This is a genomic window from Arcobacter sp. F2176, assembly GCF_004116465.1.
Taxonomy (GTDB): domain Bacteria; phylum Campylobacterota; class Campylobacteria; order Campylobacterales; family Arcobacteraceae; genus Arcobacter; species Arcobacter siniprincipis.
Genome location: NZ_PDJV01000004.1, coordinates 173,015 through 230,685 on the forward strand (window position 1 = coordinate 173,015; position 57,671 = coordinate 230,685).

Consider the following 57,671-nt stretch of genomic DNA (forward strand, 5'->3'; position numbering starts at 1 on the left):
TTTAGAAAATGAATTTGCTCAATCTATAAATTATTAGAAATAAAAAAAGGGTCAAGAGAAAAACTCTTGACCCTTTTTAGATTTTATTAAATCTGTAGATTTAAATATTAACCTAGGAATGGATTTGCATATAATGCAATCATTGCAACAACAAGTGCATAAATAACTTGTGCTTCGATCATCGCTAAAGCAATGAACATTGTTGTCATTAATTTTCCACCTAAACCTGGGTTTCTAGCAGTACCAGCAATAGTTGCAGCAGCAGTATTACCCATACCAATAGCACCACCAAGTGCAGCAAGACCTAAACCAATACCAGCAGCTACTACAGAGTAAGCTTTTAGTGTTTCATTTGCAACTTCACCGTCAGCAGCGAAAGCAGCACCAGCGATAGCTAGCATTAAAAGAACGATTTTTTTCATTCTATATCCTTATAATATATTTTGTTTACAAAGTCTGTTCGGATAGCGTAACCAATCTATAAATAGACTAGCAATACTTACATAAATGCAAATATTTCCCTACTTGTCACTTTGTTGGGGTGTATTGTACACTCTCTTAGGTTAAATTTTCTTTATAATGAGTTTTAAAATAATTAAATTATTACATTATGTAACAAAGTTTAAATTAAATGTTCAGGCTCATGCAAAAAATAGCCTTGTGCACAATCAATATCCAATGATTTTATTGTTTCAAATACTTCTTGCGAATCAACAAATTCTGCAACAACTTCTAATCCTAATTGTTTAGCAAAATTTACAATAGTAGAAACAGTAATAAAAATATTTTTGTCTTTATGTATATTTCTAATCAAAGAACCATCTATTTTTAAAATATCTACATTAAGTTTAATAATATATTCAAAGTTTGAATATCCTGTTCCAAAATCATCAATTGCAATTCTCACACCTAAGCTTTTCATCTTTTTTATAAAAGCTGTAACTTTTTCAAATTCATTTATCTGTTCAGATTCAACTATTTCTAATATAATTCTTTTATTTGTTTTAGTTTCAAGTAATACATTAGTAAGATACTCTACTGTTTCTTCATTTGTAATATCTTGTATTGTAAGATTAATAGAAAAAGAGTTTTCTTTGTCTTTAAAATAATCACAAGCTAGTCTTATCATCTTTCTTGTCATATCGTGATAAAGTCTTGCTTTTTTTGCATGCTCTAAGAAGAAGAAAGGAGATAGTATCTTATCATCTACTTCAAGTCTCATTAGCACTTCATATTTTATTTTACCGGTTATATTATGTATGATCTTTTGGCCATAAATTAAAAGATTATCATTTTTTAAGGCATATTTTATTTTATTTGTTAATTCTACTCTTTTTTTCAAAGTATCTTTATTTTTATTTTCTAGATTCATTACAAGAGTTTTGTTCTTATCTTTTGCTTCTTGCAGAGCCATTTCTGCTTCAACTAATAACCATTCTCTTCCAGTTGAAATACCAATAGTAAAGGATAAGTTTAATTCTTGATCTTTATATGTAATAGGATTTATTTTTACTTTATCTAAGAAATCTAGGCATAAGTTTTTTAAAGACTCTGTTGAGTAGTTTCCAGAAGCCAATATCCCAAAAATATCTCCACTAATTCTGTAAACATTAATATTGTAATCATTAAAAACTGATAATACATTTGAAAGTTCTTTTAGTATAAAATCTCCAACATCTATCCCATATACATCATTTATATCTCTAAAATGATTGATATTAATCATGGCTAGTTTAGGAAATAAAAGAATTTTAGAATCTTCTACAAGCTTTTGTCTATTTGGTAAACCTGTTAGATTATCAGTAAATTGTTTTGTGATTATTTCATCTTTTTCAAATAATGAAGTAACATCATTTCTAATGCCAATATATTCTTTTATTTCATTATTTGAATCTAAAATAGGAATAATTGTTGAGTTAACATAATAGATACTTCCATCTTTTTTCTTATTTGATATAATACCTTTGTAGATATTTTTGCTTTCTAATATTTCCCACAAATTTTTAAAAAATTCTTTTGGAGTTTCAGGATTTCTAATTATGTTATGATTTTTACCTAGTAACTCCTCTCTTGAGTATCCAGATATTTCACAAAACTTATCATTTACATAAGTGATTATTCCTTTTGTATTTGTTTTAGTAACAATTGAACTCTCATCTAAGGCTTTTTTATATTCTTCTAAAAGCATTAGGGCTTCAACTAAATCAGAATCTTTTATATCATTTAAAACATGATTTAAACTCTCAATTTGGCTATATTTTTCTTTTAATTCTTTGTTTTTATTCTCAATTGTTTTTTCTTTTTCTTTTTCTTTTGATATATTTCTCCATCCAGCAATAAAAATAATTTCATCATTTAAAGTAGATTTTTTCAGTGTGACTTCAACCCAAAACTCTTTATTATTTGAATCCGTATGCAACCATTCAAATCTTGAAAATCCATTATTAGAACATTCTTGGATGAGTAATTTTTCTTTTTCTGTTGATAGGTTTCCATCAGGTTGATATTTGGGAGAAATTTGTGAAGGGTGAATATTGAATAGTTCGTCTTTATTTTTCATTTTAAGTATATCAAGTGCAGCTTGATTGCAATCAATAAACTTATTGCCTTTTAAAAATAAAATGGGGTCTATAGAATTTTTAAAGATAATTTCATAATAATCTATATTTTTTAGATTCAATTCAAATTCCTATTTTTATATTAAAGTAATATAACAAAATAAATATAATAATATATTAAAGTGAAAAATAATAGTAATAATCAGTTCTGAAATTTAATTTGATTATAGTTTAAACATAGTAGTGTATAATTTAATAAATAAAATATTAAGGCTTCATAATGAAAAAACTTTTTTTTGGATTAACATTTTTAATTATTATTGTTCTTGTAGGAGCTTATGCTTTATTATTTACAACAACTGGTAATGGGATAGTCTCTTCATTAATAGAAAATAAAGTAAATGAACAAAAAGATTTAAATTTTAAAATAAATAAGTTTGTATTAACTACAAAAAATATTGAGTTCGATGCCTCATTAGATAAAAACTCAAATATAAAAATCATCGGTGATTTATTAATATTCTCAAAATCTGTTGATATCAAGTATGATATAAATATTTTGGACTTATCAAAGTTAGAAAAATACACAAAACAAAAATTAAATGGCAATTTCAGTACAAGTGGAACACTTAAAGGTGATAGTTCTTTAGCTACACTTGAAGGTATTAGTGATATTTTTAAAAGTAGTACGGATTATAAAGTACAATTAATAAATTTTGAACCTTCTAATATCTTATTTAATGTAAAAAATGCAAAAATAGATGAGATATTACACCTAATAAATAAACCTAAATACGCTATGGGAAACATAACAATTAATGGTGATATAAAAAATGCAAAATTAGATAAATTAAATGGAAATATAGATACAAAAATCGTAAATGGACTTGTAACAAATAGTTTAGTTAATAAAGATTTTAATACAAAATTAGTAGATAGGTTAACTTTTCGTGGAGATGTGCAAACAGATTTACAACCAAATAAAGCTTTGTCTAAAATTGATTTTTATTCAACAATGGCAAATCTTTTTGTAAAAAAAGCAGATGTTGATTTAAAAGATATGGTTATAAAAAGTGATTACTTTTTAAATATTGATGATCTTTCAAAACTTTTTGATGTTACACAAACTAAGTTAAGAGGGAAAATTGATGTTGCAGGTGATATCAAAAAAGACAAAGATTTACTTGTAAATGGTTATTCTGAATTATTAGACGGTAAATTAAGATTCAAACTATTAAATGATGACTTTTCAGCTAATATTGATGATATTGAAATTCTAAAAGTACTACACATGCTTTATTATCCAGAAATTTTTACCTCAAAATCAAAATTGAAATTGGATTATAATCTTGCAAAACAAGTAGGTGATTTAAAAGGTGATTTATTAAATGGGCAATTTAAGAAAAATGAGTATTCAACTATAATAAATAGTTTTGCAAAATTTGATCTTACCAAAGAAGTTTATGAAAATATATCATTAGCTAGTAATATAAATAAAAATATAATCAAATCTACGATTAATATGAAAAGTAACTTAACAACAATTAATGTTGATCCTTCTGTAATTGATACAAAAACAAAAGTAATAGATGCTTTGGTACAAACACAAATAAAAGGAATAACTTTTGATACAAAGATATCTGGAGATATATCAAATCCAAAAGTTAAAGTTGATACTAAAAAGCTTTTAGAAAGTGGCATAAAAGAAAAAGCCAAAGAGAAAATAGAAAAAACAATAGAAAAAAAGCTTGGAGATAAAGCAGGAAATTTATTAAAAAGTCTTTTTAAATAGATTTAATTTGACAAAATTAAATCTATTATCTCATTACTATCTTTTGAATTAGATAGTGCAATCTGTATTATAGTTTGTTCTTTGTTTAATATTTTAATATTATTATCAGTTAGTTTCTTTATAATATTTTTCGTATCAATTTTAAATACTTCTGATAAATCTATAAGAGAAGTGTTGATAATCTTTGAATAGAGTTTTTCATATATCTTTGTATCTTTATTTAAATATGATGAAGAAGCAAAAGTAATAATAGTAAAAATTGTTAATAGTAAAAATTTTAATTTCATGTAATATCCTATATATAATCGTATTATATAGTTTGATATTTAATGAAAAGTATTGAAAAGTTAATAAATAGTTAATTGAAAAGGAAAAGAATGGAACAATTAAAAAAAGTATTAATAACAGGTGGAAATAAAGGAATAGGGCTAGCTGTTGTAAAAAGATTTATTGAACTTGACTATGAAGTTGTAGTAGTAGCAAGAGATTTTTCAAATTTTGAATTTAAAGACAATGCAAAAGTTAGATGTATAGAGTATGACTTATCAAATATAGATGGACTAAAAGATTTAGAAAAAGAAGTAGGAGAAATTGATACTTTAATCAACAATGCTGGATATATGCAACCAAAATACTCTTATGATAACTATCCCCTTGACGCAAAAGAGCATATTATGAATGTGGATTTGTATGCTCCTGTTGAACTTATGACACTATTTTGCGAAGGTATGAAAAAAAGAAATTATGGAAGAATAGTAAATACAGCTTCAATTGCAGGACAAATCGGTCATCCTGATATTTGGTATGGGATTGCAAAAGCAGGGCTTATGAATGCAACTAAAATTTTTGCTAAACTTTTAGGTGGCCATAATATTGTTGTAAATTGTATAGCTCCAAGTCCTGTTGAAACTGATATGCAAAAAGATAACTCAGAAGAGAGAAAAGCAGAATTTAAAAAAGCAGTTCCTTGTGGAAGATTTGCAGAACCAAGTGAAGCAGCTGAAGTTATAGTTTGGTTAGCTACTTCTTGTCCTGAGTATGTAAATGGAACAACAGTTGATTTTAATAATGGGTCATATACTAGATAATAGTTTGTTTTTTACCAAAGATTCTTATATTATTAAGAATCTTTACTGCAATCAATGTCAATATAGTCCCTATGATTATAGATAAGCTTATATGCTCTTTTAAGAAAATAACACTTAATATAATAGCAAATAGTGGAACTAGGAAAATAAATGAACTAACTTCATTTGTTCCTAGTTTTTCTATTCCTACAAAATAAATAGTTGTAGCAAAAGTTGTAGAGATAATTGAAATAGATAGAATATTTAACCAAAAAATCCAATCAAAAACTTTATAATCAATACTTGGTACATCAACAAAAAATATCATAACCATAATAGTTGAGATAACATACATGTAAAATGTAAATACCATAGGTGAAATTTTTGTAGCCTTTGAACTTACAATTGTCAGTATTGGCCAAAGAATTGAAGCTAATACAAAATAAATATTTTTTTGTGAAAATATTTGTTCATGTGAAAAAGACCAAATATTAAGCATAGTTAGAACTCCAAGACCTCCAAGAACTAAGGCAAAAATATCTTTTTTTTCTATTTTTCTTCCAAAAAACATTGCCATAATTAAAAAAGTATTTATTGGAATCATAGTAGTTACTAAAGCTCCACCAAGGCTTGCTGTTCCAAATTTTGTCCCTAAAAAATAGCATTTCATATAAGCTATCATTACAATTGAAGCTATAACAACTAAAATAAAACTTTTTAGATTTATATGAAAACTTTTCTTTGAATATAACAATACGGGAAGAAGTGTAATAATTGTAAATACATTTCTAAAAAACACTAATTCATATTCATTAATATAAGCACTTAAAACTTTTGCACTAACCCAAGATGCCCCCCATCCTGCCATGGCTAGGAACATTAGAGCATAAAAAATATTTTTACTTTTGTCTGTCATATCTCATCTTTTTTATTTGATAAGCAAATTGTATATAAATAAACTAAAAATTTATAGAATAAAATTGCTATTTTTTTGTAAATAAGAAGGTGTATATCCAAAATATTTTTTAAAATTACGAGTAAAATGGGATTGGTCATTGAATCCCACTTGAATACTTGCTTCACAAATGGATAAACCATTTTGAATTAGAGAGTTTGCTCGATTAAGTCTTTCATTTACAATAAAAGCATGGGGTGTAAGTCCAATATCTTTTTTAAACAATCTTAGAAAATGGAATTTACTAAGATTAACATTTTTTGCAAGTATATCAAGGGTAAAGTTTGTATCTATTGAATCATTTATAAATTCATAGGTCTGTTTTATAATTTTTTTATCTTCAAAAATTTTTTTATAATCTTTTGTATATAAAGTTGAATCTAAAATTAAACTAGATAGCGCTTCTATTAAATAAGCTTCAATCAATAGTTCATCTTCTTTTTTAAAATATGCATCAAAGAAGTTGTGGACTTTTAGGAATAATATTTTGTTATCAACTATATGTCTTTGAAAATAGGGTATTTTCTTTTCATAAAATATTTGTTCATAAATATTTGAAATAATTTCTACCGTTGGATAAAAATTTGCGTGAGACCACTCTTTAGCTTTTCCACCATGAACTTCACCTGGATTATTTATTCTTATTGAATATTCATATGAATAATAACTTTGGTGTACATTAAAAGTTTTAATAAATCCTTTATAGGTTATTCCAATAGTGTATGTATCATGGTAATGTTTTGTAAAGTCTTCATTGGAATGGCTTACATTTTCAAATAGAATATTATTTAATATTTTTGACATGGCAAAATTATATCTAAAATAAAAAAGAAATATAGAAGAAAATTGCTATTTTACTATTTCTTCTAATGTTTCTTTTATTTTAGCAGGGTCTGAAAAATGGTCAACTTTTGCTCTAAACTTACCATCTTTATCAAAGATATAGATAAAAGAAGTATGTGAAACTGAATAACCCATTGCTGAATCTTTTAAATTTATTTTTTTATAGTATGTTTTATATCTAGATGTAATATCATCAATATTTTTTTTTGTTGAAGTTGCACCTATAAAATTTGGATGAAAATAATGTGCATACTCTTTTAGATTTTTAAGGGTATCTCTGTCTGGGTCTACACTTATAAATAATCCCACAAAGTCTTTAGCTTTTTCTTTTGGTAGTCTGTTTATTGCTTGTGCTAGCGAACTTAATGAAGTAGGGCAAACATCAGGACAAAATGTATATCCAAAATAAATAGCTAGATACTTACCTTTGAAGCTATCTTTTGTAATTTCTCCATCAATTGTATTTACTTTGAAAGCATATTGTTTATGCTCTTTATAATCTCGTACATAAGGTCTAGCTATTATAATTATCACAATTGCAATTGTTATTGCAATGAAAATTTTAAAAATCTTACTCATTATTTACCTGTTTTAAATTGGAATCTAGCTCCAATAGTTTTATTTATTTTTTCTACTCTTATATCTGCATTCCATATCATATTACCAACTGGACATGTAGGAAGAGTACCTATTGCTTCATAGTTTCCATTTCCTAGATTTTTAATTGGTAAATTAAAATCACCCATGAACATATTTGTTGCATATATATTTAAATGTAAATCTTTTAACTCTTTATTGTTACTTTTGATTTCAAATTTAAGGGCTTGCATAAGTGGAATTGATTTTGGATTTATGCTTAATTCAAAAGTTGTACCATCTTGTATTTTTACAATACAAGAACTTTGGTGTAAGTCACAACTTGAATCTTGTGTTATAAATTGCGCTTCACCTTTAAAAGATTGATAAAGTGAAGAAAAATCTATAAGAAAATATCCTACAACAATAAAAAGTACAACTACTACTTGTAGTATTGCACTTTTTAAATTGTTAGGTTTTTTTTCTTGTGGCATTATTTAATTACTTCCACATTTACCTGTACCACAACTCATACCTTTTTTCACACTCTTCATCTCTTTTTTCATCATTCCACCCATTACACTTTTTACAGGAATAGTTATAGTTTTATTCTCTCCATTTGAGAAATTAAGAGTAATAGTTACATTCTCTTTTTCTTTTAATGGCTTATGAAGGCCTATTAACATAACATGAAATCCACCTGGTTTAAGAGATGTTTCTTTATTTGCAGGAATATCTATTTTTGGAACTTGGTACATCTTCATTACACCATCTTTCATGCTATGTGTGTGAAGTTCAACTACTTTTGAAATATCAGATGTAGCTTTTATAAGAGCTATATCTTTATTTGTTTTATTCTCTATAGTCATAAATGCAGCCGAATTTGGAAGTCCAGGAGGTGTTGCTCTAACATATGCATCTTTAACTTCAATATTTGAAGCAAATAGAGTTGATGCACTTAGTAGTGCTAAAAGAAGAAAATTTTTCATTTTGTACCTTTTTTTGATTTCCAAAATTTTATAATTTAAGTGTTAATTATGTGTTAAATCTTTTTTTAATAATATTAACAACACTCCAATTATAGCTGCAATAAATGAAGCTACAAATATCCCTAATTTTACAGCAGAAATTATGCTTTCATCAAGAAAAGCAAGGTGTGTTATGAAAATAGACATTGTAAATCCAATTCCCCCTAAAAATCCAACTGCGATAATTTCATACCATGAAATATTATCTGGTTTTTTAACTAGTTTTAGTTTGGTTGCTAGATATGTAAATCCAAATATTCCTATTGGTTTTCCAATAATTAAACCAAAGACAACACCTAATACAATCATTAAGTTTGCGCTTATTCCTGAGAAGTCTATTAGTACTCCAGCATTTGAAAATGCGAATAAAGGCATAATAAAATATGCAGATAATCCATGTAAACTATGTTCTAATCTCATAAGAGGATTTTGTACCTTATCATAGTTATCAGCAATATTTTCCAAAGCATCAATTTGATGATGGTTTAAAATAGATGTAGGTTCGATATTGTTTTCAAAAGTAGCTATGTCTTTTTTTGTATCTTCAACAAATGCATTTTCACCAATTTTTGATCTTATAGGAATAGCCAAAGCTAATAAAACACCTGCAACAGTTGCATGAATCCCAATTGCATGAATATATATCCATAAACCAATACCAAGAATTAAGTAAGGTAATAATTTAGTTACACCTTTTATATTTAATGCCCAAATTAAAGCGTAAATTACGCCTGCATGTAAAAAATACTGAGTATGAATTTCACTTGTGTAAACAGTAGCGACAACTAAAACAGCACCTAAGTCATCTACAACAGCAAGGGCAACTAAAAATAATTTTAAAGCTGGATTTACTTTTTTTCCTAAAAGCATCAAAATACCTAATGCAAATGCAATATCTGTGGCCATTGGAATACCAAATCCTAGTGGATTATCAGTATTTAATGCTACATATATCAATGCTGGAATAATCATCCCCCCAAGAGCTGCAATAATAGGAAATAAAGCCTTGCTTACAGATGAAAGTTCCCCAACACTCATCTCTCTTTTTATCTCTAATCCTACCATTAGAAAAAATAATGCCATAAGTCCATCATCAATCCAATAAGTCAAGGTCATAGAAATACTATGTTCACCAAGATTTATTCCTAATGGCATATGCCATAGATCATAATATGCTTGTCCTAAACTAGAATTTGCAGTTATTACTGCTGCTACAGTTGCTAAAAAAAGAAGTATTCCACTAAGTGCTTCTTTATTTATAAATTTGTCTAAGGTGACAAGTTTTTTTATCATAATATTCCTTTTTACAAACAATTTGGACATATTCCTTTAATAATTATATTCTCGATTTTGTGATTTTTTAAATTAAATCTAAAGTCCTCATGAAGGCATTCGATTTTAGAACAATTAGTACATATAAAGTGTGCATGTTTACTTTTTTTTATTTCAAAATATCTTTTTTTATCATTTGATTCAAAAGAATCAATAATATCTTCTTCTTCAAATCTAGTGATATTTCTGTAAAAAGTAGCCTTATCCATATTGATTGAAAATTTTATTTCTTCATAACATAAAGGTTTAGAAGAGTTTGATAGTACTTCTAGTATCTCTTTTCGTGAGCTTGTTAGTTTAATATTTCTATCTTGAAATAATTTGTTTATATTGTCCATATATAATTATAACACATGAAGCTTGCAACTAAGTTGCGTTAAAGCGAAATATCACTAAAATTCTAAAAATGCAACTTGGTTGCAATAAATAGGAGTTCTCTAAATGAAAAAAATCTTTTATATATTTTTAATAATATGCTCATCACTTTATGCACAAAAAACTGTTACTGTAAGTATTTTACCTCAGAAGTATTTTGTAGAAAAAATAGCAAAAGACAAAGTAAAAGTAAATGTTATGGTTCAACCTGGTTTTTCACCTGCTACATATGAACCTAAAACTTCTCAAATGAAAGAATTAATAAATTCTGATATTTATTTCTCTATTGGTGTTCCTTTTGAAGAATCTTGGTTGAGTAAATTTACAGATATTAATAAAAACATGTTACTTATAGATACCTCAAAAGGTATTAAAAAAAATAAAATGCTTGGACATCACCACCATGATGAAGTTAAACATGAAGAACAAGAACATCATGAAGAACATCATCATGATGAAGAGTCTTTAGATCCACATATTTGGTTAGATCCAATATTAGTGAAAACACAAGCAAAAAATATTTTAGACGCTCTAATAAAAGTAGATACAAAAAATAGAAAATTTTATTATGATAATTATAAAATTTTTTTAACAGAACTTGATAATTTAAATATGAACTTATCTAATATTTTAAAACAGATAAAAGGCAAAAAGTTTATGGTTTTTCATCCTTCTTGGGGATATTTTGCTAAAAGATATGACTTAGAACAAGAAGCAGTTGAAAAAGAAGGAAAAGAACCTAAACCAAAAGAGATGATAGCTCTTATAGAAGAAGCAAAAGATGAAGGTATAAAAGTATTATTTGTAGCTCCTCAGTTCTCAAAAGTAGCAGCAACTACAATTGCTGAAAATATTGGTGGAAGTGTTATTGAAATAGATCCTTTATCTTACAAATGGGAAAAAAGTTTACTTGACATCTCAAATAAATTGGTGAATACATATAAATAATGAAATTAATATTTATTCTTCTTCTAATAGCTCAAACAGTTTTTGGTTGTGCTTTATGTGCAGTATATTCTCCAAAAACTAGAGTTGTGCTTGATGTAAAGACAAATGATAGTTTAATAAAAGAAATTGATGTAAAATGGATAGTTACAAAAGCTTTTACAAAGACTTTAAATAATGTATACGATACGAATTTAAATGAGAAATTAGATAAAGATGAGTTAGAAAATGTAAAGATAGCTTTTCGTAATTATGTTGAACCAAGAGATTTTTTAGTAAATATATCTTATGGAAAAAAAATAAATAAACTAAGATCAAATAGAATAAGAGTAAATGATTTAAAAGTTGATATTGAAAATGGTCTTTTGCATATTCGGTATAAAATATTATTAGATTACAAATTAGTAAAAGATGATATTTTATATTTTAATACAGATGATAAAGAAGGTTATTTTATTGTTACTATTGCAGAAAATGCTGTTAAGTATGATCCTACTGTATTTAAAAAAGAGACAATCGATGCAAATAGTGTAAGTTTTCATATTATTAAAGATATAGAAGAGCAAAAAAAAGAAGAAATTACTCCTGTTAAAAAAGTTGAAGTAAAAGAAGAGTTAAAAAAAACGCCTAAAGTTCAAGATGAGAACTACTTAACAAAGTTTTCAAAGCAAATAAAACAAAATCTTTTAAAAATAGAAAAAGGTGATAATTTTGCTTTATTTACACTTTTATTTATATCATTTATTTATGGAATTATTCATGCTATGGGACCAGGTCATGGTAAATCATTGGCATTTTCATATTTTATGAGTAACAAAAGTTCTTATACAAGAGCTTTAATTATCTCTCAATTAACTGCATTTATTCATATACTTGGAGCTTTGATTCTTGTTTTGATATCAGTATTTTTAATAACTACTTTTTTAAATAGTTTTGTAGATGATTCTATTAAAATTATTACAAAATTATCTGCTATATTTATTATGCTATTGGCAGTATTTATTTTGTATAAAAAAGTAAGAAAGAAAGAATCTTATTGTAATGTTTGTTGTTCTTCACACGCACATGATCACAATCACGAACATAATCATAATGAACATAAAAAAATAAAAAAACAAGATTTATTTTTTGTTTTAACAGCAGGAATTATTCCTTGTCCTGGTACTGTTATATTATTTTTATATGCTTTTGTATTGAAAACTTACTTTGCAGTTATTTTAGCATCTATTGCTATTAGTTTTGGGATGGGATTAGTTATTTTTGCTTCTTCATTTTTGAGCTTAAATTTAAACAAAGTGTCAAGTAAAGTAGAAAAATTTAGAAATTTTGTGGAAATAATCTCACCAATATTTATTTTCTTATTAGGGTTGTTATTATTTTTCAATGTAAATGTAATATAAATTATTAAATAAGGAGAGGTTAAATACTCTCCTCTTTTTCATTGTCTTTTTTTAGTTCTACTTTTTTAGCTTTTATATCATCTTTGCCTAAAAACTCTTTTTCATTTGCATTTTTAACTATTAGTTTTGATATATTGTCTGTAATTGCTGCTACCTCATGTGTATTTGCTGCAACCATCGCATTTTGCTGTGTTTGTCTATCTAGGATAGTAACAGTGTTATTAATTTGTTCAATTCCTTGATATTGCTCTTTACTTGCTGTTTCAATGTCTGTTATTAATTCTATTGTTTGAGAAATATTTGTATTTAATTCTCCATACCCATTAATCATATCAGAAGCAATAGTTTTACCTTCATTAGCTTTTTCCAATGCATTTTCAACTAAAGCCTTTATTTCACGAGCTGCTTCTGCACTTCTTGTTGCTAGGTTTCGTACTTCTTGTGCAACAACTGCAAAACCTTTTCCAGCTTCTCCTGCTGTTGCTGCTTCAACTGCTGCATTGAGTGATAAAATATTTGTTTGAAAAGATATTTGATCTATAACATTAATTGCCTCATTTATAGCAGTTACTTGTTTATTAATATCTTCCATTGCAATAGATGTGTTTGAAGCTAATTCTTGACCTTTTTCAACTGATACTGTAACGCTACTAGAAAGTTTAGACATTTTTTCTATATTTTCTGTATTATTTTTAATATTGCTTGTTATTTGTTCTAGTGCTGCTGAGGTTTCTTCTAAACTTGCAGCGGTTTGATTTGAACTTTGATTTAATTTATCAACATTTACTAATAATATATCAGAACTTTCATCTAGGGTTAAGCCATTTGATTTATTTTCACATAACATTTGTGTAGTTACATTTCCTAAATGATTAATTCCTGATGCAAGTTTTAAAAGATGCTCTTCTAGTCCCTCTTCATTTATTCTACCAAGATAGTTATATTTTGAATATTCTTCTACTATAAATAATACATTATTTATATTTGTTTCTATAGTTTGGGCCATATCATTAAGTACATCTTTTAATTTATTTAATGAAGGATTTGAAACATTCATTTGTATTCTTTGATATAAATCTCCTTGTTCAAATTTAGCTAAAATGCTTATTGCTTCATCAATTAATGCATTATCTTCTTCAAGACCTTTTTTTGTATTTATAATACTTACATTTACAACTTTTGCCATCTCTCCAAATTCGTTTTTCTTTTTATCATCAAGAAGTTCTATTTCATCTGTTTCTTTATTTAAATATGCAAAAAATGAAATTAAACCATTTTTAAAATTTTTTAAAGATTTAACAATTGTTTTTGAGATTAGAAAAGATATTAAACTAAATACAAGTATAGAAACACTAGCTAATATAATTAGTACAATATCTTGAAGGTATAAAGACTTTTCTTTAAATAACATAGCTTGGTCATGAATTTCACTTAATCCTCCTTCTATTGATTGAACTTTACTAATCATCACTCCTAACATTGATTGAAGTTCATTTGAATCATTAGTTACACCATTATCAAGATTATCAATTTTTGCCATTGAATACTTCTCAAATATATTTTGATATTTTTTAATATCAATAAGTAATTCATTAATTTGTTCAGAATCTTTTTGTAAAAAGTCTATTTTGATATTTTTTAATTCACTTACATCTTTATATAGATTTTTAAAAGAATCTATTACCATATCAGCTGTATCTTCATCCAAATCACTTGAAAATTGTTTTGAAGTGATTCTTGCGTGTAAAACTCTTATTATAATTTTGTCGATTTCCATTGCAGTATTTATACTTAATTTTGCTTTAGCAGAAAAATATCTATTAGTAAGACCAGATATTATAATAATGATTAAAAATAATAAAGGGAAAAAAAGAAGCTTTCTATTTGTAGAAATTGTTGGCATTATATGTATCCTCAGTTATAAAATAATTTATAAGGTAACATATAATATTTACAGAATGGTTACACTCCATAAAGTATAAAGAAAAATAATATTGATGAAAGGAGAGTTTAAAAACTCTCCCATTCATCATCATTTTTACTATTTGAAGTTATTACTTGTGGTTTATTATTAGATTGAACTTTTGGAGTTGTTGTTTCTTTCTTTTCAATTTTTTCTTTAGGCGTTGGAACTTCTACTGTTTTATTTACTTTTTTAGGAGTAGGCGTAGGAGTTTGAACAGTTGATTTTGAACTAATGTTTACTTCTTTACTTTTTACACTCTCTTTACCCTCAAAATCTTTTTCATCAGCATCTCTTACAATCGCATTTGCAATATATTGTGTTTCATCAGCTATATCTTTTGTTTGATTTGCAATTGATGCATTTTGTTGAGTTTGTCTATCTAATAGACCAACTGCGCTATTAATTTGCTCAATACCCATTTGTTGTTCTTTACTGGCAGATTCAACTCCCCCAATTAACTCTAATGTTTTAGAAATATTTTCATTTAATCCAAGATAACCTTTTATCATCTTATCAGAGATAGCTTTTCCATCATTTGCTTTTGTTGTAGCATTTTCAACTAACGATTTTATCTCTTTTGCTGCTTCTGCACTTCTTGATGCTAGATTTCTAACTTCTTGAGCAACAACTGCAAATCCTTTTCCTGCTTCTCCTGCCGTTGCTGCTTCAACAGCTGCATTAAGAGATAGAATATTTGTTTGAAATGCTATCTGGTCGATGACTGAAATAGCTTCATTTATTGCTGTAACTTGTTCATTAATACTATCCATTGCAACTGTAGTTTGAGATGCAAGATTTTCTCCTTCATTTGCTGACTTTTTAAGTTCATTTGCATTGGTTGACATTGCAATTACATTTTGAGTATTTGATGCAATATTTGAAGTAATTTCTTCTAATGCTGCAGCAGTTTCTTCTATACTTGCAGCAGCTTCATTTGATGAACGACTTATTAAATCAACACTTGATAATAATTTACTTGAACTTTTTTGAAGTGTTAAACCATTTGATTTATTCTCAACTAACATTTCATTAATTATTTTTGCTAAAGTATTCAATCCATCAACTGTTTTACCAGTTGCTGCTGTAATTCTATGTCTAAAGTTTAGTTTTTGATACTCTTGTAGTGCTTTCTCAATTGCATTTGTGTCATTAGAAATATTTTCAGAAATAATTTGTATCATTTCATTGAAGATTGTTTTTAACTCTTCTAAACCTTGATTATGGGTACTTTTCTCTATTTTTTTACTAATATCCCCTGTTTTTATAAGTTCAACTACTCTTTTAACATCATTGATTAATATCTCATCTTTTTCCAAAAGAGATTTAGTATTTGTAATATTCTCATTTACAATCTGAGCAATTACTGCTATTTCGTCATTGGCACTTGTGTCTAGTAGGTCTGCATTTGAAGACTCTTTATTCAAGTATTTGAAAAAATTTAAAAGACCATCTTTAAAGTTATTAATTGAATTATTGATATTTCTACTAAGTAAAAATGTAAATAATATCGCAAGAGCTATACTAATAATTGTTATGATAACAAAAGAAGCTAATGAGTTATCAATTAATTCAGTTGTTTCTTTTTCTTCATTTGCAATTACTTTATATGATTCTCCTGTAAAGAAATCAATTATATCTCTCATTTTTTCATAATCAACAAGATATGTATTAAAATAAAAAGTTTGAGCATTAGCATAGTCATTTGCTTTTACTAATTGAACAAGTTTTTGAGTATTTTTATTAGTTAAATCATATAATTTTTCAAACTCTTCAAATTTTGCACTATTTTCAGGCATTAACTTCTCTAGTAAATTTCTAAACTTTTCAAATCTTTGTTTAACTTGTTGGATATTATCATTTACACCTTTGTCAAGTAATTTTTGAGTTGCTGAATGATCAGGTGAACCAACTATTTGGGCTAAAGCAGCATTAGACTGATAAGAATCTCTATCAGCTTCTAATAAATAAGTTATCCCCGCTAAATTTATTGTTTGTGAAAGTGCTACATTTGATTGATAAGAATCTCTATCAGCTTCCAAAAGTACTGCAACCCCTGCAAAATCTCTTTCACTTAAGTCTTTTACATTTTTTTGCATGTGATTAATATTGTATGCTACATATGTACTTGAAACTAAGGTAACTATTATTAATACGAGAAAAGCCCCAATTATCTTGTGTTTAATTTTCATTTCTTTGATCTCCTTATTAGAATAAGTTAATATTCCGTTAATTAATTCTATTCTTTTTAGAATAAATTGAATCTTAATTTATTTATTAATAAATAATTGTTACAACTATTTAACTCAAAGGGAATACAATTTGCAAAAATCATTATAAAGATTTATAGATGAAATTAAATGAAATAAAATTAGAAAATGATTACTTTGAATTTGATGAAAATTTTTATCAAAGAATTAATCCAACTCCACTAAATAATCCTTTTTTAATCTCTTATAATAAACTTATGTTTGATGAAATATCTTTAGATTATGATGAAGCTAATAGTAAAGACTTTGTAAAGTTTGTAAATGGTGAAAAATCACTTGAAGGTTCAGAACCTTATGCAAGTGCATATGCTGGTCATCAATTTGGTTATTTTGTTCCCCAATTGGGTGATGGTAGAGCAATAAATCTAGGGAAGATTAATTCTTGGCATCTCCAAACTAAAGGTTCTGGCTTAACACGTTATTCAAGACAAGGTGATGGTAGAGCAGTTTTAAGATCTTCAATTCGTGAATATATTATCTCAGAAGCAATGCATGCTTTAAATATTCCTACAACTAGAGTACTTGCTCTTATTTGTTCTACTCATCCGGTTCATCGATACTATGGAGTAGTTGAAACAGGAGCAATTGTATTAAGAATGTCACCATCTTGGATTAGAATAGGTACATTTGAATATTTTGCTAGAAGTAAAAATGCAAAAGAAAATGTTAAACAACTTGCAGATTATGTTATTAGAAACTCTTATGCCCACTTAATTAATGATGAAAATAAATATGAAAAGATGTATTATGAAATGGTTGATAAAACTGCTATTTTAATGGCTAAATGGCAAACTTATGGTTTCATGCATGGAGTGATGAATACTGACAATTTTTCAATGGCAGGACTAAGTATAGATTATGGACCTTTTGCTTTTATGGATTATTTTAATATTAACCAAATTTGTAATCATACCGATAGTGAAGGAAGATACTCTTATCTCAATCAACCATATGTTGGAAAATGGAATTTAGAAGTTTTAGCTAATAGTTTAAAAACAATTTGTGAAGTGGATAAATTAAATGAGTATTTAAAAACGTATTTTCATATTCAAGAAAAAGAGTATTTAACTCTTATGACACAACGACTTGGACTAAATATAGATAAAAGTAGTGATTCTTATGCTACTTTGATTATATCACTTTTGAAAGCTTTACAAACATCTAAAACAGATTATAATCAGTTTTTTTATGAATTAACAAAGTGTAAAAACTATGATGAAATTACAAAAGTAATTGATATCTCAATTTATAGACAAACTTTAGATAAATGGCTTGAAGAGTATATAAAGTTAAGAGAATTAGAGAATCAAGATTTTGAAAAAGTTCAGGAGAGAATCAAAAAAGTAAATCCAAAATATGTGATTAAAAACTATATGCTTCAAGAAGCAATTGACAAGGCAGAAGAGGGTGATTTTACTTTAGTAAATGATTTGCTAAATATTGCACAAAATCCATATGATGAGCATAATGAGTATGAAAGATACTCAAAAGCTACACCACTAGAATTTTCAAATATAAAACTTAGTTGTTCCTCATAAGATAAGTGCTTATCTTATTTAAATGGGATAATAAATTCAATATCCACATCGGAAAATGATTTGTTTTGGTGTAAAGCAGCACATTTTTTACTAAAAGCTATAAATGAATTTTTCATTCCAAAATCTAAAATATCAATACTCCCTTTTGCAACAATATTTCCATTTGTCATTTCATATTTCATAGGAATAGATTTAGATACTTCATTCATTGTAACATTTAATGTCAATTCTTTTGTAGATTCATTAACCTTTGTGATTGTTCCTTTTATCTGTTCTGCACTTACAAGTGAAAACAATGTAGAGGTTATATTTTTATTTCTAACTGGATTTTTAGACTCTAAAGAACTAGTTTGAATTGTAACCATAGCACTTTTTAGAAAAGTAGATAAATTATCAGATGATTTTATATCTGTTTTTATATCATTAAAGGTACCAGATACAGGAACTTTCTTTTCTGTTTTAAAGCCTGTCCATTTCACAGTTAAATTTCCGTTTAATTCATAGGCATTTAAGGAACATAATAATCCAACTGATAACAGTAAAGTTAAAAAAATCTTTTTCATAGGTAATCCTTTATTAATATTTAGAATAAAAGTACATCAATAAAAGTGAAACCTAAATTACAAGCTAAAATTAATATAATTGATTAAAAAAGAATCAAGTTTTCAATGGGTTATATTATACCGCTCCCATTAGAGCTTTTTTAGTATTTCCCATAAGAGCAATCATTTCATCATAACTTTTATCAATAGAATCTAGTGGAGTTGAAAGAATTTCCTCATAAACTTTTTCTATTTTCTCTTCGCTAGACAATTTTTTTAAATCGCTTTTCTCTAAAGAAGCAAAATCTAAAACTTCATTCCAGACAGAACTTTCATCTAACATAAAAGCTGAAAATTTAATACCTTCATATTCAAAAGTGCCATTTGCATCTAAATCAATTACATAAAGTAAGTTGATAGAATCTTTATCAAAGAACTCTCCATATTTTGAAAAAAAATCTTTAAAATATCCAAATGTTTCAAGTTCACATGCAAAGAATTTAATCTTTTCATTTTCACTTACCATAATAACTTGTCTTGCTTGAGATTTTGGGGGCATAACTCTTGTTTCAGATAATCGTTTACCCTCTTCAATAATTAAAGCACCTCTATATCCATGTAAAGAAGTAATATTTCCACTAAATGATGGTTGCCATTCTAGATTATTTTCTTTGATGTATTCAATTGGTGTCATTGAGTTTCCTTTTTTAAATATGGAACTTTATATACATTTATCGTTCCTTTAGATAAAAAGAGTTTAGACTTTTTTAAGCTTCTTCAACAAGAACTTTATTTCTTCCTTCATTTTTTACTTTGTAAAGTAATTTATCAGCAAGTTTATATATTTTTACACTAGTTGCATTTTTTGCACTAATTACGATACCTCCAATTGATACAGTGATATTTTTTGATGCTTCACTTTTAGAATGTTCTATATTCAAATCTTCAATATTTGTTCTTATTCTTTCTAATATTTTCCTAAAATTAGTAGTTGTAATATCCGTTGTCAATATTCCAAACTCTTCTCCTCCCAATCTAAAAGCAAAGTCATTAGCTCTAAAAATAGTCTCCCTTAAACATAAAGCAACACTTTGCAAAGCATAGTCACCTTTATCATGTCCGTAAGTATCATTGTATTGTTTAAAAAAGTCAACATCTAAAATAGCAAAAGCAATTGTTTTGTTATCCCTTTTTGCTCTTAGGATTTCTTTTTCTATTGTCAAATTAAAATATCTTCTATTGTAAGTTTGAGTTAGTTCATCTGTAACTGACATTTTTTCGATTCTTTTTTTATCTGTTATATCTATAGCTACTAATGCATATCCCGTAATTGTATTGAGATTATTATACATGGGCGAAATTTTAGTATGGACATAATAAGTCTCACCATTTTTTTTAATATTTTTAATCTCACCTTCCCATTTTTTCCCTGAATAAATAGTATCCCACATTGAAAAATAGAATTCATTTGGTGTTTCTGGATGTCTTAAAATATCATGATTATGTCCAATTAGTTCTTCCTTTGAATAACCACATATCAAACAAAAAGCATCAGAAACATCTAAAATTTTGCCATTTATATCAACTTTTAAAGTAATCAAATAATCATTTATGATTTCAAGATATGTTTTGTTTTCTTCAAGTTTATCTTCAATCATTTTTTTGTTTTTTTTACTTTCTGTAATATCAACAAATGATGCAATATAGAAAAAATCGTTAGCTTCTGTATATATTTTTGAAATACTAAGTTCCTCAGTATAAGGCATACCATTTTTTCTAATATTTGTTATTTCACCTTCCCAATGGAGATGTTCATTTAGATTATCCCAAATATTTTTATAAAATAACCTAGTATGGTATCCAGTTGATTTTAGTATCTTAGGAGTTTTATTTAAAATTTCTTTTTCTTCATATCCTGTGATTTTTGTAAAAGATTTATTAACTCTTTGAATTTTATTATCTTTATCTGTAACTAGAATTCCATCATGAGAGTTTTCAAACATCTTATCTGAAATTTTAAGTCTGAGTCTTGTTTCTTTTTCTCTAGTATTATAATTTGCAAAGATTATTGAAATAATCATTGCAATAAAAAAGTATAAAAATGCTAACCACATGATTGTTTTTAGATAAGTATTTACTCTATTTTCAATTAGATTATTATCAATTATTGTAATTAACTTTAGTGTTAGTGGTTGTATTTTAGGGTTTTTATTAATCCACGAAGTAAGATTAATCTCATTTACATTGACATGAAAATTATCAGTTTTAAATGTTCCTTTTAAATTGTCATTCAAATTATTAGATATTTCAATTGATAAGTTTTTGTAAATATTATCAAATGTAGAGTTTTTATCAAATATAAATTTAGAACTTAATTTTTGATTTAGTATATAATTATCTTTGTTTATAATTAGAGTTTCTAAATCAAAATTTGAATTTGAGAAGATACTAAATAATTCAGTTAAAGGATAATTAATTACCAAAAATCCATCAGGTTTATCTTTATCAAAAAGTGGTGTTATGACATTTAGAAATGGCATTTTAAAAGTAGTACGATTATTGCTTTCTTTTTCTATTTTTATTGGTGAGAGGTAAATATCACCTTTTTTTAGTTGTTTTATAATAGATGGATACTTATTATTTATAAGTTTACTCGTCCTCTTATTTCTTATTTCTAATAGTTTTGTTCCATCATTTTTTAAAAAACAAATTTCCAAATAAGAATTTTTTAATGCAAGTAAAGTTGATAACTCTTTTTTTATAGTTGAATAATCTTTGTTAAGTTCATACACTTCTGAAATATATAGTAAGTCTTTTTTTAAAGTCACAAAATTATTTTTTGCAGTTGATATTTTGAGATTTAATTCTGATTCAACAGCATTATTTATCTCTTTTTTATAAATATTTTCTAAGTTTTTTATATAAGTGATTGAAACTAATAAAAAAATAAAACTAAAAAATATTAAACTTTTTAAAAAAACATAACTTACATTTTTATTCAAATTGCCAATTCCTAATCAAAAGTTATTTATTATATCACTAAATTAATAATTTTTGATTAAGCCAATTTATTTTGTATCTATAGAATATCTCCCTGGTCCCATTATCATCAAAATAAAAGCATTGAACATATAGAAAAATTGTAATTCTAATGCTAATCCACCACTTTTGCTTAATGAAAATAAATCTGCACTATGAACTAGATATATTGCGAATACTATATTAATTATAATTACAAATGAAAAAAACCTAGTGTAATATCCAATTATAATAAAGATAGGAGCAACGATTTCTCCTATATAGACTCCATAAACAAGAAACTGTGGAAGGTTATTTCCTAATAAAGTAGATTCAATAAAAGATGTTCCATGAATAAGTTTTGCATATCCATGAAATATAAATAAAAAACCTAAAAATAGTCGTAAAAATAATTTTGCTAAATTTTCATTCAAAGAATTATCCATTGTTTGTCCCTTTTTAGTATAATATTTAAAATTAGTTAATGAATGGTTAATTAACTTGACCTTTGGTCAACCTTAAGACTAAATAAAGATTTTAAAGATATACTTTCAAACTTGACCGACGGTCAGTCAAATTATTTAAGGAAGTTTATGAGTCCTAAAAAAATCAATAAAGAAATTAAAAGAAGAGAAATTGCACTTGCGTGTTTTGATTTAGTTCATGATGCGAGAATGAGAAACTTAACAGTTGCAGATGTCGCAAAAAAAGCAGAGATAGGGAAAGGAACTATATATGAATATTTTGAAAATAAAGATGACATAATTTTTGAAATAATAAATATGCATATTGAGTTTCAACATAATGAGATAATAAATAATATTAAAAAAGAAAAAATTATAAAAAATAAGGTACTTCAACTTTTTAAGTTTGTAACAAATAGTTCAGAAGAAAATTTAAAGCATTTCAATGGATATAGAGAATACTTATCAATTGTATTAGCTGAAGAAAATATCAAAAGATGTAAGTTTAATAACTCATGTACAAATTTTTTTAAAAATCAATTAAGTTTGATAATTGAAGAAGGGATAAAAAATGATGAACTATTACCTATTGCTAGAAATTTTATAGATGGAATTATGATTTTTGAAAAAGGTCTTACTTTGATGAAAATGACACAGTTGGAATTTAATGCAGTAGATGCTTGTGAAAAGTTTTTAGATAATATTTTTGAAGTTATGGAGAAAAAAGATGATAAATAAAAAATATGCAAGAATAGTTTTTGCATTTTTTATGGCGCTAATAATGAGTTTTATAATGAGTTTTGTAATTACATTTATAAACTTAGATCTTGTAGAAGGATTTGTGTCCAAATGGATGGAAGCATTTGTTAAAGCATTTATCTGTGCTTTTCCTATTGTCTTTGTTGTAGCACCTCTTGTGCATAAAATCACTAATAAATTAATAAAAATAGAAGGATATTAAATGTTTAAAAAATTAGTAATTGTAGTTCTTTCATCAATAACATTATATGCAGCTGGTGGACCCTCATTAGTTGAAACTACAAAGATAATAAAAGGGGAAGTAAATCCTTTGCAAGAGTTTGTAGGAACATTAAAATTTGATAGAAATTCTGTTTTAGCAGCACAAAACTCTGGGGTTGTTCAAAAAATAAATTTTGAAGTAGGGGATATAGTTAAAGAAGGTAAGACATTAGTTCAAATTGATGCTGATATCTTAAATGCGCAAGTTGAATCAGCAAGAGCAAATGCATTAAATGCACAAAGAGATTATCAAAGATATACAAAATTATTAGAGACAAAATCTATTTCGCAAAAACAATATGATGATATTAAATTAAACGCAATTACTACAAAAAGTACTTTGAATGAACTAGAAATAGAAAAAAAGAAAAAAAGTATTAATGCACCATATAGTGGTATAGTAGTTGAAAAATCAATAAACTTAGGAGAGTGGGTAAATGCTGGAACGGCATTACTTTCAATAGTAGACACATCAAAAGCTGAGATAACTTTTAATGTTCCTTTAAATATTTTTAATGGCTTAAAAAAAGGTGCTATTTATGATATTAATGTGGGTGAAAATATTTTAAAAGGAAAAATGAGTGGAGCAATTCCAAGTGGTGATAAATTAACTAGAACTTTCCCCGTTAAATTTAAAGCTAATACTAAAAATGTGTTTGTATTTGATGGGCAAGAAGCAAGAGTGAGTTTATCAAAGAATGCTAAACAAGAATCTCTTATAGTTCCAAGAGATGCCGTAATAAAAAGATTTGGAAAAAATATTGTCTTTATTATAGATGATAAAATGATTGCTCAAATGATTCCTGTACAAGTTATTGCATACTTAGAAAGTAAAGTTGCTATTAAAGCTGAAGGATTAACTGTTGGTCAAGATGTTGTTACTAAAGGAAATGAAAGAGTTTTCCCTAATTCCCCTGTAAAAATAATAAACAACTAGAGATACTTGTTGTCTCTTTTAGGACTTGTTTCTTAAATGGAATTTTTCCATTGCTAAAAGAAATTAGAAATGAAAATGTTCCCTTAATCATGGGAACAATTAAAGGAATGAAAAATGGATTTAATTAAGTTTTCGATTAAAAATCCTGTAACAATTATTGTTTCAGTTTTAATCGTAGTATTGTTTGGTTTTTTATCACTTTCTAAATTACCATATCAATTAACACCTTCAGTTACAAAACCTGAAATTAAGATTACAACAACTTGGGCAGGTGCAACTCCTCACGAAGTTGAAAGAGAAATAATTGAAGAGCAAGAAGATGCTCTTAAAAGTTTGAATAATTTGGAAAAATATGAATCGTCAGCTAGTGATAATCAAGGTGAAATTACTTTAACTTTTAAATTATCTACTGATATTAGAGTTGCTTTGCAAGATGTTTCAAATAAATTAAATGAAGTAAGTTCATATCCTGATAATGTTGATGAACCAATAATTGAAACAGCAACAGCAAGTCCTGTTATTTGGATGATGTTGCAAACTATTGATAATAACCCAAGACATATAGATGAGTATAGAACTTTTTTTAATGATGAAATAAAGCCAGTTATAAAAAGAGTAAATGGTGTTTCAGGAACTATGGATATTGGTGGTAGAGAAAAACAAATGCAGATTGTATTTGATACCAATAAACTTGCTTCTTATGGTTTGACTATTTCACAAGTAATTTCAATTATTCAAAATGAAAATATTGATGTTTCTGCTGGTATTCAAAATATAAATAGAAGAGCCTACCGAATTAGAACTGTGAATAAATTTACATCACCTACAGATATTGAGAAAGTAGTTTTAATCTCAACAAGAGATAAAAAAGTCACTATTAAAGATATAGCAAAAGTTGATTTTGGTTATGAAACTGCAAATGGTGTTGCAATGTATTTAGGTGAAGATGGAATATTTTTAGGAGTTCAACCAAGTGCAGATTCAAATGTTGTTGAGCTTACAAATGAAGTTGAAGAAGTTGTAAATAGACTTAATGCTGGAATTTTAAAAGATAAAAAACTAAAAATACAATGGATATATGATCAAAGACCATATATAGTTGGTTCTGTTGACTTAGTACAGAAAAATATTATTATAGGTGGAGTTCTTGCAATATTTATTTTAATTTTATTTTTAAGAAGCATTTCTCCTACTGCTGTTATTTCTGTGGCTATTCCAATATCTATTATTGGTACATTTATTATATTAGATGCTATGGGGAGAAGTTTAAATACTATTTCTTTAGCTGGTATCTCCTTTGCTGTTGGTATGTTAGTAGATAGTGCTATTGTTGTTTTGGAAAATATTGACAGGCATAGAAAAGAGGGAATGAGTGTGGCAGATGCTGCATATAAAGGTGCAAGTGAAGTTTGGGGTGCGTTGATTGCTTCTGCACTTACAACTATTGCAGTATTTTTGCCAATTGTATTTTTGCAAGATGAAGCTGGACAATTATTTAAGGATATTGCTATTGCAGTAACAGCATCTGTTACATTCTCATTATTTGTTTCTATTTCAGTTATTCCAATGCTTTGGAAAAAATTTGCAGGAATGTCAAAAAGAGAGCCAAAAGATGCTGGTGCAATAGCAAATTTTGGTCATAAAATGGTTGATTTAATTATGTCTATTGTTACATTGTCATTAAGAAGTACATTTACAAAAGTAGTGACTATTTTGGCTTTAACAATATTTTCTATTGGTGCTATATATGTTCTTTTCCCAAAACTTGATTATTTACCAAAAGGGAATAAAAATTTGATTTTTAATATTTTAATTACTCCTCCTGGTCTTTCATACGATGAAAGATATGGAATGGGAACTTATTTAATGAAACAAGTTGAACCTTATATAAATAAAGATGTGGGGAATACTCCAGGGCTTAATAGAGCTTTTTATGTCTCTTTTGGAGACTTTACTCTTTTTGGTGGAACTTCAATGCATGAAGATAGAGCGGCTGAACTAATACCAATGTTTATTCCAATAGTCAATTCAATGCCATCTGTTTTTGGAGTTTCTCTTCAATCAGGTGTATTCGAATCAGATATAGGTGAGGGGAATAGTGTTGATATTGATATAAGTGGTGAAAAGATTGAAGATATTGCAAATATTGGGGCACAACTTTTTGGAGCTACTATGGGAGCAATTCCAGGTAGTCAAGTTCGACCTGTGCCATCTATAGAATTACTTTATCCAGAAGCTAGAATCAAACCAGATAGAGATGCTTTAAAAGCATTAGATCTTAGCTCTCGAGAATTGGGTATTGCAGTTGATGTTCTTATGAGTGGAAGAAAAGTGGGTGATTTTGAACAAGATGGTAAAAAGAAAATTGACTTAATATTAAAAGCAGATGAAAATATCATCAAAACACCTGAAGATATTATGGTAACACAGCTTGCTTTACCTAATGGAATGATTCTACCAGTCTCTTCTTTAGCTGAATATATTTCAACAACTGGAATTTCAGAAATTAGACACTTAAATGGGAAAAGAACAATTACTTTACAAGTTACACCACCAGAAGGTATGACAATAGACGAAGCTATGAAAATAATTGGTGGAATGTTAAAAGGAATGAAAGAAAAGGGAATTGTTAAAGATAGTGTTAAAATTGGTATTTCTGGAACAGCTGACAAGTTAACTGAGACCATAAAACTTTTAATGGATAATTTTATTTTAGCTTTAGTAATTGTGTATTTACTTATGGCTTCATTATTTGGTAATTTTTTATATCCTATAGTTATTATGTTCACTGTTCCTTTGGCAACAGCAGGTGGATTTATTGGATTAAAACTTACAAATACATTTATTGCTCCCCAACCCTTGGACATATTAACAATGTTAGGGTTTATTATTTTAGTTGGAATTGTTGTAAACAATGCAATTTTAATAGTTCACCAAAGTTTAAATTACATAAGAGATGAAGGAATGGAACATAAAAAAGCAGTAATAGAAGCTACAAGAACAAGAATTAGACCTATTTATATGAGTTCCTTAACTTCTGTATTTGGTATGTTACCTTTAGTTTTAATACCAGGGCCAGGAAGTGAATTTTATAGAGGTTTAGGTTCTGTTATAACAGGTGGGTTAGCATTTTCAACAATATTTACAATATTTGTTACTCCTGCGCTTTTAATGTTTTTTATAAAATTAGAACAAAGAGTAAAAAGAGGTAATAATAAGGGACCTGTTGATGTTAGTAAATCTTAAGGATAAAAATGAAAAGAATTAAATATTTAGTATTGTCATCTTTAGTTGCAACAAATTTATTTGCAATATCACTCGATGAGGTTTTAAATATCTCATTGGAAAAAAACTTAGATATTGCAATAAGTAATTATGAATATAAAGAGACAAAAGAAGATTATAATAAATCAAAATCGGCTTTTTTGCCAAAAGTTGATTTGTCATATTCTTATAATAATAGTAATAACCAAATACCTGGACAAATAAAAGAAGATTCAACTGCAAGTGCAATAGTTTCTTATAATCTTTTTAATGGTTTTAAAGATTTTAGTGAACTTTATAGTACTAAATATTTAAGAAATGCTTCGAAATTTTCTTATAATGCACAAAAGCAAGATATTTTATTAAGTACAAAAGAAGCATATATTGATTATTTAAATAAAAGAAAAAATCTTCTAACTCAAGAGGATTCATATAAACTATTTGAAAATCAATACATAGATGCAAAAAATCAGTTTATACAGGGATTAGTTTCGAAAAATGACTTATTAAAAGTTGAAGTTAATATGTTAAATGCTAAACAAAGTGTAATTCAAGCAAAAGGAGATTTAAATATCTCTTTATATACCTTGAGTAATATTTTAGGTGGTTATGATTTAACAAATGAAAAAATAGAAGAATTAAATATAAATCAAAATAAAATTTTTACTTATGATGTAGCACTTTTAGAAAATAGAAGTGAAATAAAAGCATATGAATTAAATTTAAAAAGTATAAAAGAACAATATTTTGGCTCAAGAAGTACTTTTATGCCAAAAGTTGATGCTTCTATCTCATATAATAAATATGGAGATGATAAAAATATTGGTGGAAGAGATTCCTATCCTGATTCACAAGAAGTGGTGAATGTAACTGCTTCATGGAATTTGTATAATGGGAATAGTAATTACAGTGATATTATTAAAAAAAATATTCAAGTAAAAAAAGCAGTGGCAAATTTAGAAAAAATTAGATTAAGTATAAAACTTCAATATCAAAATGCACTCTCTTCTCTTGCTGTATCAAAAGCTAATTTTGAGACCTCAGAATTAGCACTTAAACAAGCAAAAGAAAATTATACAATAGTTAAAAACAGGTTTCAAGAAGGATTATCCGATAATACAGATTTAATTGATGCAAACTACTTACTTAGTGCAGCAAAACAGAGTTACTATAAAGCTTATTATGATAAATATATTTCTATAGAAACTTTAAATAGAATTTTAGAGAAGTAGTTAAAATATATTATTATTTCCAAAACAAGGGCTTGTCTTTTTGCCCTTGTTCTCTTTGTTTTGGTTCAATTCTTTTTTCAGGTTTATAGTTATCATATTTAAAAGGGTTTCTAAATTGTAAAGAAGTAGGAGTTGGTCCTCCATTTTTTTCTACAGTTCTTGGTTTATATGTATCTCCTAAACTTGACCAACTTTTAGGTAAAAGAATATAAGCAACTACTAATATAATTATCACTAATGATATTATTATATATAGCCATTTATTACTTGATTCTTTTTCTTCCATTTAGTTCCTTTTATTTATTCTTATTATCCCAAAAAATTGGTTTTTTACCTTCTTCATTATCTTCCATTTGTTTTTGCATAAAAGTACTTTTTTTAGGGGGTTTATATTTGTCATATTGAAATCCACTTCTAAATTGTAATTTAATTGGGTCAGAACTTTTACTTGAACTTCTTAAACTATATGTATTACTAAAGTTATTTTGATTTAAAGGAATAAATAAATAACATAAAATTAGTATTAATAAAACAACAGCTATTTTTATATACTTAGACCACTTATTAGATGTTTTTTCCATATGAAATCTTCCTTATATACTCATTATATTGGAAAAATAATAAAATCTATATAAGGAAACCATTTGCTAACATTATATCTTTTCCATCATCTGTAACTTTACTTTTGTCCCATGGTGGATCAAAGGTAAGATTTACATGTACTTCTTCTATTTCTTCTATTACTTTTACTGCATATGATACATCATTGACTAAACTATCAGCAACAGGACAACCTGGACTTGTAAGAGTCATATCCACATTACAAATAAGTATTTTATCTTTTTCTTGTAAATCTATTTTATAAATCAATCCCAAATCATAAATATTTACTGGAATCTCTGGATCAAAGATATGTTTTAATTGTCCAACTACTCGCTGTGTTATCTCTTCTTTATTATAATTTTCCATTTATTTTTCCTTCGCATACTCTTTTATTTTTTTTATCATACCTTGTACACCACTTTGTCTATTTGGTGTTATTATCTCTGTTAAGTTTAATTTATCTAAAATATTTATATCTAGAGTATTTATATCATCTTTTTTTTCATTTGAAAATATTGTTGTAATGATGTAAACCAAACCTTTAACAATAGCAGCATTTGAATCTGCTCTAAAAATTAATTCATCATTTTTTTTATCTTTTACAAGCCATACTTTAGAAGTACAACCTTGCACTAAATTTTCTTCAACCATCTCTTTTTCATCCAAAGGGCTTAGTTTTTTACCCAAATCTATAATAAATTGATATTTTTCAAGTTCATCATCAAAAAGTTCCAAATCATCTTTAAACTCTTCAATCTTTTTTTCAATACTCATCTTAATCCTTTAACATAGTTATGGCTTTTTTTAAAGCAATAATTAGTTTATCAATATCCTCTTTTTCATTATAAAAAGCAATACTAACTCGAATAGTTCCTTCTATGCCTAAACTTTTCATGATAGGTTGGGCACAATGATGTCCACATCTTAAAGCTATACTCATTTTATCAACTAAAATACCCACATCTTCAGCCATAATATTTTTGATATTAAAACTAAGTGAGCCAATAGAATTTTTTATGTCACTATAAAAAATAATATCATCTATTTTTAACAGTTCTTCATAAAGATATGTGTAAATCTCTATTTCTTTTTTTTCAATATTTTCATATCCAAGCTCTTCTATAAACTCAATTGCTTTTCCAAATCCAATGACACCTGCTATATTTTGAGTACCTGCTTCAAATTTAAAAGGAGAGTCAAGTAATATACTTCGCTCATAAGTAACATCATTGATTGTGGCTCCTCCTGTTTGATAAGGTAAAATATCATTTAATAAATTCTCTTTTATATAAATAGCTCCAACACCTGTTGGTCCAAAAGTTTTATGTGAAGAGATTGCCAAAAAGTCTATATCTAAATCTTGCACATCAGTTTTTTTGTGAGTTAAACTTTGCGCTCCATCAACTAAAACTTTTGCACCATACTTATGGGCTAGGTTAGTTATTCTTTTTATGCCGTGAATCTTCCCAAAGGCATTTGATATATGTGTAATAGATACAAGTGCGTTAGGATTTTCTTTTAATATATTTTCAAAATCTTCGTAATCAAAATCAAGATTTTCATTACATTTTACTACTTCAAAATCTATATTAGCTATTTGCCATGGCACAATATTGGAGTGGTGCTCTAAAGAAGAGATTATCACTTTTTTAAATCTATTTTTTGCGTATGAATTTACTATAAAATTAATACTTTCAGTCACACCTTTTGTAAAGATTATTTCATGTTTTTCTTTTGCATTTATAAACTTTTTTAAAACTTCTCTTGTGTGTTCGTAATTTTGTGTTGCTTTATTTGCATTTCCATGATTACTTCTATGTGTATTTGAACAATAAGATGAATAATAATTTACAATTTCATCAATAACCACTTGTGGCTTTTGAGTTGTTGCTGCATTGTCAAGATAGACAATATTACTATTTTTAAAATAAGGAAAATAATCTTTGTACATCATATCTCTTTTATTATATTTTTAATTTTTTCATTTGTTATTTTATCTAAAATTCTATGCTCAATGGCTTCAAGCATCATTTTTGAAGCTTGCTTTTTAGATAATCCTCTTGATTGTAAATAATATAAAATATCTTCATCCAAACTACCAGTTGTTGCCCCATGACTTGCTGTTAATTCATCAATAAATATTTCAAGTCTTGGATTTGCATTTATTATGGCATCATCACCCAGAAGCGTTGTTCGCGAGTTTTGTATTACAGCTGAATTATTTGCTTCATTATTTACTCTAGCTTTTACTTCAAATATTCCATGGGAATTTTCATCTAAAATATGGTTTGCTTTTACACTACTTGAGGTGTTTTTACCATTGTGAATTGTACTTACTATATTTGCTATTTCTTGTTTTTGTGCAATATTTGTTAAAGCTTCCATGTCAAAACTTGAATTCAAAAAGTCTAAATTTATATCAAACTGATTATAAGCATTTAATGCCCCAAAATTAAAATTAAAGAATTTTAACTTTGAATCTTCATGAATGATTGGATTAAACTTAATATTTAAAAAATCTTCCAAAGAGATCTTTTGTAAATATACATACTCCACATTTGATGAATTATTTATATCAAAATCTCTTTTTTGATTTATAAAGTTCTTTTTACTGCTTGATATAAATATCTCAAATATTGTAACATCACTATTTTTATCAACTATATATTTTAAATCTTTTTCAAAAATTGTATTTTCATCATCATAATAGTTTAATACCACTATTGGATTTTTACACTCTTTATTTATAATTATTGTGTTTTTTTCAAGAGTTATATTGTCAACTAAATTTTGTTCTTTTATTTTTTCATTTGCAAAAAATACTCTATTATAGCCTTCAATTTTTAAATAATCAAAATCAAAACTTGACACATCTTTAAAACTGTTTTCTTTAAATTCTAGTTCTGTGATATTTTTAACATTACACTTTCTAAACTCTTCAATTTTTTTATTTGCAATTGGGAAGTTTTTGATATCTAAATTTCTCATATTACACTCCTATTGCTTCGTAACCTTTTTCTTGAATAGTCTCTGCCAATGAATAATCACCACTTTGAATGATTTTCCCATCTTTTAAAACATGTACAAAATCAGGTTTAATTGCCTCTAATAATTTATCATAATGGGTTATCATCAATACTGATCTATTACCATCAAGAAGTGAGTTTATACCATTTGCCACAAGTTTTATAGCATCCACATCTAATCCTGAGTCAATTTCATCTAGTAAAATTAAATCAGGTTTTAAAACTAATAGTTGCAATAATTCATTTCTTTTTTTCTCACCACCACTAAAACCAGCATTTAGATCTCTTTTTAAAATCTTATTATCAATACCAAACTCGGCTGTTATTGCTTTTATCTCTTTTAAAAAACTAGCAGCATCAAGCTCTTCTAAACCTTGATACTCTCTTTTTGCATTAAGGGCTGATTTTAAAAAGTACATATTATTTACGCCAGGAACTTCAATAGGGTTTTGGAAAGATAAAAAAAGACCTTCATTTGCTCTTTGGCTGGCGTCAAGTTCTAATAAATCTTTGTCGTTAAACTCTACACTTCCAGATGTAACTTCACATTCATAGTGGTCGCATAAAGCTTTTACAAGGGTAGATTTTCCAGCTCCATTTATTCCCATTAAGGCATGTACTTCACCTTTTTTTATATCTAAACTAAAATCTTTTATTATTTCATTGTTTTCTATTTTTACATTTAAATTTTTAATACTAAGCATACTATTTCCTTAAAATTTTTCATTTTTCATTTTTCAATCTATCCAACACTACCTTCTAAAGAGATATTTAATAACTCTCTAGCTTCAACTGCAAACTCCATTGGAAGTTCATCAAGTACTTCTTTACAAAATCCATTTACTATTAAAGATACTGCATTTTCTTCACTTAAACCTCTTTGTCTTATATAAAAGAGTTGTTCATCTGATATTCTTGAGGTTGTAGCCTCATGCTCTATTTTTGAACTTGCATTTCTTACCTCTTGATATGGATAAGTATGTGCTGAACAGGTATTTCCTATAAGCAATGAATCACATTGAGAAAAGTTTCTAGAATTTTTAGCATCCTTTGTAACTCTTACTAATCCTCTGTAGGCATTTGAACCTTGCATAGCTGAAATACCTTTTGAGATAATAGTTGATTTTGTATTTTTACCTATGTGCATCATTTTGGTACCAGTATCTGCTTGTTGAGCTAGGGAAGTAAGTGCTACTGAATAAAATTCTCCTACACTATTATCACCTTTTAAAACACATGAAGGGTATTTCCAAGTAATAGCAGACCCCGTTTCAACTTGTGTCCATGATATTTTTGAATTATCACCTTTACAAATACCTCTTTTAGTTACAAAGTTTAAAATACCACCCTTACCATCTTTATCCCCTGGATACCAGTTTTGGATTGTTGAATATTTTATTTGTGAATTTTTAAGAGCTACTAGTTCTACAACTGCTGCGTGAAGTTGTCTATTATCTCTCATTGGAGCAGAACAGCCCTCATTATATGATACATAAGAGTCATCATCACAAATTATTAATGTTCTTTCAAATTGCCCAGTATTTAAAGCATTGATTCTAAAATAAGTTGATAATTCCATTGGACATCTTGTTTTTGGTGGAATATATACAAAACTCCCATCTGTGAAAACAGCGCTATTTAAACAGGCAAAATAATTATCTCCTGCTGGTACAACAGAAGCTAGATATTTTTGTAATAGTTCAGGGTGCTTATTTGCAGCATCACTAATTGAACAAAATATTATTCCTAATTCTTCTAACTCTTTATGAAAAGTTGTTTTAACAGATACTGAATCAAATACAGCATCAACTGCAACACCTGCTAACATTTTTTGTTCTTCAAGTGGAATTCCAAGTTTTTCATAGGTTTTTAAAATACTTGGATCTACTTCATCTAAAGAATCTAATTCTTTTTTTGGAGCCGAATAGTATGAAATGTCTTGATAATCTATTTTATCTATTTGTAAACTTGACCATTCGGGTTCTTCCATTGTAAGCCATTTTTTATAAGCTTTCAAACGAAAATCACAAAGCCATTGTGGTTCATTTTTCTTTTTTGATATAGCTTTTATAACATCTTCATTCAAACCATTTGGAAATGTATCTGAATTTACAATGGTTTCAAAGCCTAATTTGTAGTCATTTTTTATAACATTTTGAATTTTATTATTACTCATAATCTCTCCAATTCTAAATAGGACTAATATTGTCCTATTTGTAAATTTAACATATATATATTAATTAGCTGTTTAGTAATTTATATAACTTTATCTTTTAATCTTAGATTAAACTATAGAGTTTATTTATAAATAAATTTAGCTATTCTATTTAATTAAGACAATTTTTATCCTATTTCTTTTATAATTCCAAAAAAAGTATAAAAAAGCTATAATTTTACGGAATAGCATTTGCATATGAATAAAGAAAAAGATAGGAATTAAAATATGGAAGTTTACTTAGATAACAATGCCACTACAAAAGTTGATCCAGAAGTTTTTAAAGCGATGGAGCCATTTTTTTGTCACATTTATGGAAATCCAAACTCTTTACATAAATTTGGAGCAGGAACACACCCTAAAATGGTTGAGGCATTAAATTACTTATACGAAGGTATAAATGCAGCTGATGCCGATGATATAATAATCACTGCAAATGCAACAGAAAGTATTAATACTGTTATAAAAGGTATTTGGATTGATAAAATTTTAAATGGTAATAAAAATCACATAATTACTTCAGAAGTAGAACATCCAGCTGTTACTGCAACCTGTAGATTTTTAGAATCACAAGGTGTAAATGTAACTTATTTACCTGTAAATGAAGATGGTACATTAGATGCTTCTTTAGTAAAAGAACATATAAAAGAAGAAACAGCGCTTGTATCTATTATGTGGGCAAATAATGAAACTGGTAAAATTTTTCCAATAAAAGAAATTGGGACAATTTGTAAAGAAGCTGGAGTTGCTTTTCACACAGATGCTACACAAGCAATTGGAAAAATTAGAGTTGATGTACAAGCATCTAATGTAAACTACTTGTCTTTTTCAGCACATAAATTCCATGGACCAAAAGGTGTAGGTGGAACTTATGTTCAAAAAGGTTTTGAACTAACTCCACTTTTACATGGTGGTGAACAAATGGGTGGACATAGAGCTGGAACAGTTGATGTTGCTTCTATGGTTGGTATGGGTTTAGCTATGAAACTTGCAACTTCAGAAATAGCATTGGCTTATGAAGAGAATCATGTAAGAAAATTAAGAGATAAATTAGAAAATGCAATTTTAGAAATACCAGAAACATTAGTTATTGGTGGAAAAGAAAATAGAACTCCAAATACAACTTTAATCTCATTTAGAGGTGTTGAAGGTGAATCTATGCTTTGGGATATGAACCAAAAAACAATAGGTGCATCAACTGGAAGTGCCTGTGCAAGTGAGGATTTAGAAGCAAATCCAGTTATGAATGCTTTTGGAAGTGATAGTGAATTGGCTCATACAGGTGTTAGATTTTCTTTAAGCAGATTTAATACTGAAGAAGAGATTGATTATGCGATTACTGTGATTAAAAATGCTGTAAATAGATTAAGAAATATTTCTAGTTCTTATGCTTATACACCAAAAGATCACGTTTCACAATTATAAAAATATTAAAAGGAATATAAAATGGCAAAAAATGATTTAATAAGCGGTTCAATTTGGGATGAATACTCAAATCAAGTAATAAGAAGAATGGATGAACCAACTCACCAAGGTGAGATTACAGAAGAGATGGCTAAAGATGCTGGCGGAAAATTAATCGTTGCAGATTTTGGAGCTGAATCATGTGGTGATGCTGTAAGATTATATTGGGTTGTTAATGAAACAACTGATGTAATTGTAAATTCTAAATTCAAATCTTTTGGATGTGGAACTGCAATCGCTTCTTCTGATGTTATGGCTGAATTATGTATAGGAAAAACTGTTGATGAAGCAATTAAAATTACAAATATTGATGTTGAAAAAGCATTAAGAGATCATCCAGATGTTCCTGCTGTTCCACCTCAAAAAATGCACTGTTCAGTTATGGCATATGATGTTATAAAAAAAGCTGCATCAACATATAAAGGTGTTGATATGGAATCTTTAGAATCTGAGATTATAGTTTGTGAATGTGCAAGGGTTTCATTAGCAACTTTACAAGAAGTTATTAAATTAAATAATTTACAAACTGTTGAAGAAGTAACTGATTATACAAAAGCTGGAGCATTTTGTAAGTCATGTATCAAACCAGGTGGACATGAAGCAAAAGATATTTATTTAGTAGATATTTTAAAAGATGTTCATGCTGAAATGGAACATGATAAATTAAAACAAGCAGCAGATGCAAGTGCAGCTGGACAATCAAGCTTTGATAAAATGACAATTGTTCAAAGAATAAAATTAATTGATGAAGTTTTAGATGGTGAAATTAGACCAATGCTTGCAATGGATGGTGGAAACATGGAGATTATTGATATTAAAGAAAATACTCCTCATTATGATATTTATATTAGATACTTAGGTGCATGTAATGGATGTGCATCTGGAGATACAGGAACACTTTATGCAATTGAGTCTGTATTAAAACAAAAAGTAGATGAAAATATTAGAGTTTTACCAATCTAATCAAAAAGTAATATGAATTAAAAAGGGGAAAGAGTTTCTTTCCCCTTTTTTAGTATTTGATATATACAGTTTTTGTAGTTGTATAAAAATCACTTGCTGTATATGATTTTTCCCTTGAACCATAAGATGAACTTTTTCTACCACCAAATGGTACATGATTATCCATTCCAGCTGTTGGAAGATTTATCATTACATTTCCTATTTCTGCATCATGTTTAAACTGCATAGATTTTTTCAAATCATTTGTAATAATTCCACCTGATAATCCAAATTCTGTATCATTTAATACTTCAATTGCCTCATCATAATCTTTTACTTTTATCACACAAGCAATAGCTGCAAACATCTCTTCTTGGTTTATTCTCATAGAAGATTTTCCATCTACAAATAGAGCAGGTGAGAAATAAAATCCTTGGGTATCAGTTTTTATAGCTTCTCCTCCACAAACTAAAGTAGCTCCTTCTTCTTGTCCAAGTTTGATATACTCTAAGTTAGCATCTAATTGTTTTTTATCAATACACGGTCCAATTTGACTTGATGGATTCATAGCATTTCCTACAACTAATGATTGCATTTTATTTTTAAAAGCACTTATAAACTCTTCATAAATACCTTCTGTAACAATTAGTTTTGAACAAGAAGTACATTTTTGACCATTTGCATTGTAAGCGCCTTTTATAGAAGCTTCAACTGCTGTATTAATATCTGCATCATCAAGTATTATAAGTGAATTTTTACTTCCCATTTCTAATTGTAATTTAGTCATAGAATCAATAGATTTTTTAGCAAGTTCTTTACCAACAGCAACAGAACCTGTGAAAGTTATTCCTTGCACTTTTTTTGATTGTGCTAAAGTATCACCTATTACTCCACCTTGCCCAAATGTCAATGAAAATACACCTTTAGGTAGTTTTGTTGAGTCAATTATTTTAGCTAGTATATATGCGATTGCTGGAGTATTACTTGATGGTTTTAATATCACGCTATTTCCATAGGCTAGGGCAGGGGCTATTTTCCAAGCTGGAATTGCTAATGGATAGTTCCAAGGTGTAATGACACCAATTACACCTATTGGTTCATGTATTACTTCTATATCAACATTATCTCTTGGTGAATCCATAAATGCACCTTTCATTCTAATAGCTTCTGCTGCAAAATAATTAAAAAATTCAGCTGATTTTACAACTTCATCTATTGCTTCTTTTATTGGTTTTCCAGCTTCCCTTGCTATTATTTCACCAAAGTAATCTTTATTATCAAGAAGTTTAATTGCTATATCTTTTAATACTTCTTCTCTTAATGAGATTGAAGATTTTGCCCAAGACTTTTGTACTTTTGAAGCAAACTCAATAGTTTGTGATACATGCTCATAACTTCCTTTATAATAAGTTGATACTATATCTGCAATATCAGAAGGATTTATATTCTGTGCAGTTTCATCACTTCCTTTCCATTCTCCACATATTAGGTTTTTCATTGGTTCATTTATATTTATTTCTAAATTATTAGATTTTATTATTTCATTTTGATTTAAATTTTTCATTTTTTCCCCTTGAATATTATCATAACATTATAATGACTTAAAACTTAGGCAAAACTTAAAGATTATAATGTTATAATAAATTTTGAGAGTGAAATATTTATTCTAAAGATGAATTAAATTCATCTTTAAAATTTGTTAGATTTGATTTGATTTTTTTGAAAGTGTTCTCTGTACAGCGTCTTTCCAGCCTGCATAAAGGTCGTATCTTTTTTCTTCACTAATAGTAGGTTTGAATTCTTTTTCTAGCTTCCAGCCTTTTGAGAACTCTTCTTTTAAAGGATAAAATCCTGCTTTCATTCCAGCAAGCCAAGCAACGCCAAGTGCAGTTGTTTCAAGTATTTCAGGTCTATCAACTGAAGTTCCTAACATATCAGATAAAAATTGAACAGTATAATCTGAAGCTGACATTCCACCATCAATTCTTAAAACAGAGTTTTTAGCACAATCAATACACTCTCCAAAATTATTCCAATCACTATACATAGCTTCTAATAAATCTTTAGTTTGATAGGCTACACTTTCTAAAGCAGCTTTTGCAAAATCTTCAGGTCCTGTATTTCTTGTAAGTCCATAAATAGCGCCTCTACACTGAGTATCCCAATAAGGAGCAGCAAGTCCTGTGAATGCAGGTACAAAATAGAGTTGCTCTGTTGGATCAGCATTGAGTGCTAGTTCTTGAGCCTCTTTTGAGCGTTTTATGATTTTTAACCCATCCCTTAGCCATTGGACAACGGCACCAGCTATAAAAATTGAACCTTCTAAGGCATAAGTTGTTTGACCATTAAATCTATATGCAATAGTTGTAAGCAGCCTATTTTTTGATAAAATCATATTTGAGCCAATATTTAAAATAGCAAAACACCCAGTTCCATAAGTTGATTTTACCATTCCTGGTTCAAAACAAGCTTGCCCTATAAGAGCAGCTTGTTGATCTCCTGCAACTCCATTGATAGGTACTTCTTTTCCAAAATACTCTTTACTAATATTTGCAAAATCATCTGCACAATCTTTAACTTCGGGTAATATACCCATTGGAATATCTAAAAGGGTACAAATCTCTTTGTCCCATTCATTTGTTTTTATGTTGTATAACATTGTTCTAGCAGCATTTGTAGCATCTGTAACATGGCTTTTTTTATTACTTAATTTCCAGATTAAAAAAGTATCAACTGTTCCGAATAATAAATCTCCATTAAGAGCTTTTTCTTTAGCACCTTTAACATTTTCTAAAATCCATTTTAATTTCATAGCAGAAAAATAAGGGTCAAATAATAAACCAGTTTTTTCTCTAATCATCTTTTCGTGTCCTGCTTCTTTAAAGACATCGCACTCTTTTGATGTTCTTCTATCTTGCCATACAATTGCATTATAAACTGCTTTTCCTGTATTTTTATCCCATACAACAGTTGTCTCTCTTTGATTAGTTATTCCAATAGATACAATATCTTCTATACTAGCATTCGCATCTTTTAATACATTTTTACAGCTATTTAAAACTGTATTAAATAAATCCTCAGGATTATGCTCAACCCAACCAGAATGAGGGAAATGTTGAGGAAACTCTTCTTGCGAAATTTTTTCTATTTTCATTTGTTTATTAAATAGAATTGCTCGGCTAGAAGTTGTACCTTGATCTATTGATAGTATGTATTTCATTTATTCTCACTTTAGAGTAACAAAAGTTGAGTCAAGCTCAACTTTTGTTTAGATTTATAAAATTATTTCCAAGATTTGATTAATTCATCATAAGAAATAGTTACTGGTGCTGGTTTTTCATTAGCTAATTTAGGTTTTGGAGCACCTGGTTGTTTTAGCCAATATTCAGCAGTTTTCTTTTCATTAAGTTTTGGTCCAATATCACCTTGGATACCAGCTCTTTCAATTCTTGATAGAATTTTCTCTTGAGCTAAACAAAGTGAATCTAAAGCCTCTTGTGCAGTTTTTGCACCTGATGATGCATCACCAATATTTTGCCACCATAATTGTGCCAATTTTGGATAATCAGGTACATTAGTTCCTGTTGGAGTCCATTGTGTTCTTGCAGGAGATCTGTAAAATTCAACTAAACCACCAAGTTTTGGAGATCTTTGTGTAAATGATTTATCATTAATACTAGATTTTCTTATAAATGTTAAACCAAAATGTGATTTTTTAACATCAACTGTTTTTGATGTAACAAATTGTGCATATAACCAAGCAGCTTGAGCTCTTTTTAGAGGTGTTGATTTCATTAAAGTCCAAGAACCAACATCTTGATAACCAACTTTCATTCCTTCTTTCCAATAAGCACCATGTGGTGATGGAGCCATTCTCCATTTTGGAGTACCATCAGCATTTACAACTGGAAGACCTTTTTTTACCATATCTGCTGTAAAAGCTGTATACCAGAAAGCTTGTTGTGCAACTTCACCTTGTGCAGGAACAGGTCCAGCTTCAGAGAATACCATACCAGCAGCACTTGGTGGAGCATATTCTTTCAACCATTTGTTGTATTTTTCAATAGAATAAACAGCAGCTGGTGAGTTTGTAGCTCCCCCTCTATCCATACAAGAAGCAACTGGTTGAGATTTTTCATTTACTCTAATTCCCCATTCATCTACTGGAAGTCCATTTGGTAAACCAGGATCACCCTCTCCAGCCATTGACATCCAAGCATCAGTAAATCTCCAACCTAATGAAGGATCTTTTTTACCATAATCCATATGTCCATAAACTTTTTTACCATCGATTACTCTTCCTGTAAAGAATTCTGCAATATCTTCATATGCAGACCAGTTAACTGGAACACCTAATTCATAACCATATTTTGCTTTAAAATCAGCCATATTTTTTGGGTCCGTGAACCAATCATATCTAAACCAATAAAGGTTAGCGAACTGTTGATCTGGTAACTGATATAGTTTTCCATCAGGAGCAGTTGTAAAAGATAATCCCATAAAATCATTTAAATCTAAGTTTGGATTTGTAACAGCTTTACCGTCACCTTTCATCCAATCAGTTAAATTTCTAACTTGTTTATATCTCCAATGTGTACCTATTAAATCAGAATCATTTACATAAGCATCATAAATATTTTGCCCTGTTTGCATTTGTGTTTGTAGTTTTTCAATAACATCACCTTCCCCAATGAGGTCATGAATAACTTTTATTCCTGTAATATCGTAAAATGCTTTTGCCAAAGTTTTACTCTCATATGAGTGAGTTGTAAGACTTTCAGATACAACTTTTATAGTCATACCTTTGTAAGGTTTTGCAGCATCTTTAAACCAAGTAAGCTCATCTTTTTGTTGAGCTTTAGTTAATGATGAGGGTTGAAATTCATCAATCCATTTATTCATATCTGCACTAAAAGCACAACTACTTAGTCCTAATATTCCTACTACAAGTGAAGTAGTAATCTTATTTTTTATTTTCATTCTTTTCCCCTTCTTAAGTTAAATTGTTATAAATAAAATAAAATTTGATAATTTTATTTTAGTATTTTTATACCCAGCGAAAAACTGCTATAGCATAAAAAAGACAAAGAACCATTCCCCCGTAAATTGGAGTACCAAACATTGCTAAATAGCCAAGGCAAATAAATGCCGAGCCTAAAAGACTTAGAAAAAGTCGATCACCAGGAGTGGTTTTTATTCGTAAAATTCCTACTCTTGGTGCCTGCGGCCACTTAATGGCCCAGATAGTCATGATTATAAGTGCAACAAAGATACAAATGAAAAATATTGCAGTTCCACTTGTCCAAGCCATCCATGATAAATTCATACTAAACCTCCTTAAACTCGTCCAAGAGATAAACCCTTGGCAATGTGATTACGAACAAAATATATAACTATGGCACCAGGAACAAGTGTTAAAACACCTGCTGCTGCTAGAACGCCCCAATCAACTCCAGAAGCTGATATTGTTTTTGTCATAGTTACTGCTATTGATTTGGCATTAACAGCTGTTAATGTTCTACTTAAAAGTAATTCAACCCAAGAGAACATAAAACAGAAAAATGCACAAACACCAATACCAGAAGCAATTAATGGAGTGAAGATTTTTGTAAAAAATCCAAAAAAACTAAATCCATCAATATATGCAGTTTCATCTATTTCTTTTGGTACACCACGCATAAATCCCTCCAAAATCCAAACAGATAATGGAACATTGAATAATGTATGAGCTAAAGCCACCGCAATATGTGTATCAAATAAACCAACACTTGAATAAAGTTGAAAGAATGGCAGCGCAAATACAGCAGGTGGTGCCATTCTGTTAGTTAATAACCAAAAGAACAAATGCTTATCTCCTAAAAATCTATATCTCGAAAAAGCATATGCTGCTGGAAGTGCTACTAAAACAGAAATAACCGTATTCATTACAACATATATCATTGAGTTGATATATCCCCAATACCAAGTAGGGTCTGTGAATATAACAATATAATTATGAAAAGTAAGATCATTAGGAAAAAGTGAAAAAGTTCCCAATATCTCTTCATTTGTTTTAAAACTCATATTTACTAACCAATAAACAGGTAACATCAAAAAGATAATATATATAAGCATAATAGTAGGAGATTTACTGCTAAAAAAGCCTTTTTTAATTGCTGTACTCATAAATTACTCCTCTTCTTTATCTATGTTTGTCATGATTGTAAAAAATGCCCAACATGTTAATAGTATCACTAGAAAATATATTAGTGAAAAAGCTGCTGCTGGTCCTAAATCAAACTGACCAATTGCTGTTTTAACTAAATCTATAGATAAAAATGTAGTAGAATTTCCAGGCCCACCACCTGTTACAACCATAGGTTCAGTATAAATCATAAAACTATCCATAAATCTAAGCAAACTAGCAATTAGCAATACTCCCATCATTTTAGGAAGTTGGATATATCTAAAAACACTCCATTTTGAAGCTTGGTCGATTTTTGCTGCTTGGTAATAAGCTGATGGAATTGATTGTAATCCTGCATAACAAAGTAAAACAACTAACGAAGTCCAATGCCATACATCCATTACAATTATTGTAACCCATGCATCAAGTACATTTTGGGTGTAGTTATAATCAATCCCCATTGATACTAAAGTATGACCCAAAAGTCCAATATCAGTTCTTCCAAATATTTGCCAAATAGTACCAACAACATTCCAAGGAACAAGTAGTGGAAGAGCAACTAATATTAAACAAGCTGATGACCAAAACCCTTTTTTAGGCATATGTAAAGCAATAAAAATACCAAGAGGAATCTCTATTGCTAAAATAATTCCTGTAAAAAGTATCTGTCTTCCTAAGGCCGCATGAATTCTCTCTGAGTGAAGAACTTCTTCAAACCATTGTAATCCAGCAGGGAAAAATACATTATTTCCAAAGGTATCTTGAACTGAATAATTAACAACTGTCATTAAAGGAATAACAGCTGAAAAACCAACAAGGATTAGTACTGGAAGTACAAGAAACCATGCCTTTTGATTTACAGTTTTTTTCATAGTGCTTCTCCTTGGACTATCCAATCATTTTCATATACATTGATTTTTTCTAAATCAAAAGTCATGCTACTCATTGTTGAAGTGATTTTTGTATCTTCTGAAACTATTATATTTATATTATTATCTTTGTATTTTGCTCGTACAATCTTATGGTGAGCCACATCTTCTATCCTGGTAATATCTATTTTGATTCCCTCTCCATCTTCACAAAGGTTTATGAATTCAGGTCTTATTCCTAATTGAATCACACCTTCTAAATCTTTATATTTAGAATTTAATTCAATTGTATAATCATCTAAAGTTGCTATGTTTCCATTAATTTTCACATCAAAAAGATTCATTCCTGGTGAACCAATAAAATATCCCACAAAGGTATGTGCTGGTTTTTCAAATAATTCTTCTGGAGTTCCTATTTGTAAAACTATTCCTTGGTTCATAACTACAACCTTATCAGCAAAGGTTAAAGCTTCTGTTTGGTCATGAGTTACAAATATCATTGTATGTTTTAGCTCTTTGTGTAAAGCTTTTAATTGAGTTCTTAATTCCCATTTCATATGAGGGTCAATCACAGTTAAAGGTTCATCAAATAAAATTGCATTTACATCTTCTCTTACCATTCCTCTACCTAAAGATATTTTTTGTTTGGCATCAGCTGTTAAACCACTTGCTTTGTTATCCAAAATATCTTCAACTTTTATTGCTTTTGCAATAGCATCAACTCTTTGTTTGATATATTCAGGCTTTTCTTTTCTATTTTTTAAAGGAAATTCTAGATTTTGTCTGACTGTCATTGTGTCATAGACAACGGGGAATTGAAATACTTGGGCAATATTTCTATGTGCTGTATCTTCATTTGTAACATCTTTATCATCAAATAGAATTTTTCCCTCTGATGGAGTTATAATTCCAGATATAATATTTAGTAAAGTTGATTTTCCACATCCAGAAGGTCCAAGTAGGGCATAAGCTGCTCCATCTTCCCACTCATGATTTAAAGGTTGTAGTACATAATCTTTATCTGAAATTGGATTTTCCATATAACTATGGGCTAAGTTTGAAAGAGTTATTTTTGCCATTTCTTCTCCTTCTATCTTTCTTCTACATAAGAGGCAGTTTTAACTAAATCGCCATCATGAGAAAATACAAAAATATGACGAGTATCTAAATACACTGATATTTCTGAGTTATATTCTAAGTCATGTACTCCATGAACTAGACCAATCCAATTGTCTTCTTTGTGTTGCATATGTAAAAAAGTCTCAGATCCTGTTATTTCTGTAACATCTAAGTGGGCAGAAAACTCAATTGCATTTTCTGATTTTTTTGTAAGCTCTAAGTGATTTGGTCTAAAGCCTGCTAGATATTTTCCATCTTTTATATCTTTTAGCCCATTTGTAGCAAGTGCTTTTTGTCTATCTCCATAATAAAAATAATCACCTTCTTTTTTTATATTTAAAAAATTCATTGAAGGGTTTGAGAAAACTTTTGCAGTAATTGCCGTATTTGGTCTGTGATAAACTTTTGTAGTTTCATCAAATTGTGTTATTTTACCTTCCCATAATGTCACAACATTTCCACCTAATAATAGTGCTTCTTCTGGTTCAGTTGTAGCATATACAAAAATTGCTCCAGATTTTTCAAACATTTTTGGTATCTCTTCTCTTAATTCTTCTCTTAATTTGTAATCCAAGTTTGCAAGGGGTTCATCTAATAGTACTAAACCAGAACCTTTTACTAGTGAACGAGCTAGTGCGCATCTTTGTTGTTGCCCACCTGATAATTCTAAGGGTTTTCTATCTAACATATTTGTTAAACGCATAAGTGCAGCTGTTTCTCTAACTGCTTTGTCTATCTCATCTGAATCTTTTTTCATTATTCTCAAAGGTGCTGCAATATTTTCATATACACTCATTGAAGGATAATTGACAAATTGCTGATAGACCATCGCAACTTTTCTATCTTGAACTCTCATTCTAGTAACATCTTTTCCTTCCCACAGAATTTTTCCTGTTGTAGGTACATCCAATCCTGCCATTATTCTCATCAAGGTTGTTTTTCCTGATAAGGTTCTACCTAGAAGTACATTCATCGTACCTTTTTGTAGTGTTAGGTTTGTATTATAAATATGAGTTTGTCCATCAACTTTCATTGACACATTCTCAAGTTCTAATGACATTCAATCTCCTTGCTAGAATTATTATATTAATAAAATTATCAATGTAATAAATTTACATCATAACATTATAATGTTGTCTTTAATAGTGACGTATAGAATTTTAAAGTATGCTTAAGAATGTCAGTATTTTATTGTCTTTAATTAAAATCTTTTTCATCTTTAAACGTAGCAATAAAATAGCATTGCGGTTCGATGGGAGCTTGCTTGCATTGACCTTATAAATTACTTAAATTACATTTTATAAATTGCAAAAAAGCACTTCTTTTTTAAGTCAATACTTTAAGTGCAATTTTTAATTATTTGAAATTATTTAATATTCTTTTTATAGTTATATCATTATAATGTCTTCAATAACATTATAACCTTATAATGTAATCTATTTAAGGATAGTAAAATTATGGAAAGTAATAAATTTGACATTATTATTATAGGTGGGGGAGCAACAGGAAGTGGAACAGCTTTAGATGCGGCATCAAGAGGCTTTAAAACTTTAGTATTAGAAAAAAATGATTTTGCTGAAGGAACTAGTTCTAGAAGTACAAAACTAGTACATGGTGGAGTTCGTTATTTGGAAGCCGCTGTGAAGGGCTTGAATATGGACCAATTCAATTTAGTAAAAGAGGGATTAAAAGAGAGATCAAGACTTTTGAAAAATGCTCCTCACTTATGTTCTAGACTTACCCTTGTAACTCCTATATATAAATGGTGGGAATTACCTTATATGTTTATTGGTTTGAGTTTATATGATTTTGTATCAGGAAGAAGAGGTCTTGGTAGAAGTTCAATTGTATGTAAAGATAAGATGATAAATAACTTTCCAAGTATCAAAAAAAATGCCTTAGTAGGTGGAGTTAAATATTATGATGGAAGTTTTAATGACTCACGATTGAATGTAACACTACTTAAAACAGCTCAAAAGTTTGGGGCTGATTGTAGAAATTATAGTGAAGTTGAAGAGTTTTTATACGAAGAGGGAAAAATCTCTGGGGTAAAAGTAAGAAATAAAATTACAGATGAAACTTATATTGTAAACTCAAAAGTTATAATAAATGCAACGGGAGCATTTTCTGATAAGGTAAGAACTTTAGATAATAAAGAAGCAAAAAAAATGCTTGACTTAAGTTCTGGTATTCATATTGTATTAGACAAAAAGTATTTGCCTTCTGATGAAGGTTTGATGATTCCAAAAACTGAAGATGGAAGAGTTTTATTTATACTTCCTTGGATGGGTAAATGTTTAGTTGGAACTACAGATGAAAAAACAACTCTAAGTGAACATCCAGAGGTTTCTGCTGAAGATATAAAATATATATTAAAACACTTAGAAATATATTTTGATTTAAAAATTGATGAAAGTGAAATATTATCGTCATGGTGTGGAATAAGACCATTAGTAGCAGCGCCTAAAAATGCCTCAACAAAAAGTATTGTAAGAGAGCATATTATTATTAGCTCTGATTCTGGCTTAGTTAGTATTTTAGGTGGCAAATGGACAACTTATAGAAAGATGTCAGAAGAGCTTGTTGATTATGTGACTTCTAAATTTGCTTTAGAAAACAAAGAGTGCCAAACAAAAAAATTAAAATTAATAGGAAGTGAAAACTTTACAAAAGAGATGCAAGTTGATTGTTTAGATGAAGATATTAAAAAATATTTGATTAAAATGTATGGTGATAAAGCAAATGATGTTTTAAGTTGTACTAAAAAAATACAGAGATTACATAAAGACTATGCACATACTAATGCAGAATTAATTTATACTATTAAAGAAGAGTTTGTACAAAAACCTATGGATTATATAGTAAGAAGAACATCTTTGGCCTTGATTGATAAAAAAGCTGCAAAAGAGATTTTAGACAAAGTATTAGAAATAATGCAAAAAGAGTTAAATTGGGATGAAAAAAGAGTAAATATTGAAAAAGAAAAATCTTTGGAGTTATTAAATAATTCATTATAACAAATATTAAGTACACTTTAAAATTGAATTATGTAATATGCAATAATAAATAGAATATATTGTTATAATATATTACAAATCAATATTTATCTTAAAAGGAAATACTTTTGTTTGCTAAAAATGGTATACCATTATATCTTCAATTAAAAGAGAAATTATTGGAAGATATTAAGTTAAATTACAAAGCTGATGATATTATACCAGCTGAGGGCAAACTTGAAGAGAAATATCAAGTAAGTAGAATAACTGTAAGAAAAGCTATTGAAGAGTTAGAGCGAGAAAATGTAGTTATTAAAAAGCAAGGTAAAGGAACTTTTGTACAAGAAAAGAAAGTCCTTTATGATGCAAATTCTATTGGGTCTTTAACCCAAAGATTAGAAAAACAAAAACATCTTCTTACTACAAAATCTATATCTTTTGAAATAATTGAAGAGGGTGAAGAACATTTTGTAAAAGATATGCTAAATTGTGAAAAACTATTATGCATTAGAAGAACTAGATTGTTAAATGAAGTTCCTTTTGCATTGATGATAAACTATTTTGATGTAAATACTGTACCTGATATTGAGAAAAAGCTAAATCTTGAATCATTGTATGCCTTTTTAAAAGAAGAGTATAATATTGAATTTTATAACGCAGAAGAGATAGTAGAAGCAAAAGCTGCAAATAAAGATGAAGCTAAAAGATTAAATGTAAAAGAAGGTTTTCCTTTATTGTCTTTAAAAAGACTCTCATATGACAGAAGTAACAAGCCAATAGAGTATTCAAATTTGGTTATCAAATCAGATATGTACAAACACAAGATAATTTTATCAAATGATAAAATGTCAAATATATAAATCAAAGGATATGATTATTGTTTGCTAAAAATGGTATTCCCTTATATATACAATTAAAGAAAAAATTATTAAAAGATATTCAAGACAATTATAAACCTGGAGATTTATTATCTCCTGAAGTAAAGCTAGAAAAAGAGTATGAAGTAAGTAGAATAACTATAAGAAAAGCTATTGAATTACTTGAAAGAGATAATGTCTTAGAACGAAAACAAGGTTCAGGAACATATATAAAAGAACAAAAAATCCTTTATGATGCAAATTCAATTGGCTCACTAACTCAAAGATTAAATAAACAAAATCATAAACTTACTACTAAATCAATTGAATTTGAAGTTATTAAAAAAGAGCATTATGTAAAAGAGTTATTAAAATGTGATACTCTGTTGTGCATAAAAAGATTTAGAGAGATGGATGGAATACCTTTTGCTTTGATGTTAAATTATTTGGATTTTGATAAAGTTCCAAATTTAAAGAAAAAGTTTAATATAGAGTCTTTATATACTTTCTTAAAAGATGAATACAATATAGAATTTTTTAATGCTCAAGAGACAGTGGAAGCAAAAGACTCTACAAAAGAAGAAGCGCAAAAGTTAGGTATAAAAGAGGGCTCTGCACTTTTATCTTTGCATAGATTATCTTTTGATAAAGAGAATAATCCTGTAGAATATTCAGATATTTTAATCAAAGCAAATATGTATAAACATCAAATCACACTCTCAAATGACAAAATCTCAAATTACTAATTAAAAGTTGCAAATCCCATCATAATAAATCTTTTGATATAATGCAAAAAATTTAAAGCAGATTATAAAGGATAGTTTTAATGGCAAATGACCAAATTTTAAAAAATACAAATGCAAAGCTTTTGGATGAATTTAATGCCTCAGTTATGTTTGATAAAGAACTTTATGCACAAGATATAAAAGGTTCAATTGCTCACTCTCAAATGTTAAAAGAACAAGGGATTTTGACAATAAAAGATCAAGAAGACATTGAGAGAGGATTACTTCAAGTAAAAGAAGAGATGGAATCAGGAGCTTTTGAATTTAAAATTGAACATGAAGATATTCATATGGCAGTTGAGAGTAGATTAACTGAGATAATTGGTGAAGCTGGGAAAAGACTTCATACTGCAAGAAGTAGAAACGACCAAGTTGCTACTGATTTTAGACTTTATGTACAAGATAAAAATTTATCAATAAAAGTACAGTTAAAAGAGCTTGTAAATACATTTGTGGAAGTTGCTAAAAAACATACTGAAACTTTAATTCCTGGTATGACACACTTACAACATGCCCAACCAATTAACTTTGGATATCATCTATTGGCTTATGCAAATATGTTTAAAAGAGATTTTGAAAGATTTGAAAGCTCATATGAAAGAAATAATTACTGCCCTTTAGGAAGTGCAGCACTTGCTGGAACTCCGCATAATATAAATAGGTTTTCTACTTCTGAAAAATTAGGATTTAATTCTCCAACTATAAGTGCTCTTGATACTGTTTCAGATAGAGATTTTGCTTTAGAAATTTTATTTAATATAAGTACAGCAATGATGCACATAAGTAGAATATCTGAAGAGTTAGTTACTTGGTCATCTTATGAGTTCCAATTTGTAAGAATGAGTGATGAATATGCAACAACATCTTCAATAATGCCACAAAAGAAAAATCCTGATGTTCCTGAATTATTAAGAGGAAAAACTGGAAGAGTTTATGGGAATTTAGTCTCATTATTCACAGTTATGAAAGGTTTACCACTAGCTTATAATAAAGATACACAAGAAGATAAAGAAGGTGTTTTTGATTCTGTTAAAACTATTGAAATCTCTATTTCTATTTTAAATGAAGTTATAAAAACTATGATAATAAATGTAGAGAGAATGGCAAACGCTTGTAAAATAGGACACTTGAGTGCTACTGATTTAGCTGATTATTTAGTTCAAAAACAAGCTATGCCTTTTAGAACTGCATATTATATCACCAAAGATGTAGTTGCAGTTGCAAATAGTTTAAACAAAGATATTAGTGAATTAACTCTAGAAGAAATAAGAAGTTCAAATGATAATATTAAAGATATTGATGAAGAGATTTTACTATTTTTAGATTTAAAAGCTTCAATGAATGCAAGAACATCATTTGGTGGAACTTCTACAAAAAATACAAATGAACAAATCGAAATATTTGAGAAGTGGTTAAAAAATTAGATGATTTAAAATCATCTAATTTTTAGTTTAAAAATTCTCTAGATGTAGTGTATAGTGCTTGGATATCAGTTTTACCAATAAATCCATCAACACCAATTTGTCTCATTTTATTTTTAACAGCATCTGTTGTCATAGATGAGTTTACAATAACAGGAATATTAGCATATTTGTTACTTGATTTTATAAATTGTGCAACTTGAAAACCATCAGTTTCTGGCATTTCGATATCTGTAATTACTAAACCAACATCGTCTGGATTAATTGCTCTAATTCTGTCTAATAAATCTGCCCCATTATTATAAATTTCGTATTTCAAATTTGCTTTTTTGAAAAATTTTCTTAAAACTTCTCTTGCTACATTTGAATCTTCTGCTGCTAAAACAACTTTTTTAGTAGTAAATGGAGCTTCAACGTACTTATTCATAACATCATCACCATCATTTACCCATCCAAGGTCTTTTAATAATTGTTCTGCATTAAATACTGTACATAATTCATCTTTATCATGTACTTTTACATAGGTAGTATAAGTTATTTTAGAATTAGTTTCTTCTGAATGTCTTAATTCATCAGTGGTTTTTTCAACAATATCAAGCATGTCTTTTATTAAAAAACCCACTTTCTTATGATTGAATTCACAATAGATTATTAACTTATAATCAGCTAATTCCAGTGTTTTATTACCTAACCATGCATCAAGTTTTATTAAAGTAACTGGTTCCCCTCTAATAGTTGCAATACCAGCTATAATGTCAGTATCTGATGGAGTATCATTTATTGTTACTTCTTCAGTTATTACAAAAGCTTTTACTTTTGCAATATTAATTGCATAAATATTATTTTTACCAGTATAAAATACAGCTAATTGTTGCACATTTCTAAGATGCCCTTGAGTCATTTGCTCAACACTATTCATACCACTCATGTATTCCCTTTTTTGCAAATATTCTTATTATATTGATTTTTTTCTTATAGTTTATTGATTTTTTCTAATTAGCAATTATTTTTTGAATTGTAACAGAAGACATCATTAAACCAAAAGAACCAGTAACACCCTCAAAGCTTCCTTTTTCAATACAATTTGGATTTTCACCTGAAAAAATCACTTTGAACTTCTTTTTAAAGCCTCTTTTTTTTAATTCATATCGAATTTTTCTAATAAATGGATCGTTGTATGTATCCCATATTGAAATATATTCAATATTAGATGGGTCAATTCTTTTTGCACTACCACTTGTACTTATAAGTTTATCGTAATATTTTTGAATTAGTCTAACTTTTGGTTTAATATCATCAATTGCATCTAAAATATATGAATATGAAGAGAAGTCAAATTCATCAACCCAAGATTCTGTAATCTTTTCATGTATGATTTGCACATTTGGGTACTTTTCTTTTAAGGCTTCAACTTTTACTCTTCCAATATTACCTTCACTACCCATTTGTCTATTTAAATTTGATTCTTCATAAGTATCAAAATCTACTATTGTTATATTTGTTATTCCTGTTCTATAAAGTGAGTCTAGAGCAAATGAACCAACTCCTCCTACACCTAAAAGTATTATTTTTGTATTTTGAAACTTATCAAAATTATTATCTCCAAAAAGTTTTAGAGTTCTATCGTATTTTGACATACTACATCTTCTTTCGTAAATTAATTTTTTATTTTTTATTTTTTGGGTATTATAGCAGATTAAAATAGAAAATATATTTATGGAGAGGTTAATGGAAAAAGAACCAATGACAAATGTGGGGTATGAAAAAATTACAGGAGAATTGGATTTTCTAAAAAGTACTGAAAGACCTGAAACTGTTATTGCACTTGAAGAAGCAAGACAATTAGGGGATTTAAAAGAAAATGCTGAATATCATGCTGCAAAAGAAAAACTAAAATTAATAGATGTACAAATTGCAGAACTGGGAGCAGTTCTAAGCAAAGCTGTAATAATTGATCCTACTTCTTTACCTCACGATAGAGTTTCATTTGGTTCAACTGTAAAACTAGTAAACACAGATACTGATGAAGAGTATGAATACTCAATTGTAGGTGGTGTTGAATCAAATGCTGAAAAAGGAATGATTTCATTTAATTCACCTTTAGCTAAACAACTAATGGGAAAAGAAGAGGGTGATGAGTTTAGTGCAACTTTACCAGGTGGTGTAAAGAATTTTGAAGTTTTGGAAGTCTTTTATAAAGAACTTGAACTATAATGCTTACATCAAACTTATCATATTTTGTCAATGTTCCCTAATATAAAAGAAAATGCCATATTCATTGCAGATTCTCACTTCAATGAAAAAAGGTCTCAATTCCTAACTTTTCTAAAAAAATTAAAATCAAAAGAGATCGAAACACAACAACTGTTTTTGATGGGTGATATGTTTGATTTTATTTCAGAGGAAAGTAAATATTTTATTAAAAGAAATAATAAAGTAATCTCTTTGTTAAATAAGTTATCAGAAGATATTGAGATGATATATTTAGAAGGAAATCATGATTATAATTTAAAAAATCTATTTCCCAAAATAAAAGTATATAAAAGAGAATCTCAACCTATTTTTATGAATTATCAAAACCAAAAAGTAGCTTTGAGCCATGGGGATATATTTGTAAATGATAAATTTTATGAGGTTTATTGTAAATTTATTAGAAATCATATATTTTTACTTTTTATGAATGCAATTGATTTTAAAAATTTTATTTCTAAAAAGATATATTATGGGCTTTTGGGAAAGAATATTTGCCATAATATTAAAAGCTTTAAAGATATTGTTTCAAAAAGAGTTAAGCACTATAATGCAAAAATAATAATTGAAGGACATTTTCATCAGGGTAAAGAGTATATTATTGATGAAAAAAGATATAAGAACATACAATCTTTAACTTGTAGTAATGAATATATAGTTTTAACTAATAATGAATTTATAGGAAAAAGTTTATGAATAATTTGTCTTTTGTATTAATTATCTTCCTAATCTTGATAATGATTTTTTTATTGACTTTATTTCTTTTAAAAATAAAGAATATAAAAAAAGGATTAGGTTCTTACCATAAGGAAGATACAAAAAAATACATTAATATAAGACTTATAAATTTACCTCCTTCCTTTGAATCTTTAAGCAATAATACTTTAAGGGAAGAATCAAAAGAATTATTTGAAATATTTAAGTTATTAGATTATAAAAATAAATATGAAGAGTATGAAAAAAAATCTTGGCACTCTTGGCAAATAAGTTTTCTAATTGCTATGTATAAAAGAGATATAGAACTCTTTTTACCCAATTGTAATGATGTTTTTCATGAAGAAATATTAAATGATAGTTTGGAAAATCTTCAAATATCACTAAAACAAATTATAGAGAAATATAAAAAAGAAGTACAAAAAGATAAATCAAAAGATTTCTTATGTAAACACTTAATTTGGGAAGGTAAAGAAGTAGAAAGATTGATGTATTATTTGTATAAATATAAAAACACTAGTAAGGATAAGTTATAGCAGAATTTAAAGTTGAAAGTAAATATAGCCCCGCTGGAGATCAACCCCAAGCCATAGAAAAATTAAGTGAATCAATACTTGCAGGTAATCAATATAATACATTACTTGGAGTTACAGGTTCAGGTAAAACTTATACTATGGCAAAGGTGATTGAAAAAACCCAAAAACCAACTTTAATTATGACTCATAATAAAACACTTGCCGCTCAACTTTATAGTGAGTTCAAATCTTTTTTTCCTAATAATCATGTGGAATATTTCATCTCTTATTATGATTATTATCAACCAGAAGCCTATATTCCAAGAAGTGATTTATTTATAGAAAAAGATAGTTCTATAAACTCAGAACTTGAAAGAATGAGGTTAAGTGCAACAGCTTCTTTACTCTCTTTTGATGATGTTATTGTTGTAGCTTCAGTATCTGCAAACTATGGGTTGGGAAATCCTGCTGAATATAAATCTATGGTACAAAAATTATCTGTGGGCTTTGAGTATTCACAACGTTCACTTTTAATGAAACTTGTGGACATGGGTTATAAAAGAAATGATAAGTTTTTTGATCGTGCAGATTTTAGAGTAAATGGGGATGTTATAGATGTATTTCCTGCTTATTGGCAAGATGAATTTATTCGTATAGAGTTTTTTGCTGATGAAGTGGAATCAATCTCTATTCATGAATACATGACTAATGTCAAACAAAAAGATGTACAAGATGTAACCATTTATTCAGTAAATCCTTTTGTTGTAAATAGTGAAAACCTAGCAACTGCCGTAAAAAAAATAGAAGAAGAACTAGAAGAGAGATTAGCCTTTTTAAAAGCTGAAGATAGGCTTGTAGAGTATCAAAGACTAAAACAGCGAGTAGAGTTTGATTTGGAGATGATTGAGGGCACTGGTATGTGTAAAGGTATTGAAAACTATGCCCGACATTTAACAGGACTTGAACCTGGAGAAACACCTTATTCTATGATGGATTATTTTGAACAAATAGGAAAAGATTTTTTACTTATAGTTGATGAATCTCATGTATCCTTACCTCAATTTAGAGGGATGCATGCAGCAGATAGGAGTAGAAAAGAAGTTCTTGTTGAGTATGGATTTAGATTACCAAGTGCTTTAGATAACCGTCCTTTGATGTTTGATGAGTTTATTAATAAAGCACCACATTATCTGTTTGTAAGTGCAACTCCAAATGAATTGGAAACTTCAATGAGTTCAGTTGTCGCTGAACAAATAATCAGACCAACTGGATTGTTAGATCCTACAATTGAGATTATGGATAGTGAATTTCAAGTTGAAAAACTACACGATGAAATCAAAAAAGTTGTTGCAAAAAATGAGCGGGTTTTAGTTACAGTTTTAACTAAAAAGATGGCAGAAGAGCTAACAGCATACTATTTAGACCTAGGTATTAGAGTTAAATATATGCACAGTGAGATAGATACTTTAGAGAGAGTAGAAATCATAAGACAATTAAGACTAGGTGAATTTGATGTATTAGTGGGAATCAATCTTTTAAGAGAAGGTTTAGATATTCCTGAAACTTCATTGGTGGCTATTTTAGATGCGGATAAAGAAGGATTTTTAAGAAGTAAGACTTCTCTTATCCAAACTATGGGAAGAGGTGCCCGAAATCAAAATGGACGTGTTATTCTATTTGCTAAAAGAGTAACTGACTCTATGCAGTTTGCTATAGATGTTACAAACAAAAGAAGAGAAGTTCAAGAAGCCCACAATAAAAAACATGGTATTACTCCAACTACTACTTCAAGAGTATTAGAAGATAACTTAAAACTTGAAGAATATGATGCTGTAGCATTGAAGTTAGATAAGCTAAACAAAATGCCAGCTGCTGAGAGAAAGAAGATGTTAATAGAGCTTAATAAAGCGATGACGAAAGCTTCGAAGGACTTGAACTTCGAAGAGGCGATTAGATTGCGAGACGAAATAGAAAAGATAAAAAAATTATAAAGTATCATCTTTTTCAAAATCTCTGCGTTGAAGTTTAAATTTTAATCGTCACATACTGCGTGTATGCTCCTCATAAAATTTAAACTTCGCCTTGACCTTTTAAAAAATCTAATACTTTCTATCTACAATTTTAAATGATATTAATATATTATGTTAAACTTTATTACATTTTTTTTCGTTATTACATTTTCCATTTTTTGTATAAAAAGGACAGCCGATAGTTACTATTTTACCATTTTTTGTTGTTGCGGTAAGCCACCTTTCAACAGCCCATGCATTAATCCCACTTTGTAATTCACTATATTTTGGGCATTGAATCTTAAAATCTGTATTAATTACAGGTTTTAATTTGTTAGAAATTAAGTATCCTATATATATACAAATTATAAATAAAATGATAATAATAAGTATTTCATTCATTTCTAGTTTAGTATAAAGGGCTATTCCAAATGTTCCTATTTTTATTAAGAGTTCCATGAGATCATTCAATAGTAATTCCTTATTCTTATTATCTTAAAATTATATCTAATGCATTCTTTGTTTAATTGAACAAAGAAAATACATTTAACATAACATTTAAAAATATTATTCTAATTTTAACTATGAAAAGAAACTAATC

56 protein-coding genes (1 of these 56 cut by a window edge) are annotated in these 57,671 nt (G+C 28.1%); 21 read left to right on the top strand and 35 right to left on the bottom strand.

What is annotated here, in order from left to right; translation table 11 throughout:
* A protein-coding gene (locus CRU95_RS05570; RefSeq protein WP_129100151.1) for an SDR family NAD(P)-dependent oxidoreductase crosses the window boundary here: on the top strand, window positions 1–37 show its final stretch. Its footprint begins 677 nt before the window's first position; the window shows 37 of its 714 coding nt (coding positions 678–714); its start codon lies beyond the left edge, outside the window; its stop codon occupies window positions 35–37.
* Window positions 38–107: 70 nt separating this feature from the next.
* Here the strand turns inward: CRU95_RS05570 and CRU95_RS05575 are convergent, their stop codons facing one another.
* The gene (locus CRU95_RS05575) at window positions 108–422 is read right to left on the bottom strand and encodes a F0F1 ATP synthase subunit C (protein WP_129100152.1); all 315 of its coding nucleotides are present in this window, start codon (window positions 420–422) and stop codon (window positions 108–110) included.
* Between the two features lie 200 nt (window positions 423–622).
* On the bottom strand, window positions 623–2,680 hold the full coding sequence (locus tag CRU95_RS05580; protein WP_129100153.1) for an EAL domain-containing protein: 2,058 nt from the start codon (window positions 2,678–2,680) through the stop codon (window positions 623–625).
* Window positions 2,681–2,838: 158 nt separating this feature from the next.
* On the opposite strand from CRU95_RS05580, the gene CRU95_RS05585 reads away from it, so the two are divergent.
* Window positions 2,839–4,350 (top strand): hypothetical protein, encoded by a 1,512-nt coding sequence (locus CRU95_RS05585; RefSeq protein ID WP_129100154.1) that lies wholly within the window; start codon window positions 2,839–2,841, stop codon window positions 4,348–4,350.
* 2 nt (window positions 4,351–4,352) lie between these two features.
* Here CRU95_RS05585 and CRU95_RS05590 read toward each other — a convergent pair whose 3' ends face one another.
* Window positions 4,353–4,637, bottom strand: coding sequence for a hypothetical protein (locus CRU95_RS05590; RefSeq protein ID WP_129100155.1), 285 nt, complete (start codon window positions 4,635–4,637; stop codon window positions 4,353–4,355).
* Window positions 4,638–4,727: 90 nt separating this feature from the next.
* On the opposite strand from CRU95_RS05590, the gene CRU95_RS05595 reads away from it, so the two are divergent.
* A complete protein-coding gene (locus tag CRU95_RS05595) occupies window positions 4,728–5,438 on the top strand; it encodes an SDR family NAD(P)-dependent oxidoreductase (protein ID WP_129100156.1) in 711 nt (236 codons plus the stop codon).
* Here the strand turns inward: CRU95_RS05595 and CRU95_RS05600 are convergent.
* From CRU95_RS05600 to CRU95_RS05630, 7 genes are read right to left on the bottom strand one after another with little or no spacing between them, the layout of a single operon-like run.
* The gene (locus CRU95_RS05600) at window positions 5,431–6,333 is read right to left on the bottom strand and encodes a DMT family transporter (RefSeq protein WP_129100157.1); all 903 of its coding nucleotides are present in this window, start codon (window positions 6,331–6,333) and stop codon (window positions 5,431–5,433) included. The genes CRU95_RS05595 and CRU95_RS05600 overlap by 8 nt on opposite strands.
* 51 nt (window positions 6,334–6,384) lie before the next feature.
* Window positions 6,385–7,176 (bottom strand): AraC family transcriptional regulator, encoded by a 792-nt coding sequence (locus tag CRU95_RS05605; protein WP_129100158.1) that lies wholly within the window; start codon window positions 7,174–7,176, stop codon window positions 6,385–6,387.
* Between the two features lie 45 nt (window positions 7,177–7,221).
* The gene (locus CRU95_RS05610; RefSeq protein ID WP_129100159.1) at window positions 7,222–7,794 is read right to left on the bottom strand and encodes an SCO family protein; all 573 of its coding nucleotides are present in this window, start codon (window positions 7,792–7,794) and stop codon (window positions 7,222–7,224) included.
* A complete protein-coding gene (locus tag CRU95_RS05615; RefSeq protein ID WP_129100160.1) occupies window positions 7,794–8,285 on the bottom strand; it encodes a hypothetical protein in 492 nt (163 codons plus the stop codon). The genes CRU95_RS05610 and CRU95_RS05615 overlap by 1 nt, the downstream gene beginning before the upstream one ends.
* A gap of 3 nt (window positions 8,286–8,288) precedes the next feature.
* Window positions 8,289–8,780, bottom strand: coding sequence for a copper chaperone PCu(A)C (locus tag CRU95_RS05620; protein ID WP_129100161.1), 492 nt, complete (start codon window positions 8,778–8,780; stop codon window positions 8,289–8,291).
* Between the two features lie 42 nt (window positions 8,781–8,822).
* Window positions 8,823–10,112, bottom strand: coding sequence for a Na+/H+ antiporter NhaA (gene nhaA / locus CRU95_RS05625; protein WP_129100162.1), 1,290 nt, complete (start codon window positions 10,110–10,112; stop codon window positions 8,823–8,825).
* Between the two features lie 11 nt (window positions 10,113–10,123).
* Window positions 10,124–10,489: a Fur family transcriptional regulator gene (locus CRU95_RS05630; protein ID WP_129100163.1), complete on the bottom strand. Its 366-nt coding sequence runs from the start codon at window positions 10,487–10,489 to the stop codon at window positions 10,124–10,126.
* Window positions 10,490–10,592: 103 nt separating this feature from the next.
* Here CRU95_RS05630 and CRU95_RS05635 point away from each other — a divergent pair, with 103 nt between their 5' ends.
* Together CRU95_RS05635 and CRU95_RS05640 are read left to right on the top strand one after the other, a co-directional pair.
* Entirely contained in the window at window positions 10,593–11,474 is an 882-nt protein-coding gene (locus tag CRU95_RS05635; protein WP_129100164.1) for a metal ABC transporter solute-binding protein, Zn/Mn family, read from the top strand.
* Window positions 11,474–12,871 carry a nickel/cobalt transporter gene (locus tag CRU95_RS05640; RefSeq protein WP_129100165.1) on the top strand — a complete coding sequence of 466 codons (1,398 nt, stop codon included), beginning with the start codon at window positions 11,474–11,476 and terminating at the stop codon, window positions 12,869–12,871. The genes CRU95_RS05635 and CRU95_RS05640 overlap by 1 nt, the downstream gene beginning before the upstream one ends.
* A 19-nt stretch (window positions 12,872–12,890) precedes the next feature.
* Here the strand turns inward: CRU95_RS05640 and CRU95_RS05645 are convergent, their stop codons facing one another.
* Both CRU95_RS05645 and CRU95_RS05650 read right to left on the bottom strand, forming a co-directional pair.
* Window positions 12,891–14,774: a methyl-accepting chemotaxis protein gene (locus tag CRU95_RS05645; RefSeq protein WP_164969738.1), complete on the bottom strand. Its 1,884-nt coding sequence runs from the start codon at window positions 14,772–14,774 to the stop codon at window positions 12,891–12,893.
* A gap of 107 nt (window positions 14,775–14,881) precedes the next feature.
* Window positions 14,882–17,026, bottom strand: a complete 2,145-nt coding sequence (locus tag CRU95_RS05650) for a methyl-accepting chemotaxis protein (RefSeq protein ID WP_129100166.1) — start codon at window positions 17,024–17,026, stop codon at window positions 14,882–14,884.
* Window positions 17,027–17,184: 158 nt separating this feature from the next.
* On the opposite strand from CRU95_RS05650, the gene CRU95_RS05655 reads away from it, so the two are divergent.
* Window positions 17,185–18,642 (top strand): YdiU family protein, encoded by a 1,458-nt coding sequence (locus CRU95_RS05655; protein ID WP_129100167.1) that lies wholly within the window; start codon window positions 17,185–17,187, stop codon window positions 18,640–18,642.
* Window positions 18,643–18,656: 14 nt separating this feature from the next.
* On the opposite strand, the gene CRU95_RS05660 is transcribed toward CRU95_RS05655, so the two are convergent.
* The 4 genes from CRU95_RS05660 to CRU95_RS05675 all read right to left on the bottom strand — a co-directional run bounded on the left by CRU95_RS05660 (window position 18,657) and on the right by CRU95_RS05675 (window position 22,648).
* A complete protein-coding gene (locus tag CRU95_RS05660; RefSeq protein ID WP_129100168.1) occupies window positions 18,657–19,205 on the bottom strand; it encodes a YceI family protein in 549 nt (182 codons plus the stop codon).
* A gap of 115 nt (window positions 19,206–19,320) precedes the next feature.
* Window positions 19,321–19,878, bottom strand: a complete 558-nt coding sequence (locus CRU95_RS05665; protein ID WP_129100169.1) for a hypothetical protein — start codon at window positions 19,876–19,878, stop codon at window positions 19,321–19,323.
* 73 nt (window positions 19,879–19,951) lie between these two features.
* Window positions 19,952–22,186: a sensor domain-containing diguanylate cyclase gene (locus tag CRU95_RS05670; protein WP_129100170.1), complete on the bottom strand. Its 2,235-nt coding sequence runs from the start codon at window positions 22,184–22,186 to the stop codon at window positions 19,952–19,954.
* Window positions 22,187–22,252: 66 nt separating this feature from the next.
* Window positions 22,253–22,648 carry a DoxX family protein gene (locus tag CRU95_RS05675; RefSeq protein WP_129100171.1) on the bottom strand — a complete coding sequence of 132 codons (396 nt, stop codon included), beginning with the start codon at window positions 22,646–22,648 and terminating at the stop codon, window positions 22,253–22,255.
* A 147-nt stretch (window positions 22,649–22,795) separates the two neighbouring features.
* Between CRU95_RS05675 and CRU95_RS05680 the strand changes: the two genes are divergently transcribed.
* The 5 genes from CRU95_RS05680 (at window position 22,796) to CRU95_RS05700 (ending at window position 29,119) form a co-directional block, all read left to right on the top strand.
* Window positions 22,796–23,404, top strand: coding sequence for a TetR/AcrR family transcriptional regulator (locus CRU95_RS05680; protein ID WP_129100172.1), 609 nt, complete (start codon window positions 22,796–22,798; stop codon window positions 23,402–23,404).
* Window positions 23,394–23,627: a DUF2798 domain-containing protein gene (locus tag CRU95_RS05685; protein WP_129100173.1), complete on the top strand. Its 234-nt coding sequence runs from the start codon at window positions 23,394–23,396 to the stop codon at window positions 23,625–23,627. Before CRU95_RS05680 ends, CRU95_RS05685 begins: the two co-directional genes overlap by 11 nt.
* Window positions 23,628–24,623 (top strand): efflux RND transporter periplasmic adaptor subunit, encoded by a 996-nt coding sequence (locus CRU95_RS05690; protein WP_129100174.1) that lies wholly within the window; start codon window positions 23,628–23,630, stop codon window positions 24,621–24,623.
* A 114-nt stretch (window positions 24,624–24,737) separates the two neighbouring features.
* Window positions 24,738–27,869: an efflux RND transporter permease subunit gene (locus tag CRU95_RS05695; RefSeq protein WP_129100175.1), complete on the top strand. Its 3,132-nt coding sequence runs from the start codon at window positions 24,738–24,740 to the stop codon at window positions 27,867–27,869.
* Between the two features lie 8 nt (window positions 27,870–27,877).
* Window positions 27,878–29,119, top strand: a complete 1,242-nt coding sequence (locus tag CRU95_RS05700; RefSeq protein ID WP_129100176.1) for a TolC family protein — start codon at window positions 27,878–27,880, stop codon at window positions 29,117–29,119.
* Between the two features lie 13 nt (window positions 29,120–29,132).
* Here the strand turns inward: CRU95_RS05700 and CRU95_RS05705 are convergent, their stop codons facing one another.
* Genes CRU95_RS05705 through sufB form a run of 8 tightly spaced genes read right to left on the bottom strand, consistent with a single transcriptional unit; the run spans window position 29,133 to window position 34,924 of the window.
* Entirely contained in the window at window positions 29,133–29,405 is a 273-nt protein-coding gene (locus CRU95_RS05705) for a hypothetical protein (protein WP_129100177.1), read from the bottom strand.
* A 10-nt stretch (window positions 29,406–29,415) separates the two neighbouring features.
* Entirely contained in the window at window positions 29,416–29,700 is a 285-nt protein-coding gene (locus CRU95_RS05710) for a hypothetical protein (protein WP_129100178.1), read from the bottom strand.
* A 46-nt stretch (window positions 29,701–29,746) separates the two neighbouring features.
* Entirely contained in the window at window positions 29,747–30,088 is a 342-nt protein-coding gene (locus tag CRU95_RS05715; protein ID WP_129100179.1) for a metal-sulfur cluster assembly factor, read from the bottom strand.
* Complete coding sequence (locus CRU95_RS05720) at window positions 30,089–30,496, bottom strand: SufE family protein (protein WP_013134679.1); 408 nt, start codon at window positions 30,494–30,496, stop codon at window positions 30,089–30,091.
* 1 nt (window position 30,497) lies between these two features.
* Window positions 30,498–31,676 (bottom strand): aminotransferase class V-fold PLP-dependent enzyme, encoded by a 1,179-nt coding sequence (locus tag CRU95_RS05725; RefSeq protein WP_258238640.1) that lies wholly within the window; start codon window positions 31,674–31,676, stop codon window positions 30,498–30,500.
* Window positions 31,673–32,710 (bottom strand): SufD family Fe-S cluster assembly protein, encoded by a 1,038-nt coding sequence (locus CRU95_RS05730; RefSeq protein ID WP_129100181.1) that lies wholly within the window; start codon window positions 32,708–32,710, stop codon window positions 31,673–31,675. The genes CRU95_RS05725 and CRU95_RS05730 overlap by 4 nt, the downstream gene beginning before the upstream one ends.
* A gap of 1 nt (window position 32,711) precedes the next feature.
* Entirely contained in the window at window positions 32,712–33,452 is a 741-nt protein-coding gene (gene sufC / locus CRU95_RS05735; protein WP_013134682.1) for a Fe-S cluster assembly ATPase SufC, read from the bottom strand.
* A 38-nt stretch (window positions 33,453–33,490) separates the two neighbouring features.
* Entirely contained in the window at window positions 33,491–34,924 is a 1,434-nt protein-coding gene (gene sufB / locus CRU95_RS05740) for a Fe-S cluster assembly protein SufB (RefSeq protein WP_164969739.1), read from the bottom strand.
* A 267-nt stretch (window positions 34,925–35,191) separates the two neighbouring features.
* Between sufB and CRU95_RS05745 the strand changes: the two genes are divergently transcribed.
* A complete protein-coding gene (locus tag CRU95_RS05745) occupies window positions 35,192–36,388 on the top strand; it encodes a NifS family cysteine desulfurase (RefSeq protein WP_129100183.1) in 1,197 nt (398 codons plus the stop codon).
* Window positions 36,389–36,409: 21 nt separating this feature from the next.
* Window positions 36,410–37,390 carry an iron-sulfur cluster assembly scaffold protein gene (locus CRU95_RS05750; protein WP_129100184.1) on the top strand — a complete coding sequence of 327 codons (981 nt, stop codon included), beginning with the start codon at window positions 36,410–36,412 and terminating at the stop codon, window positions 37,388–37,390.
* Window positions 37,391–37,439: 49 nt separating this feature from the next.
* Here the strand turns inward: CRU95_RS05750 and CRU95_RS05755 are convergent, their stop codons facing one another.
* The 8 genes from CRU95_RS05755 to CRU95_RS05790 form a co-directional block, all read right to left on the bottom strand.
* Entirely contained in the window at window positions 37,440–38,933 is a 1,494-nt protein-coding gene (locus CRU95_RS05755; protein WP_129100185.1) for an aldehyde dehydrogenase family protein, read from the bottom strand.
* A gap of 135 nt (window positions 38,934–39,068) precedes the next feature.
* The gene (gene glpK / locus CRU95_RS05760) at window positions 39,069–40,589 is read right to left on the bottom strand and encodes a glycerol kinase GlpK (RefSeq protein WP_129100186.1); all 1,521 of its coding nucleotides are present in this window, start codon (window positions 40,587–40,589) and stop codon (window positions 39,069–39,071) included.
* Window positions 40,590–40,651: 62 nt separating this feature from the next.
* Entirely contained in the window at window positions 40,652–42,349 is a 1,698-nt protein-coding gene (locus CRU95_RS05765) for an ABC transporter substrate-binding protein (protein ID WP_129100187.1), read from the bottom strand.
* Between the two features lie 67 nt (window positions 42,350–42,416).
* Window positions 42,417–42,695: a DUF2160 domain-containing protein gene (locus CRU95_RS05770; RefSeq protein ID WP_129100188.1), complete on the bottom strand. Its 279-nt coding sequence runs from the start codon at window positions 42,693–42,695 to the stop codon at window positions 42,417–42,419.
* A gap of 11 nt (window positions 42,696–42,706) precedes the next feature.
* Entirely contained in the window at window positions 42,707–43,534 is an 828-nt protein-coding gene (locus tag CRU95_RS05775) for a carbohydrate ABC transporter permease (protein ID WP_129100189.1), read from the bottom strand.
* 3 nt (window positions 43,535–43,537) lie between these two features.
* Window positions 43,538–44,407 carry a carbohydrate ABC transporter permease gene (locus CRU95_RS05780; RefSeq protein WP_129100190.1) on the bottom strand — a complete coding sequence of 290 codons (870 nt, stop codon included), beginning with the start codon at window positions 44,405–44,407 and terminating at the stop codon, window positions 43,538–43,540.
* Window positions 44,404–45,483, bottom strand: coding sequence for an ABC transporter ATP-binding protein (locus CRU95_RS05785; protein WP_129100191.1), 1,080 nt, complete (start codon window positions 45,481–45,483; stop codon window positions 44,404–44,406). Before CRU95_RS05785 ends, CRU95_RS05780 begins: the two co-directional genes overlap by 4 nt.
* Window positions 45,484–45,494: 11 nt before the next feature.
* A complete protein-coding gene (locus CRU95_RS05790) occupies window positions 45,495–46,583 on the bottom strand; it encodes an ABC transporter ATP-binding protein (RefSeq protein ID WP_129100192.1) in 1,089 nt (362 codons plus the stop codon).
* Between the two features lie 397 nt (window positions 46,584–46,980).
* Between CRU95_RS05790 and CRU95_RS05795 the strand changes: the two genes are divergently transcribed.
* The 4 genes from CRU95_RS05795 (at window position 46,981) to argH (ending at window position 51,585) form a co-directional block, all read left to right on the top strand.
* Entirely contained in the window at window positions 46,981–48,540 is a 1,560-nt protein-coding gene (locus CRU95_RS05795) for a glycerol-3-phosphate dehydrogenase/oxidase (protein ID WP_129100193.1), read from the top strand.
* Between the two features lie 107 nt (window positions 48,541–48,647).
* The gene (locus tag CRU95_RS05800) at window positions 48,648–49,379 is read left to right on the top strand and encodes a GntR family transcriptional regulator (protein ID WP_013134695.1); all 732 of its coding nucleotides are present in this window, start codon (window positions 48,648–48,650) and stop codon (window positions 49,377–49,379) included.
* Between the two features lie 17 nt (window positions 49,380–49,396).
* Window positions 49,397–50,122, top strand: coding sequence for a GntR family transcriptional regulator (locus CRU95_RS05805; protein WP_129100194.1), 726 nt, complete (start codon window positions 49,397–49,399; stop codon window positions 50,120–50,122).
* Between the two features lie 80 nt (window positions 50,123–50,202).
* On the top strand, window positions 50,203–51,585 hold the full coding sequence (gene argH, locus CRU95_RS05810) for an argininosuccinate lyase (RefSeq protein WP_129100195.1): 1,383 nt from the start codon (window positions 50,203–50,205) through the stop codon (window positions 51,583–51,585).
* Window positions 51,586–51,607: 22 nt separating this feature from the next.
* On the opposite strand, the gene CRU95_RS05815 is transcribed toward argH, so the two are convergent.
* Window positions 51,608–52,510 (bottom strand): chemotaxis protein CheV, encoded by a 903-nt coding sequence (locus CRU95_RS05815; RefSeq protein WP_129100196.1) that lies wholly within the window; start codon window positions 52,508–52,510, stop codon window positions 51,608–51,610.
* A gap of 64 nt (window positions 52,511–52,574) precedes the next feature.
* Window positions 52,575–53,219: a ThiF family adenylyltransferase gene (locus CRU95_RS05820; protein ID WP_129100197.1), complete on the bottom strand. Its 645-nt coding sequence runs from the start codon at window positions 53,217–53,219 to the stop codon at window positions 52,575–52,577.
* Between the two features lie 91 nt (window positions 53,220–53,310).
* On the opposite strand from CRU95_RS05820, the gene greA reads away from it, so the two are divergent.
* From greA to uvrB, 4 genes are read left to right on the top strand one after another with little or no spacing between them, the layout of a single operon-like run.
* Window positions 53,311–53,796 (top strand): transcription elongation factor GreA, encoded by a 486-nt coding sequence (greA, locus tag CRU95_RS05825; RefSeq protein WP_129100198.1) that lies wholly within the window; start codon window positions 53,311–53,313, stop codon window positions 53,794–53,796.
* A 30-nt stretch (window positions 53,797–53,826) separates the two neighbouring features.
* A complete protein-coding gene (locus CRU95_RS05830; protein WP_129100199.1) occupies window positions 53,827–54,528 on the top strand; it encodes a UDP-2,3-diacylglucosamine diphosphatase in 702 nt (233 codons plus the stop codon).
* Window positions 54,525–55,082 (top strand): hypothetical protein, encoded by a 558-nt coding sequence (locus tag CRU95_RS05835; protein WP_129100200.1) that lies wholly within the window; start codon window positions 54,525–54,527, stop codon window positions 55,080–55,082. Before CRU95_RS05830 ends, CRU95_RS05835 begins: the two co-directional genes overlap by 4 nt.
* Entirely contained in the window at window positions 55,079–57,052 is a 1,974-nt protein-coding gene (gene uvrB, locus CRU95_RS05840) for an excinuclease ABC subunit UvrB (RefSeq protein WP_129100201.1), read from the top strand. The genes CRU95_RS05835 and uvrB overlap by 4 nt, the downstream gene beginning before the upstream one ends.
* Window positions 57,053–57,205: 153 nt before the next feature.
* Here uvrB and CRU95_RS05845 read toward each other — a convergent pair whose 3' ends face one another.
* On the bottom strand, window positions 57,206–57,541 hold the full coding sequence (locus CRU95_RS05845) for a hypothetical protein (RefSeq protein ID WP_129100202.1): 336 nt from the start codon (window positions 57,539–57,541) through the stop codon (window positions 57,206–57,208).
* Between the last annotated feature and the right edge of the window lie 130 nt (window positions 57,542–57,671).

Bases quoted from the DNA above. Each gene is read 5' to 3' on its own strand.
- CRU95_RS05575 (WP_129100152.1), bottom strand. From the start codon at position 422: ATGAAAAAAATCGTTCTTTTAATGCTAGCTATCGCTGGTGCTGCTTTC.
- CRU95_RS05585 (WP_129100154.1), top strand. From the start codon at position 2,839: ATGAAAAAACTTTTTTTTGGATTAACATTTTTAATTATTATTGTTCTT.
- CRU95_RS05590 (WP_129100155.1), bottom strand. From the start codon at position 4,637: ATGAAATTAAAATTTTTACTATTAACAATTTTTACTATTATTACTTTT.
- CRU95_RS05595 (WP_129100156.1), top strand. From the start codon at position 4,728: ATGGAACAATTAAAAAAAGTATTAATAACAGGTGGAAATAAAGGAATA.
- CRU95_RS05600 (WP_129100157.1), bottom strand. From the start codon at position 6,333: ATGACAGACAAAAGTAAAAATATTTTTTATGCTCTAATGTTCCTAGCC.
- CRU95_RS05605 (WP_129100158.1), bottom strand. From the start codon at position 7,176: ATGTCAAAAATATTAAATAATATTCTATTTGAAAATGTAAGCCATTCC.
- CRU95_RS05610 (WP_129100159.1), bottom strand. From the start codon at position 7,794: ATGAGTAAGATTTTTAAAATTTTCATTGCAATAACAATTGCAATTGTG.
- CRU95_RS05615 (WP_129100160.1), bottom strand. From the start codon at position 8,285: ATGCCACAAGAAAAAAAACCTAACAATTTAAAAAGTGCAATACTACAA.
- CRU95_RS05620 (WP_129100161.1), bottom strand. From the start codon at position 8,780: ATGAAAAATTTTCTTCTTTTAGCACTACTAAGTGCATCAACTCTATTT.
- nhaA (WP_129100162.1), bottom strand. From the start codon at position 10,112: ATGATAAAAAAACTTGTCACCTTAGACAAATTTATAAATAAAGAAGCA.
- CRU95_RS05630 (WP_129100163.1), bottom strand. From the start codon at position 10,489: ATGGACAATATAAACAAATTATTTCAAGATAGAAATATTAAACTAACA.
- CRU95_RS05635 (WP_129100164.1), top strand. From the start codon at position 10,593: ATGAAAAAAATCTTTTATATATTTTTAATAATATGCTCATCACTTTAT.
- CRU95_RS05640 (WP_129100165.1), top strand. From the start codon at position 11,474: ATGAAATTAATATTTATTCTTCTTCTAATAGCTCAAACAGTTTTTGGT.
- CRU95_RS05645 (WP_164969738.1), bottom strand. From the start codon at position 14,774: ATGCCAACAATTTCTACAAATAGAAAGCTTCTTTTTTTCCCTTTATTA.
- CRU95_RS05650 (WP_129100166.1), bottom strand. From the start codon at position 17,026: ATGAAAATTAAACACAAGATAATTGGGGCTTTTCTCGTATTAATAATA.
- CRU95_RS05655 (WP_129100167.1), top strand. From the start codon at position 17,185: ATGAAATTAAATGAAATAAAATTAGAAAATGATTACTTTGAATTTGAT.
- CRU95_RS05660 (WP_129100168.1), bottom strand. From the start codon at position 19,205: ATGAAAAAGATTTTTTTAACTTTACTGTTATCAGTTGGATTATTATGT.
- CRU95_RS05665 (WP_129100169.1), bottom strand. From the start codon at position 19,878: ATGACACCAATTGAATACATCAAAGAAAATAATCTAGAATGGCAACCA.
- CRU95_RS05675 (WP_129100171.1), bottom strand. From the start codon at position 22,648: ATGGATAATTCTTTGAATGAAAATTTAGCAAAATTATTTTTACGACTA.
- CRU95_RS05680 (WP_129100172.1), top strand. From the start codon at position 22,796: ATGAGTCCTAAAAAAATCAATAAAGAAATTAAAAGAAGAGAAATTGCA.
- CRU95_RS05685 (WP_129100173.1), top strand. From the start codon at position 23,394: ATGATAAATAAAAAATATGCAAGAATAGTTTTTGCATTTTTTATGGCG.
- CRU95_RS05690 (WP_129100174.1), top strand. From the start codon at position 23,628: ATGTTTAAAAAATTAGTAATTGTAGTTCTTTCATCAATAACATTATAT.
- CRU95_RS05695 (WP_129100175.1), top strand. From the start codon at position 24,738: ATGGATTTAATTAAGTTTTCGATTAAAAATCCTGTAACAATTATTGTT.
- CRU95_RS05700 (WP_129100176.1), top strand. From the start codon at position 27,878: ATGAAAAGAATTAAATATTTAGTATTGTCATCTTTAGTTGCAACAAAT.
- CRU95_RS05705 (WP_129100177.1), bottom strand. From the start codon at position 29,405: ATGGAAGAAAAAGAATCAAGTAATAAATGGCTATATATAATAATATCA.
- CRU95_RS05710 (WP_129100178.1), bottom strand. From the start codon at position 29,700: ATGGAAAAAACATCTAATAAGTGGTCTAAGTATATAAAAATAGCTGTT.
- CRU95_RS05715 (WP_129100179.1), bottom strand. From the start codon at position 30,088: ATGGAAAATTATAATAAAGAAGAGATAACACAGCGAGTAGTTGGACAA.
- CRU95_RS05720 (WP_013134679.1), bottom strand. From the start codon at position 30,496: ATGAGTATTGAAAAAAAGATTGAAGAGTTTAAAGATGATTTGGAACTT.
- CRU95_RS05725 (WP_258238640.1), bottom strand. From the start codon at position 31,676: ATGATGTACAAAGATTATTTTCCTTATTTTAAAAATAGTAATATTGTC.
- CRU95_RS05730 (WP_129100181.1), bottom strand. From the start codon at position 32,710: ATGAGAAATTTAGATATCAAAAACTTCCCAATTGCAAATAAAAAAATT.
- sufC (WP_013134682.1), bottom strand. From the start codon at position 33,452: ATGCTTAGTATTAAAAATTTAAATGTAAAAATAGAAAACAATGAAATA.
- sufB (WP_164969739.1), bottom strand. From the start codon at position 34,924: ATGAGTAATAATAAAATTCAAAATGTTATAAAAAATGACTACAAATTA.
- CRU95_RS05745 (WP_129100183.1), top strand. From the start codon at position 35,192: ATGGAAGTTTACTTAGATAACAATGCCACTACAAAAGTTGATCCAGAA.
- CRU95_RS05750 (WP_129100184.1), top strand. From the start codon at position 36,410: ATGGCAAAAAATGATTTAATAAGCGGTTCAATTTGGGATGAATACTCA.
- CRU95_RS05755 (WP_129100185.1), bottom strand. From the start codon at position 38,933: ATGAAAAATTTAAATCAAAATGAAATAATAAAATCTAATAATTTAGAA.
- glpK (WP_129100186.1), bottom strand. From the start codon at position 40,589: ATGAAATACATACTATCAATAGATCAAGGTACAACTTCTAGCCGAGCA.
- CRU95_RS05765 (WP_129100187.1), bottom strand. From the start codon at position 42,349: ATGAAAATAAAAAATAAGATTACTACTTCACTTGTAGTAGGAATATTA.
- CRU95_RS05770 (WP_129100188.1), bottom strand. From the start codon at position 42,695: ATGAATTTATCATGGATGGCTTGGACAAGTGGAACTGCAATATTTTTC.
- CRU95_RS05775 (WP_129100189.1), bottom strand. From the start codon at position 43,534: ATGAGTACAGCAATTAAAAAAGGCTTTTTTAGCAGTAAATCTCCTACT.
- CRU95_RS05780 (WP_129100190.1), bottom strand. From the start codon at position 44,407: ATGAAAAAAACTGTAAATCAAAAGGCATGGTTTCTTGTACTTCCAGTA.
- CRU95_RS05785 (WP_129100191.1), bottom strand. From the start codon at position 45,483: ATGGCAAAAATAACTCTTTCAAACTTAGCCCATAGTTATATGGAAAAT.
- CRU95_RS05790 (WP_129100192.1), bottom strand. From the start codon at position 46,583: ATGTCATTAGAACTTGAGAATGTGTCAATGAAAGTTGATGGACAAACT.
- CRU95_RS05795 (WP_129100193.1), top strand. From the start codon at position 46,981: ATGGAAAGTAATAAATTTGACATTATTATTATAGGTGGGGGAGCAACA.
- argH (WP_129100195.1), top strand. From the start codon at position 50,203: ATGGCAAATGACCAAATTTTAAAAAATACAAATGCAAAGCTTTTGGAT.
- CRU95_RS05815 (WP_129100196.1), bottom strand. From the start codon at position 52,510: ATGAGTGGTATGAATAGTGTTGAGCAAATGACTCAAGGGCATCTTAGA.
- CRU95_RS05820 (WP_129100197.1), bottom strand. From the start codon at position 53,219: ATGTCAAAATACGATAGAACTCTAAAACTTTTTGGAGATAATAATTTT.
- greA (WP_129100198.1), top strand. From the start codon at position 53,311: ATGGAAAAAGAACCAATGACAAATGTGGGGTATGAAAAAATTACAGGA.
- CRU95_RS05830 (WP_129100199.1), top strand. From the start codon at position 53,827: ATGTTCCCTAATATAAAAGAAAATGCCATATTCATTGCAGATTCTCAC.
- CRU95_RS05835 (WP_129100200.1), top strand. From the start codon at position 54,525: ATGAATAATTTGTCTTTTGTATTAATTATCTTCCTAATCTTGATAATG.